Genomic DNA, 55,008 nt, shown 5'->3' on the forward strand with positions numbered 1-55,008 from the left:
TCATTGCGATTGCAGTACCCTATTCGCTGGGCGTCATCATCGCGGGGCTGGCCGGCATGCTGGCGGGGGCGCAGGTCGAATACTGGATGACCCGCCGGTCGGAGACGCGCACATGATCGACAAGACGACCCTTTGGATCGTGATCGTTGGTCTGGGGCTGGGCAGCTTCTTTCTGCGGTTCGTCTTTACCGGCCTCGTGGGGGACAGAGCGATGCCGGAATGGCTGCTGCGGCACCTGCGTTATACGGCGGTCGCCGTGCTGCCGGCGCTGGTGGCCCCGCAGGTGATCTGGCCAAATGCGACAGGAGGAGAGACCGACCCGGCCCGTCTGGCCGCCGCCGTGGTCACACTGGCCGTCGGAATCCTCAGCAAAAGCGTGATCGGCGCCATCCTGTCGGGGGCGGCGACGCTTTTTGGTTTGCTGTACCTGTTGGGCTGACCGCTACTGCGCGACGATCACGCCCGCTGCAAGCGCGTCGGTCACATTGCCATCGTCGTCTTCGTAATAGCGGGTGGTGGTCACGCCGGGACGCTTCGCGATCTGCTGCATGAGCTTTTCGGGATAAAAGGTCACGTCGATGTCCCCGAACCCCGGCACCTTGCGCAGCAGCGAGGTGGTGGCATTGGCGCAATAGGCCCCCGGCACCGCCCCGTTGGACTGCACCAGCCGCAACGCGGTTTCCGCCTGTTCGGGGGTAACGACCATTTCCTGGGTGACGACATGGAACGTCGACCGGGCATGCGCGGATTTGTAGGCCTGAAGCCAGCCCGGAGTCATGCCATAGATCACGTCGCCACGTTCCACGACACGCTCCTCGCGGAACGATCCCGCAGGATCAAAGATCACCTGTTGCGAACCATTCACCAAAAGCGCGGTATGCCCGCCCTTGCCGGTGCGGTTGTTGATCACGGTGATGACGCTGATCTTCTTGGGACCCGGCGCACGAAAAGCGGCGGCGGCGACCGCGTCAGGCGATGCGTCGGGGCTGGTATCGACGGCGCACCCGGCAAGCAGGGCAGCGACGACAAGGCCGGTCAACAGGCGTTTCACTGGCACTACTCCGATAGGGGATGCGATTGCCCGGCACCGCGCGGTGCCGGCAGCGGCGTCAGCGGATGAACATCGCCATCAGCACCAGCAGCACGAGGATCACGATCGACGTGCGGGTCACAAAGGACATGAAGGATGCAAAGGTCTTTTCCTGCACCGTGACGTCCATCTTGCCATGTTCATGTTCGGCCATCTGAAGGGTCCCTCATTTCGATGTTTGCGGCTGACTAACCTATTCGTTCCGCGCTGTCACGACCCGAAAGCGGCGGAAGGTCACGTTGTCGCGGGCTGTTGCCCCGCCTCTTTCTCAAGGTCCTGGACCAGCCGGAAACCGATCCGGTTGGGCGCCTCGCCCTTCACCGCCTTGGGCAGTGCGCGGAGGATCACGTTCAACTGGCTGACGTGCTGGATCTGCTGCATTCTGCCGCCCGCCGGATCGGCGCCGTAAAAGGTGATGATATCGGGGTCGAAGTACCCCATGCCGACGATCCGCAAAACCCCGGCATCGGCCCCGGTAAAACCCATGGCGACTTCGTGGTCGGCATCCAGCTGTTCTTCGAATTTCTTGAGGTAGAGCACGATCCGCTCGTACGCCCACTGGGCCGGGGATTTCTGGGCCACGGATTTGCCGCCAGCCGTACCCGGCACTTCCTCGTCCTGAGCCTGGAGGTTTTCGCGGTCGATCCGGACTTCGTAGCGCCGTGGCAGAACCTCGGCCTCGAAGGCTTCGGCTGCGGTCTTGATCTCGTTGTCCATGCTCACCCCTTGCTCTGATACACCCAGGCTCCGTCGTCCTGCCGCAGGCTGCGGCTGGCCCGGCCCGTCTGGTAAAGGTGGCTCAGATGGGCGACGGCTTCAACCAGGGCGAGGCCATATTCCCCTTCGCCGATCTTGCGCTTGAACAGGGGCGCAAAGCATTCCGAGGCTGATTTGGGCGTCTCGATGTAGGCTGTCAGCCGCCGCAGCGCGCCATGATGGTTCTCGATCAGCTGCGCCATCCGTTTGGGCAGCCCGGTGAAGGGCAGCTTGTGCCCGCCCAGCACCAGGTGATCGGGCCGTGCCAACGGGGCCAGCCGCTCGCAGGCCTCCAGCCATTCGCCGATGGGGTCGGCCATCGGTTCGGTCGCATAGACCCCGACATTGGGGCTGATCGACGGCAGGATCTGGTCGCCCGCGATCACAAGGTCGTCGTCCCGGCTCCAGAAGGTGGCATGTTCCGGCGCATGCCCGTTGCCGATATGCACGTCCCAGGTGCGCCCGCCCATGACGATGGTGTCGTCCTGCTTGATCCGCGTGTAGCCCAGCGGCATCGGATCGACCACATCGGCGAAGTTGAAGGGCCTGTCGGTGCTGCGTTTTTCCAGGATATCGCTATGCATACCGGATTGACGGTAAAAGCTGAGTGTCTCCGCCGGGGCGACCTCTTGCGCGTCCAGCGTCAGCATCCGCGCCGTCAGCCAGGCGGTGCGGGTTGTGACCAGTTCCGCCCCGTGTTCGGTCTGGAACCAGCCGGCGAGGCCCACATGGTCGGGATGGTGATGCGTGACAACGACGCGGCCAACCGGCTTGCCGCCCAATGGACCCGCCAGCACCTCGGCCCAGATCGCCTTGGATTTCTTCGACGAAAAGCCGGTGTCGATGATGGTCCAGCTGTCCCCTTCATCCAGCGCGTAGACATTGACGTGGTCGAGCTTCATCGGCAGCGGCAACCGCAGCCAAAGCACCCCCGGCGCGACCTCGATCGCCTCCGTTCCATCCGCCGTGGGCGGGGTTTCCCAAGGATAGCGAAGACCGGCAGGGGCAGTATCGGCCATCAGGCAACCAGGTCTTCGGCGGTGACCGCAAAGAGGTCGGCCTCGCCCGCCTGGGCGTGGGACAGCAGACCGGCGTATTCCGGCAACAGCCGCTGGATGTAGAACCGCGCAAGCCTTTCGCGCGGGCCACCCTTGTCGATCATCGCGGCCTTGAGGTGCAGATGCCCCCCCAGCACCCGCGCAAAGGCGCGCAGATAGGGGACCGCACCGGCGAAACGCGCCTGCATGTTGTCCTGCGCCACCAGCCAGTCGGTGGCCTCGCGCAGGCTTTCACAGGCCTGCCAGACCGCATCGGCCATATTGGGAAAGCTGTCGCGCGCCTGTTCGATGTCCGCTTCCATCTCGTCCAGCAGCGCCCCCGCCGCATCGCCGCCGTCCATCATCTTGCGGCCCACAAGGTCCATCGCCTGGATGCCGTTGGTGCCTTCGTAGATCGCGGTGACGCGCACGTCGCGGGCGAACTGCGCCGCGCCGGTTTCCTCGACAAACCCCATGCCGCCGTGAACCTGCACCCCGGTCTGGGCGACCTCGATGCCCACATCGGTGCCAAAGGCCTTGGCAATCGGGGTCAGCAACGCGGCCCGCGCCTTCCAGGCGGCATCGCCGGTGGCATTGCCCATGTCGATGGCATGTGCGCAGGACATGGCAATCGCCCGCGCGACATAGATGTCGGCCTTCATGGTTGCCAGCATCCGGCGGACGTCGGCGTGTTCGATGATCGTGCCCTTGCCGCCCTGCCTGCGTTCCTGCGCATAGGCCAGCGCGTGCTGGTAGGCGCCTTCCGCCGCGCCGACGCCCTGCCCGCCGACACCCAGACGCGCGTTGTTCATCATGGTGAACATCGCCGCCATGCCGCCCTGTTCCGGCCCGACCAGCCAGCCGGTGGCGCCGTCGTATTCCATCACCGCGGTGGGCGAACCGTGCAGCCCCAGCTTATGCTCCAGGCTCACGACCTTCAGGCCGTTCCGCTTGCCCGGATTGCCATCCGCGTCGGGCAGGAACTTCGGCACCAGGAACAGGCTGATCCCCTTGGTGCCCGCGGGCGCGCCCGGCAGCCGCGCCAGCACCAGGTGGCAGACGTTCTCTGCAAAGTCGTTGTCGCCCCAGGAGATGTAGATCTTCTGCCCGGAAATGGCATATGTCCCGTCGCCGTTTTCTTCCGCCTTGGTCGACAACGCCCCGACGTCCGACCCGGCCTGCGGTTCCGTCAGGTTCATCGTGCCGGTCCATTCGCCCGAGATGAGCTTGGGCAGATACAGCGCCTTGATCTCGTCCGACGCGTGATGCTCCAGCGCCTCGATCTGGCCCTGGCTCATCAGGGGGGCCAGCTGCAGCGACAGGCAGGCGCCACTCATCATTTCGTTCACGGCCGTGTTCAGCATCATCGGCAGCCCCATGCCACCGTGCTCCGGGTCGGCGGTGATCCCGATCCAGCCGCCCTCGGCAATGGCGCGGAATCCTTCGGCAAAGCCGGGCGAGGTGCGCACCACGCCGTTTTCCAGTCTGGCGGGGTGCAGGTCGCCGGGTCGCTGAAGCGGGGCCAGGACCTCATCACACATCCTGCCCGCTTCCGACAGGATCGCGCGGGTCACGTCCTCCGTCGCCTCGGCGAAACGGTCCGTGGCGCGCAACGCCTCCATGTCCAGGACCTGCTCGATCAGGAAGGCGTATTCGTCTGTGGCGGCTTGGTATGGCATGTCTCTCTCTCCCGATGGGGGCGGCAGTGGCTTGGCAACCCCGGACCCGCCCTGCTAAGGGCAGACCGATATACCCATAACATGAAGCGCCCACCTTCGCCCCGCAACCCGAAACGCAGCGTCATCGCCACCATGACAGAAGAGACGGAAATCCTGCATTTCGACCGCCCTGGCATCGACCGGGCGGCTGATCTGCTGTCCTCCGGCAGGCTGGTCGCCTTCCCGACCGAAACGGTTTACGGCCTCGGCGCGGATGCGCGCAACGGTCAAGCGGTCGCGGCGGTCTATGCGGCCAAGGGACGGCCCAGCTTCAACCCCCTCATCGCCCATCTGGCCGACCCGGCTCAGGCCCGCGACCATGTTGTGTGGTCCGACCAGGCCGAGGTTCTGGCCAGCGCCTTCTGGCCCGGCCCGCTCACGCTGGTCTTGCCCCTGCGCCCGGATCACGGGCTGTCCACACTGGTCACAGCCGGGCTGGACACGGTCGCGCTGCGGGTGCCCGCGCATCCCGCCGCCCGCGCGCTGCTGGAGGCCACCGGCGGCCCGGTGGCGGCGCCCTCGGCCAACCCGTCGGGACGGATCAGCCCGACCACCGCCGCGCATGTGCTGGCAGGGCTGTCGGGCCGCATCGCGGCGGTACTGGACGATGGCCCCTGCAGCGTCGGGCTGGAGAGCACCATCGTCGGGCTGGCAGGCCCCGCGCCCACCCTGCTGCGCGCGGGCGGGCTGCCGCAGGAGGCGCTTGAGGCGGCCCTGGACGCGCCACTGCAGTCGGTCAGCGGCGCGGATGTGGTGGCACCCGGACAGCTCGCTTCTCACTACGCCCCGCGCGCCCGCGTCCGGTTGAACGCGACAGAGGCGCGGGGCGACGAGGTCCTGCTGGGCTTTGCCGGGGTCGCGGGGACGCTGAACCTGTCAGCCTCGGGTGATCTGGTGGAAGCGGCAAGCCGTCTCTTCGACCACCTGCACCAGCTGGACGGGATGGCGCGCCCCATCGCCGTGGCGCCGGTGCCCGACCGGGGGCTGGGCCGCGCCATCAACGACCGCCTGCGCCGCGCCGCCGCCCCCCGCTGAGACGGAGACTGAGACTCAGGCCCGGCCCGCTGTTGCCGACAGCCCCAGCGGATCGACCCCGAGCGATTTCAGCGCGGCGGTCCATTTCTGTTCGTCCTCAAGGTCGAAAACCATTTCCGGCGTCGCCTCGCAGGTAAGCCAGCCGTTCTGCGCGATCTCGCCTTCCAGCTGGTCCGGTCCCCAGCCCGCATATCCCAGCATCAGCTGCGCCCGCTGCGGCCCCCTGCCCGCCGCGATGTCCTCAAGCACGTCCAGCGTCGCGGTCATCGCGAAATCATCGGCGATTGTCATGGTCTGCATGGCAGACCGGTACTCGGGCGAATGCAGAACAAAACCGCGCCCGGTTTCCACCGGCCCGCCGATGTGCACGCGCAACTCGTGCTGCGCCGGAGCTGTCGGCGTCTCGATCTGCTCCAGCACGTCGGACAGCACCACATCGACGGCAGGCTTGTTGACGATCAGCCCCATCGCACCCTTGTGGGAATGGTCGGCGATAAAGATCACCGCATGGGCGAACCGGGGATCGCCCATGGACGGCATCGCAACGAGAAGTTTTCCGGTCAGGTTCATGGGCAGGACACACTTTGGCCGGGGAGTATCACCCGCACGATGCCCAAGGCGCCGCCGCGTTTCAAGGGGGCGGCGGGCCGACAGCGGCAATTCGCGAAACATGGATGATGCAAATGTGACTTGGCAGCCGCCCCTGCATGGGCCATTGACAGGGCATGATCAGACACCTCGCATCCGCCCTGGCCCTCTGCCTGGCGACCGCCCTGCCCGGCCTTGCACAGGACGGCATCGGCACGCCCGTCACCGCTGAAATCCTGCCCGGCTGGGTCAAGCCCGACGGCACCCGCGTCGCGGCCATCCGCTTTGCCCTGGCGCCGGGATGGAAGACCTACTGGCGCGCGCCCGGCGACGCGGGCATCCCGCCGCATTTCGACTGGACCGGTTCGGACAACCTGCGCGGCGTGGGGATCACCTGGCCCGCCCCGCAGGTCTTCCGCGAGGGCGGCGTGCTGACGATCGGCTACAAGGACGAACTGGTGCTGCCCGTCACCCTCGCCCCGGGCGATGCGGGCCAGCCGATGCGGCTGGAGGGGACGCTCGACATCGGCGTGTGCAGCGACATCTGCGTGCCGCAACGACTGCAGGTCGCGGCACTGCTTGATCACGCGCAGCGCACGCCATCCCCCCCGATCGCCGCGGCACTGGCGGCGCGCGCCTTCTCCGGCGCCGAAGGCGGGGTCCGCTCGGCCACCTGTGCCTTGCGCCCGACTGCCGACGGGATGCAGATCGAAGCCAGGCTGGACATGCCGTCCACCGGCCGGAACGAACTGGTGGTGATCGAACCCGGCCAGCCCGGTGTCTGGGCAAGCGAGACCAACAGCAGCCGCAAGGGCCGCACACTGACCGCGACCGGGGACCTTGTGGCGAACGCGGGCGGCGCATTGGCGATTGACCGGTCGCGGATCACGATCACCGTGCTGGGCGACCGTCAGGCGGTGGAAATCCGCGGCTGCACCTCGGGTTAGGAAACCGGTCGCTGCCGCCTGACCGCGACCGCATAGGACAGCGCACCGATCACGTAGCCCGCGAGGGCGATCACGCCGGCGCCGATCAGAAACAGCATCAGCGCCCCCGCTGTCCCGGTCATGCCCGACGGCAAGAGCCATCCGGCCAGCGGATGCACATCCCCCCGCCAAACCGCCCAGCCCAGCGTCAGCGCCCCCCAGCACAGCATCAGCGCCCAGAGCGCGGCAAGCCCCAGCCGCAGGCTGCGCAGGGGCGCGCGCACCCCGCGCCGCATCGCCGCGACCTGCCGCGAAAGATCGTGCTGCGCCGCCACCAGCGCGGGCACGACCAGCAGAACCAGCACCATGCCGAAGCCCAGCCCATAGACCAGCGTGATGACCGTCGGCTTCAGGAACTGCGCCTGCTGGCTTTGTTCGTAAAGCAGCGGCGCCATGCCCAGCACCGTGGTCAAGGTGGTCAGCATCACCGGGCGCAGCCGGTCCGCCGCGCCGTCGATGATCGAAGGGATCAGGCCCCGTGTCTCGGCATATTCGTCGATGGTGGTCACAAGCACGATGGAATCGTTGATGATGATCCCGGTCATGCCCAACAGGCCGACCACCGTGAACATGCTCAGCGGCACGTCCCACAGCGCGTGGCCATAGATCGCGCCCACGAGACCGAAGGGGATGATCGCCATGACCACCATCGGTCGCGTCCAGCTGCCAAAGATCCAGGACAGGACCAGATAGATGCCCGTCAGCACCAGCAACAGCCCGGTCAGCGCATCGCTCAAGAAATCGCTTTCCTGCTCGCTCAGCCCCGACAGACGCCACTCGACCTGCCGTTCGGACGCGATGCGGGGCAGGATGTCGTCCTGCAAGGCCTGCTGGATCTCCGTCGCACGGGCGGCATCGTCTTCCGAGATGTCGCCCGTGACCGAAATCAGGCGGATGCCGTTTTCCCGCCGGACGGTGCTGAAACCCGTGCGCCGCTCGACGCTGACGATATCGGCCAGCGGCACGTACAGCCCCTCGGGCGTCCGCATCTGGAGGCGGTCCAGGAAATCCGCGGTCAGCTCGCCCTCGGGCAGTTCCACCCGGATCGTGGCCGACCTGGGGCCATCGGGATAGGTCGCCGCTTCGATCCCCGCCAGCCGGTTGCGCAACACCCGCCCCAGCGCGTCGATGGTGAAGCCCAGCGCCTGCCCCTGCGGTGTGAGGTCAAGGATCAGCTCTTCCTTGTCGTAGGCCAGATTGTCCTCGACCGCCGTCACCTCGGGGTAACTGCGCATCGCGGATTTCAGGTCTTCCGCCGCCGCCTTCAACGTCTCGGTGCCCGATCCGTAGAACTGCACGTCCAGGGCATCGCCCCCCGGCCCGGACCGCCAGCCGCGAAAGCTGACGGTTTCGGCCAGGGGATGGTTGACCACCCGGTCCTGCAGGTCGGCCACGAAGGCAAAGCTGGAATAGGGCCGAAGGTCGGCGTCGATCAGCTCGATGGAGATCCCGCCAAGCAGGTCCGCGTCCTTGTTGTCGGCCCCGGCCAACCCCCGGCCCGAGGTCCCGCCGATCTGCGCGATCACGTAATCCAGCGGGTTGGTCCCGTAGCGGTCCGCGTATTCCGCGCCCAGTTCCTCGGTCGCGCGCTGCATCTCGCGCATCATTTCGACGGTATCTTGGCGGGTCGCACCTTCGGCCATCGCGAAACTACCCGACACGCTGCCCTGCTCAGGCGAATTGAAGAAGCGCCACTGCACCGATCCGTTGATGAATAGCGTGATCTGCGAGGCGAGCACGACGACCACCCCCGCCAGCACCACGTAGCGCGCGGCGATCACCCCCGCCATCAGCGGGCGGAACAGCCGGTCGCGCATCCACTCGAATCCGCGATTCACCGCGCGACTGGGCAGATCGTACCAATGCCGCTTTGCCGCGGCGCGCATCGCGTGGGCCATGTGGTTGGGCAGGATCAGAAAGCACTCCACCAACGAGGCGGCCAGCACCGCGATCACGGTGAAGGGAATATCCTTGATCAGATCGCCGAACCGCCCGCCCACGATCACCAGCCCCCAGAAGGCGATGATGGTGGTCAGGGTCGCCGCGAACACCGGCATCGCCATGCGCCGCGCCGCGTTTTCGGCCGCCTGCAGGGCGCCATCCCCCGCCCGGTACCGCTGGTCGGCGTATTCCCCCACCACGATGGCGTCGTCCACCACGATCCCCAGCGTGATGATCAACCCGAAAAGCGAGATCATGTTGAAGGTCAGACCCGCCGCATACATCAGCGCGATGGCCGCGCCCATGGCCACCGGGATCCCCGCCGCCACCCAGAACGCGGTGCGCGCGTTCAGGAACAGAAACAGCAGCAGCACCACCAGCCCCAGCCCCATCAGCCCGTTGTCGATCAGCAGATCCAGCCGCCCGGTGATCGCCTCTGCACGGGTGCGGATCAGCTCTACCGTCACATCGGCGGGAAGGCTTGCCGCCAGTTCCGCCGCGACCTCCTCCACCGTGGACTGGATGCCGATGGCATCGCCCCCGTCCGACCGGTCCACCCTGACCGAAACGGCGGGATCGGCACCGACAAAGTAGGACTGCAATCGGTCCACGCCTTCGCTGCGGACGGTGGCCAGATCGCCGATGGTCAGCTTGGAGCCATCGGCGTTGGAGCGCAGGACGATCCGGGAAATCTCTGGCGCGCTGCGTTTGGCCGTGCCGGTGCGGACCCGTGCATTGGCCCCCGTGACATCCCCCGCCGGGTCGGCGTCGACCTCGGCCGCGATGGCGGCGGCAATATCGGCCATACCGATGTCAAAGGCGATCAGCTTGGCCGATGGCACCTCGACCAGCGTCTGCGGCGCCGCGATCCCCTGGATGCTCGTGCGGGTGACACCCCTGGCAAACAGGCGGGTCACGAATTCATCGGCGAAACGGCCCAGCTGCTCGGGCGCGACCGGTCCGGTCAGGACCACATCCGTCACCCGGTCCCGCCACGCCCCGCGCCGGACATTCGGCTCCTCCGCCTCTTCCGGCAGGGTGGTGATGGCATCCACCGCCGTCTGCACATCCGCCGCGGCGCGCGCCATGTCCCAGCCCGGCTCGAAATCCAGCGTGACGGTGGCCCGCCCCTCCCGCGAGGTGCTTTCCGAGCTTTCGACACCTTCCACCGCCAACAGAGCCGGTTCCAGCACCTGCACGATGGCCGCATCCACATCCTCGGCACCGGCGCCATCCCAAACGGTGGTCACGGAGACGTTGTCGACGATCACATCCGGAAAAAACTGCGCCCGCATATTCGGCGCGGCAGCCGCACCCGCGACCAGCAGAAGAACCAGCAGAAGGTTCGCCGCCGTGCGGTGCCGCACGAAGTAGGACAGGATGCCTCCGGCCCTGCCGGTGATCGCGCGGGCCACGGGTTAACCGCCCATCCGGCTTTCCAGCCGCTCTACCATCCCGGCGGGCACGCGCGGCTCGGACAGGCGGGCCAGCACCCGCTCCTTCGCCTCCTGCGGCATCGCGCTGCTGGCCTCGACAAAGGCGACCAGCCGCGCGCGCCGTTCCTCGGACAGCTCCAGCATGCCGGCGGTGTCCCCCGCCCCGGGCGCAGGCGCGGGCTGCGCCCTGTCTAGCGGCCTGACCGCGATACCGGCGCCCAGCAGGGGCGAGCGTTCGCGCACCACCTGCCGCCCCTGGATCGGGCCGCGCACCAGAACGTCGTCTCCCTGTCGGCGGAGCACGTCGACCGACACCTGCTCCAGCCGGTTGTCCGGCCCCAGGACCAGCAGGCTGTCGCCCGCATCCATCGCCGAGGCAGGCACGCGCACCACGTCCCGCACCACCGGTTCCTGCACCTGAACGGTGACGAAATCACCGGTCTTGAAACCGGCGGCATCCTCCAGCGCGGCAAAGATCAGGCGCCCTGTGGCCCCTTCTCCCGCAGCGGCGCTGGCCCGGCTGATGCGGCCCCGCGCCGTCAGATCCACCCCCGCCACATCCAGAGTGGCGGTGACATCGGCACGGATCAGATCGCCCTGCCCATCCAGCAGCCGCGCGTACTGGGCCGTGGACAACCGGAAGGACACCTCCAGATCATCGGGGTCGATCAGTTGCGCCAGCTGTTCGTTGGCCGAGACCAGCCTGCCCGCCACCACCGAGGTCGACGACAGGGTCCCGGAGAAAGGCGCCTCGATCGTGGTATCGGCCAACCGCCGCTCGGCTTCGGCCAGGGCGATCCGGGCACGCTGCAAGCCTGTGGCGGCCTGGTCCACCCGTGCCTCTGCCGTCGCGGCGGCCTGACGGGAAGAGATGACCGCCAGCCGCGCCGTCGATGCCGCCAGTTCGGCGGTTTCGGTCGCCGTGGCGGTACTGACGCCGCGCCGGTCAAGGTCCTGCTGACGCTCGAATGCCCTGTCGCGCAGGGCCGCCTGATCTTCGGCGGCGGCCAGCGAATCCCGCGCCAGCAGCAACGCCCGTTGCGCATCGCGCTGTTCCGCCTCGGCATCGGCGATATCGCTCTGCGCACGCTCGACCGCCGCGCGGGCGTCGGAAGGGTCCAGCCGGACCAGCGCCTGCCCGGCGTCGACCGCGCCGCCGTTCTCGAAATTCTCGGCCAGTTCCACGACCCGGCCCGCAACCGCCGTGCGCAGTTCAAGCAGGCGGCGGCTTTGCACCTCTCCGAATGTCTCGATCACGGGTGCGATGTCCGCCAGTTCGGGCACCAGGACGTTCACGGAAAACACCCGTTCGCGGGCGGGCGGTGCCTTGGTCTCGGACGCGAGACGCTCCTGCAGGGCGGTGCCCACCATGTAGACGGCAAAGACCAGCAGCCCCAGCGTTGCCGCCGCGAGGAACAGGCCGATCATACTTTGTCTGAGAAACCGCATGCAGGTCCGATCCGAAAACTGACTGGGACGTGTGGGACAATATCCCAGTTTCCAGCCCGAAAATACAACTCACAAGTCTGATACGCGGGTGCTGCGCGTTTCCGTCGCCAAGAGGCCGGGAAATTTCGGCGCCCCCTAATCGTTCTTTGAGAACAGGCCGCCCAGCGCGCGCTTGATGATGCCGCGCACCTTGGGGCGCCGCGCGGGGGAGAAGGGCAAGGGCCGGCAGACCTCCATGGCCGCGACGCCCACCCGCGCGGTCAGCGCCCCGTTGACCAGCCCCTCGCCAAAGCGGCGGCTGACCTTGGCCAGGATGGAGCCGCCCAGCACCGGCTCCAGCAGATCGTCGCCCACCGCCACGGCCCCCGTCGCCACCAGATGCGACAGCACCGCGCGGGTCAGCCGCCAGGACCCGAAAAAGCCCGAGCGCCCACCGTAGATTTCCGCGATCCGCCGGATCATCCGCAGGTTCGAGGTCAGCGCCGCCGCCACGTCGGCCAGCGCCAGAGGCACCAGCGCCGTGACCGTGGCGACCTGCCTTGCGGCGGCCTCCACCTCGCGGCTGGCGGCAAGGTCGAGCGGGTGCAGCAGCTCTGCCTCGGCCAGGGCCAGCAGGCCCGCCGCATCCAGCTGGTCGCCCCGCAGGTCCGACAGCCTGTCACGCCCCCAGCGGGTATCCTCGCGCCCCTTGTAGAGCGCCACCAGACGGTCCGTCACACCGCGGGCGGCGGCCAGGTCGTCCTGCGCCAGGGCCTCCGCCGCGCCGTGATGCAGCCCGTCGAGCCGCGCCAGACGGCTGAAAGCGGCCATTTCGCGCAGGCAAAGCAGACCCAGCACCAGCAGAAAGGCCGCCACCAGCACCATCATCGCCCACCCCACCAGCGGGTATTGCGCCATCAGCCCGGCGATGAAGCTCCAGGCGGCGATGGAAACGACCGCCCCCACCAGCGCCGTCGCCAGCCACCAGAACAGACCCACCAGCCGCGAAGGCCTGCGCGCGGCAAGCTGGGCCGCGATCTGCATGGCCTGCCCCTTGGGCGGGGGGTCCGACAGGTCGGGCACCGGCGGCGCCGCCGACACCTGCGGGCGCGGTGCCGCGTCCTCCTCAAGATCGAAAAGTACCGGACCTCTGGCCATCACGCCGCCTCCTGTCGCCAGTCATACCGGATGTCGGGCAGACCCTCGTCGTTTCGCGCCCCGTCTGTCCGCAGGGTTTCACTGAAACCGTGACGCAGATAGAACCGCTGCGCCCCGGTGTTGGCCTGAAAGGTCCAGAGCGTCAGACTGGGCGCCGCCGCCTGCGCCTGCCGCAGCAGGTCGCTGCCCACCCCCTGGCCCCGCGCGTGCCGCGCCACGTAAAGCGCATGCAGCTCGGCCTTGTTCCGCGCGGCAAAACCGATCACGTCCCGATCGTCTTCGGCCAGCGTCACCCACCCCAGTTCGATCAGGTCCCCGGCATGGGCCAGGTCCTGCGCGCGGCTGTGGATGCGCGGCATCCAGGGCGTGGTATCCACGAATTCCGACAGGATCATGCCCACCGCGCCCGCATCCATGGGCCGGGCCGGACGCAGCCGGGTCACAACCGGTCTCCGAGCAGGAATTCCGCCGCCCGGTCGAGCCGGATGTGCGGCGGGCCGTCGCCCGGCCGCAGCTCCAGCGGGGCGGGGGCGAACCGCATGATCTGGTAATCCTGGTCAAGCCAGCGGTCCGCCCCGCTGCGCGCCGGGGCCAGAAGATGGCCGGGGTCCGACGGCAGCTCGCCGGGGTAGAAGGCCGCCTGCTTGCCGGTCTCAAGCAATGTACCGCGCACCACGCCCAGTCCCTCGCCCTGGTGGGTCATCGTGTCCTCCGTCGTGGCGCGCAGCGATGCGATGGCCATGGCCGCCGTGCCCGCCCCGGCATATTGTGCCCGATCCCGCGCGTCGCGTGTCAGCGCCTCCATGATCGCGGTCAACCTGCCGTGCTGGCTGTGGTGCAGATGGTCCGCCTTGGTCGCGGCAAAGAGGATCTTTTCGACGCGTCGCCCCCCCAGCAGATTGCTCAGAAACCGGTTTCGGCCCGGTCGGAAGGCGCCCAGAGTCTCGGTCATGGCGCCGCGCAGGTCCTCCACCGCCTGCGGACCCTGGTGGATGGCCCCCAGCGCATCCACCAGCACGATCTGCCGGTCGATCCGCGCGAAATGATCGCGGAAAAAGGGCCGCACCACGCGGGATTTGTAAGCTTCGAACCGGCGGGCCATCTCGCGGTGCAGCGACCCGCGCGCCGACGCGCCTTCGGTCGGGATCGGCGCAAAGGTCAACGCGGGGCTGCCGGCAAGGTCCCCCGGCAACAGGAACCGCCCCGGCGTGCAGTCGGAAAAACCGGCGGCCCGCGCCTGTGTCAGATAATCGGAAAAGAGGCGCGCCAGCTCCTGCGCCAGCGGCTCGTCGTGGCTGGCCTGCGGGTCCACATCCCGCACCCGCGCCATGAAAGCCGCAGCCGCAGGTCGCGCCGCGATCCGCGCCAGCGTCTCGCGGGACCAGTCTTCGAAACTGCGCTCCATCAGGCCAAGGTCCAGCAGCCATTCGCCGGGGTAGTCCACGATGTCCAGATGCACGGTGCGCGGCCCCTGCAATCCGGCAAGCAACCCGTTGGGCCGCACCCTCAGCGACAGGCGCAGCTCGGAAATCGCGCGGGTGCTGTCGGGCCAATGGGGCGCGGGGCCGGTCAGCGCAAGAAGATGGTTCTCGTAGTCGAAACGCGGCACGGTATCGTCGGGCTGAGGCTGAAGAAAAGCGGCCTCTATCCGCCCCTCGCGCGCCGCGACAAGCCCCGGCATGCGACCCCGGTCAAGCAGGTTGGCCACCAGCGATGTGATGAACACGGTCTTGCCCGACCGCGCCAGTCCCGTCACGCCCAGGCGGATGACGGGTTCCATGAAGGTCTGCGACACCGTGTCCTGTACGTTTTCGACCTGCCGCCAGATGCCGTCCGCGATCCGCCCGATGACCAATGCCTTGCCCGTCCCTTCGTTTCTTGCGCTAACATAGGGTTACCACGCGGGGATTGCCAGATGCCCACCACCCGGCTAAAGCGCGGCCATGTCCCGATACGCCCTGAAAATCGAATACCACGGCGCGCCTTTCGTCGGCTGGCAGCGGCAGACAGACCTGGCCTCGGTTCAGGGCGCAATCGAAACGGCGCTGGCCCGGCTGGAACCGCGCGCGCACAACATCGTGGCGGCGGGGCGCACCGATGCCGGGGTGCATGCGCTGGCGCAGGTGGCGCATTGCGACATGGAAGCGGACTGGGACGCTTTCCGTCTGTCCGAGGCGCTGAACTATCATCTGAAGCCGCTGCCCGTCGCGATCACCGATTGCCGCGCGGTACCGCAGGATTTTCACGCCCGGTTCTCGGCGCGCGAACGGCGGTACCTGTTCCGCATCCTGTCCAGACGCGCCCCCGCGACCCACTGCGCCGGACTGGTCTGGCAGATCAAGCATGAACTGGACCTGGAGGCCATGCGGCAGGCGGCGGCGCTGCTGATCGGCAAGCATGACTTCACCACATTCCGCTCGACCGTGTGCCAGGCAGACAGCCCGGTCAAGACGTTGGACAGGCTGGACATTGCGCGCGTCGAGACGCCGGGCGGGCCGGAATATCATTTCGACGTGCGTGCGCGGTCGTTCCTGCACAACCAGGTGCGCAGCTTTGTCGGCTCGCTGGAGCGGGTGGGCACCGGGTCATGGTCGCCCGACGACATGCAGCGCGCGCTCGACGCCCGCGACCGCGCCGCCTGCGGCCCGGTCTGCCCGCCGCAGGGGCTCTACCTCGCGCATGTGGGCTATCCGGACGATCCCTTCGCCTGACGGTTCAGATCAGCCCGTTCCACGTCCCGTGGTGCCGACCCGGTTCATCCAGCCGTTCGAACCCGTGGTGGCCAAAGAAATCACGCTGCGCCTGTATCAGGTTCGCCGTGCCCCGCGCGCGCCGCATCGTGTCGTACCAGGCCAGCCCTGCGGAAAGGGCGGGCAGCGCCACACCCATCGACACGCCAGCCGCCACCACCCGGCGCAGCGCCGGGATCGCATCGGCGAGCCGCGCGCGCATCGTCGGCGCCAGGATGAGATGGTCCCGAGGCAACGCCGCCCGGAAAGCTGACGCAAAGTCATCCAGCAGGGCGGAACGGATGATGCAGCCCGCCCGCCAGATCTCGGAGATCCGCCCCATGTCGAGACCCCAGCCAAATTCCTCGGACGCGGCGTGCAGAATCCGGAACCCCTGCGCATGGGACAGGATGCGCCCCGCCAGCAGGGCCTGTTCAAGATCCGCGTCCGGCGGCATTTCTCCCCCGGCCGTCCCGGCGGGCAGCAATGACTCCGCCGCCGCGCGCATGTCCTTTTCCGACGACCAGCCCCGCGCGCCGACCGCCGCCTCGATGGTGCTGGCGGATTGCCCCATGCGCAGCGCCTCGATCAGGGTCCAGCGCCCGGTGCCCTTCTGCCCGGCCTGATCAAGGATCACGTCGACCATTGGCTGGCCGGTCGTTGCATCGCGAGAGGACAGCACCGTCGCGGATACATCCATCAGATAGGATTTCAGCGGCCCGTCCCGCCAGTTCTGGAAGACCGCGCCGATGGCCGGTGCTTCCTGCCCACCGCCATCGCGCATCAGGCCGTAAACCTCTGCGATCATTTGCATATCGGCGTATTCGATGCCGTTGTGAACGGTCTTGACGAAATGTCCCGCCCCGTCCGGTCCCAGGTGCGCGACGCAGGGCGCACCTTCGAACGTCGCCGCGATCGCTTCGAGCATCGGTTGCAGCTGCTGCCAGGAATGATCGGTGCCGCCCACCATCATCGAAGGGCCGTGCCGCGCGCCCTCTTCGCCGCCCGAGACCCCCATGCCGACGAAATGCAGCCCCTGCGCATCCAGCGCCTTGGCCCGGCGGCGGGTGTCGTGAAAATCGGCGTTGCCGCCGTCGATGATCGTGTCGCCGGGGTCGAGCAGCGGCGCGATCTGCGTGATCATCGCATCCATCGGCGCACCTGAGGGGATCATGAACAAGACCGACCGGGGCGTCGACAGCGCCGCGACGAAATCCGCCAGCGCCGCAACGCCGATCAGGCGGTCCGCCAATGGCCCCGCTTCGGTCAGAAAGGGGTCGATCCAGTCTGCTTCCCGGTTTGAAACCGCGACGGTGAATCCGTTTTCGGCCAGATTGAGCGCCAGCGCCGATCCCATTGTCCCCAGGCCAAACACACCTATATCTGCAGTAGCGGTCATGATCGCTCCCTCTTTCGCGTTGCTGCAAAGTGCGCTTTGGCCCCCCGCGACGCAAGTCCATAGGAATTAATTGATTTTTAACATGAAACAAGTTATCCACAGGCAGATACAAGGTGATGATATAAATAAGAAACTAACAGGCACAAACCGATGATGCATGCCTTTCGCCTCGCCTGGGCCGAGATGGTCCTTCCGATCCTGAAACGCCCCAAGCGGCTGCAGGTGGCTGCCCTGTGCTACCGTGACACGCCCGACGGCAAGCGCGTATTGCTGATCACCAGCCGCGATACAGGCCGCTGGATCGTGCCCAAAGGCTGGCCGATCAACGGGCTCGACGGCCCCGGTGCCGCGCTTCAGGAAGCCTGGGAAGAAGCCGGTGTGCGCGAAGCCGACATCGAAAGTGCCCCGGTGGGCATCTTCGATTACGCCAAGGGTCTGGGCGAGGGGCTGACCATGCCGGTCCAGGCACAGGTCTACCTGACCCGCGTCAAGGATCTGCGCGAGGACTATCCGGAGGCCGAGCAGCGCAAGCGCGCCTGGTTTTCCCCCCAAGAGGCGGCGGAGCTGGTGGATGAGCCCGATCTGCAGGCCATCCTGCGCGCGCTCTGACCTGGCCCTGCGTCTCCATCTGCTTGCACCTGCCGACCCGTTGTGAGACCTCGTGTGACCAACCGATATCTGACCGGGGACATTGAACGCGCATGAGCACCGGACCGCAAGGGAGTCAGTGGAAAACGCTGGACACCGATCTCGACCGTATTTCCCGTGTCGAACTGGCCACTGCCTATGTTTCCCGGCCGCTGGTCGCGACCGGCATCGCGCTGGCCTTCATCGCCGTCGCCGGGATCATGGCGGGCGTCTTCTTTGGCCAGACCTCGACCAGCTTCGTGGTGATCGCCGCCGCGGTGTTCGGGGCCTACATGGCGGTGAACATCGGTGCCAACGATGTCGCCAACAACATGGGGCCGGCAGTGGGCGCGAATGCGCTGACCATGGGCGGTGCCATCCTGATCGCGGCGCTTTGCGAAAGCGCGGGCGCGTTGCTGGCGGGGGGCGACGTTGTGTCCACCATTTCCAAGGGCATCATCGACCCCGCGTCGATCGCCGACACGCGCGTCTTCATCTGGGCGATGATGGCGGCGCTGATTTCTTCCGCGCTCTGGGTCAACCTGGCCACATGGGTCGGCGCGCCCGTGTCGACCACACATTCTGTCGTGGGCGGCGTCATGGGTGCGGGCATCGCGGCAGCGGGCCTGACGGCAGTAAACTGGCCGTCCATGGGCATGATCGCCGCCAGCTGGGTGATTTCGCCGGTGCTGGGCGGCGCCGTCGCCGCCGCCTTTCTGGCCTTCATCAAGGCGCGCATCCTCTACCAGGAGGACAAGATCGCCGCGTCACGCACCTGGGTGCCGGTGCTGGTGGGCATCATGGCCGGGGTATTCGCCAGCTATCTCGCGCTCAAGGGACTGAACAAGGTCGTCTCCATCGGCATGCCGGTCGCGCTGCTGATCGGTCTGGTCATCGGGATGCTGGTCTACGCAGTGTCCGCACCGCTGATCCGGCGCAAATCCGAAGGGATGGAGAACCGCAACAAGTCGGTCAAAGTGCTCTTTTCGCTGCCTCTCGTGTTTTCAGCCGCGCTCTTGAGCTTTGCGCACGGGGCCAATGACGTCGCCAACGCGGTGGGCCCCCTTGCCGCCATAGTCCACGCCAGCCAGTTCGGCGGGTTCGAGGCGCAGGTCAGCATCCCGCTCTGGGTCATGATCATCGGCGCCTTCGGCATTTCCTTTGGACTGTTCCTGTTCGGGCCCAAGCTGATCCGCATGGTCGGCAGCCAGATCACCAAGCTGAACCCGATGCGCGCCTACTGCGTGGCGCTGTCGGCGGCGATCACCGTCATCATCGCCTCGTGGCTCGGCCTGCCGGTCAGCTCTACCCATATCGCCGTCGGCGGTGTTTTCGGCGTCGGGTTCTACCGCGAATGGCATATGGAGCGGCGGTTGCGCAGGCCGGATGTGGCCGTGGGCACGGTCAAACGCATCGCGCCGGAGGAACGCCGCCGCCGCAAGCTGGTCCGCCGGTCGCATTTCATGACCATCATCGCCGCCTGGGTGATCACCGTCCCGGCGGCGGCCACGATTTCGGCGCTCGTGTTTCTGGTGCTGAACGCCGTCGTGAACTGACGCAGGGTCAGGCGCGGGCCAGTTCCGCGCGCAGGGCGGCGGCGGGCAGATTGGGCAAACCCTGTCCGGCCAGTTCCGCCGTTTCGATCAGGTCCTTCACCAGCCGGGCGATCGGGGTCCGGCGCCCCGCCTCTTCGCCCATGCGGATGACTTCGCCCTGAAGCGCGTCGATCTCGGTCGGGCGGCGTGCCATCAGGTCATAGGACATGGAGGTGCGTGCCTGTTCGTCGATGGTCAGCATCTGTGCCGCCACCCGCGTGAACAGGGGCGTCGGCAGCCGCAGGATCCAGGGCACCTTGCCGACCTCGACGGGACTGATGGACACCGGCCTGATCCCCCTGGCCCGCAGCACCGCCAGCGCCTCGGCCCATTGGTCAGCCATCAGCCGCCGCCAGCCGCGGTCTTGCAGCTGTGCCTTCAGCGGCAGGCCGCTGAGCGCGTTCAGCGCGTTGTTGAGGTTGATCAGAAATTTGCCCCATTGCACCGCTTCGATGTCGCGGCTTTCGGTCACGCGCAGATGGGGGGCGCCGATCACCGCGCCGAGGTCGCCCGGCCCCGCGCCGATGACGATGTCACCGCTGGTCGCGCGGTGATAGCCGCCCTGCCCCAGCGGCACCACGTTGAACGGCACCATGCCGCCGCGCAGGTCACGGCCCGGCAGCATGTCCCGCAGCAGCGCGGCATTGGTGACGCCGTTCTGCAGGCTGACAACCGGGCATTTGCCAGCGGCGTGACGGTCGATCAGCCGGGCGATCTGGGCGGTGGCGCCGGATTTGACCGTGACCAGGATCAGGTCGGCATCGGCAAGACAGGCAGGGTCTTCGGACAGGGTCAGCCGTTCGGCGCTGACCTTTTGCGCCATGCCGTCGAAGTCGGTCAGGGTCAGCCCGTGGGTATGGATCTCTGCCGCGACACGCGCGCGCAGCAGCAGCGTGACCTGCGCCCCCGCCGCCGCCTGCAGCCCCCCCACGAAACAGCCGATGGCACCCGCACCGGCTATCACGATATTGGGGTCTGCGCGCATTGCGGTCCTATCGGCCCAGACAGTGGCGCATGATCGCCTTCTGCGCGTGCAACCGGTTCTCCGCCTCGTCGAAGATGACGGAATGCGGGCCATCCATGACGGCGCTGGTCGCCTCGTCCTCACGGTGGGCGGGCAGGCAATGCATGAACAGCGCATCGTCCCTGGCCCGCGCCATCAGCGCCTCGTTCACCTGATAGCCGCGCAGCTGATTGTGCCGCCGTTCGCGGGCGGACTGCGGATCATGCATGCTGACCCAGGTGTCCGTGACGACAAGGTCCGCGCCTTCCACCGCCTTTTGCGGATCGCGCTCTACCGTATAGAGACCATCGAGCGCGGGCTCCGGGTCCAGCGGCGGCGGCCCGGTGAACACGAGGTCGAACTCGAACTGTTTCGCGGCGTGGGCGAAGCTGGCAAAGACGTTGTTGCCATCGCCCGACCAGACCACGCGCTTGCCCTTGATCGGGCCGTTGTGCTCTTCGAAGGTCATCACGTCAGCCATGATCTGGCAGGGATGGCTGCGGTTGGTCAGCCCGTTGATCACCGGAACGGTCGCGTATTCTGCCATGTCCAGCAGCGTCTGCTCCTCGAAGGTGCGGATCATGATCAGGTCCACGTAGCGCGACAGCACGCGGGCGGTATCCGCGATGGTCTCGCCATGGCCGAGCTGCATGTCGGCCCCCGACAGCACCATGGTCTGACCGCCCATCTGACGGACCCCCACGTCGAAGGACACGCGCGTCCGGGTGGAGGGTTTTTCGAAGATCAGCGCCACCATGTGATCCTTCAGCGGCTGTTCTTCGTCGGGCGCGCCTTTGGGGCGGCCGTTGCGGGCGGTCTTCATGTGGCGGGCGTTGTCGATGATCGTCCTCAGATCGGCGGAGGAGGTCGTGTTGATGTCCAGGAAATGGGTCATGGGTAAGCTCTTTGTTGTGGCAGCCGGGGGTTTTCCCCCCCGGACCCCCGGAGAGTATTCTTGGCATAAAGAAGATCAGGACGGCGCCAGGCTGCCTGCGGCTCGGTCGAGGCGAGAGACAGCTTCAGCGATTTCGTCGTCGGTGATGTTGAGCGGCGGCAGCAGGCGCACCACGTTGTCGGCGGCGGGCACGGTGATAACCTCGGCGGCGTAGCCTGCGGCGACCAGATCGGCGGGGGCCACCTTGCATTTCAGCCCCAGCATCAGGCCCGATCCACGCACGGAGTCCAGCACGTCGGGGTGGTTGGCGACCAGTCCTTCCAGCTTTTGGCGCAGCAGACCCGCCTTGCGGTTCACCTCCGCCAGAAAGTCCGGGTCCGCGACGATGTCCATCACCGCGCAGCCCACGGCACAGCCCAGCGGGTTGCCCCCGTAGGTGGATCCATGGGTGCCTGCCGTCATGCCGCTGGCGGCGTCTTCGGTCGCCAGTACAGCGCCAAGGGGGAAGCCCCCGCCGATGCCCTTGGCCACCATCATGATGTCCGGCGTCACCCCGGACCATTCATGGGCGAAGAGCTTGCCGGTGCGGCCCACGCCGCATTGCACCTCGTCCAGGATCATCAGGATGCCATGTTCGTCGCAGAGGTCGCGCAGCCCCTTGAGGCAGGCGTCGGGCAGCGGGCGGATGCCGCCCTCGCCCTGCACCGGTTCGACCAGCACCGCGCAGGTCCGTTCGGTGATCGCGGCACGCAGCGCGTCGTGGTCGCCGAACGCCAGGTGTACGAAACCGGGCAGGAGCGGGCCGAAGCCCTTGGTCATCTTCTCGGACCCGGCGGCGGCGATCCCGGCGGAGGACCGTCCGTGGAAGGAGCCGTCGAAGGTGATGATCTCAACCCGTTCGGGCTGACCCTTGTCATAAAAATTCTTGCGCGCCATCTTGACCGCCAGTTCGCAGCTTTCGGTCCCCGAGTTGGTGAAGAACACCGTATCGGCAAAGGTTGCATCCACCAGCTTGTCCGCCAGCGCCTGCTGCTGCGGGATCTGGTAGAGGTTGGAGGTATGCCACAGCGCCCCCGCCTGCGCGGTCAGCGCCTCGGTCAGCTGCGGGTGCGCATGGCCCAGCGCGTTCACGGCAATCCCCGCGCCGAGGTCCAGAAAACGTCGTCCGTCCGCCTCGATCAGCCAGGTGCCTTCGCCCTTCACAAAGCTGAGGGGCGCACGGTTGTAGGTCGGCAGGACAGAAGAGATCATCTGAAAGTTCCTATGATGGGGCCGCGAAAAGCCCAAATGGGCATGGGCGGCGTGCAGGGTCAAGAGATTTGGGCAGGCGCGATGCGCCGGGGATCAGACCTGCGGTCGGCAGGTCACGCTGGAGGCCGTTCAGCCGTGGCGTCGTCGGGACGGGGTGTGTCGCATCGTGATCATGTGGCAGTGTGTAAGCCGCAAATCGTCGTTTGCCCAGCCCGAAAATGGCGACTTGCCGCGGCACGTCGTTGCAGCCATATCAGGGGCATGTATCAGGCCAGGGCCCAGAACAACGCGCTTGCCGCAGGATTGATCGCGGTGGCCACAGCCTTCATCGCGGCAACCACGCTGATGGCCAAAGCCCTGGGCGGTGACAGCTTTGGCGCGGCCCTGCCCGCGCTTCAGATCAGTCATGGCCGTTTTCTCTTTGCCTTTGTCGTGTTCGGCGGCGCCACCCTGATCCTGCGCCCCGCACTGGAACGCCCCCACTGGGGCCTGCACATCGCCCGCACCGCCTGCGGCTGGGGCGGGATCACGCTGATGTTTGCCTCGGTCGCCTTCATCCCGCTGGCGGATGCCACGGCGATATCCTTTCTGAACCCGGTGTTCGCGATGATGCTGGCGATCCCGCTTCTGGGTGAAAAGGTCGGGCGCATCCGATGGTCCGCCGCGGCAATGGCGATGGCCGGTGCGGCAATCCTGCTGCGGCCCACGCCCGACAGTTTTCAGCCCGCCGCCCTGCTGGCCCTGGGGGCGGCGATGGTCATGGGAATGGAGCTGATTTTCATCAAGAAGCTGGCGCTGCGCGAGAACCCGTTTCAGATCCTGCTGGTCAACAATTTCATCGGCCTGTGCATCGCGACGCTCGCGGTGCTGCCGGTCTGGCAGCCGCCCACGGCGGCGCAATGGGCCGTGCTGGGGGGCATCGGCGGCTGCATGGCGCTGGCGCAAACCTGTTTCGTCAACGCCATGGCGCGGGCCGACGCCAGCTTTGTCGCGCCGTTCAGTTATGGTACGCTGATCTTTGCCGCCCTTTACGACATCATCTTCTTCGATGTGGTCCCGGATGCGATCACCCTGGCGGGGGCCGCCATCATCATTGCCGGGGCGGTTCTGCTGGCCCTGCGCGAGGCCCGGCTGAAGCCGTCGCCGCCCCGACCCACAACTGCCGTGTGACGCTTCCTCCCTTGCACCCGTCAGAGGAGTGATTAGAATAGGGGCCTGACTTTGACAAAGCGGCCACTGAAGAAGGGCCGCTTTTTAACTGGGGAAACCTGCCATGTCCTGGACCGACGAGCGTGTAGAGACGCTGAAAAAGATGTGGGGCGAAGGCCAGTCTGCCAGCCAGATCGCCAAGGAACTGGGCGGTGTGACCCGCAATGCCGTGATCGGCAAGGTGCACCGCCTCGGTTTGTCGAACCGTGCCACATCGGGTGCTACGGCCCCGGCTGCGGCCAAGCCCGAAGCCAAGCCAAAGCCCGAAGCGAAACCCAAGGCCGCGCCGAAGCCTGAAACGAAGCCCGAGATGAAGACAGAGGCGGCGGCCCCCGCGAAGCCGAACCTGCCCGCGCGCAAGCAGATCATCCCGGCAGGCCAGCCCCTGCCGCCGCAGCCGTCCGCGAACGAGATCAGCCCCGAGGCGCTGGCCAAGGTCAACGAGGTGGAAAAGAAGGCGAAGAAGCTAGGCCTGATGGACCTGACCGAACGCACCTGCAAGTGGCCTGTGGGCGACCCCGCGACCGAGGATTTCTGGTTCTGCGGCTTGCCCGTCAAGCAGGGCAAACCCTATTGCGAAGCGCATGTGGGCGTTGCGTTCCAGCCGATGTCGGCCCGCCGCGACCGGCGCCGCTGAGCGTCGGTTGCAGCACCGCGCTGCAACAAACCCAACGTGCAAGTGAATTGCGCCGGGCCGCGGGGCGTGGTTGATGATGGCACCACCTGCCGGAGAACCGCCGCCCATGCCCGATACGATCCGCGCCGCCGATGCCCTGGCCCGCCGTCTCTATGCGGCCGGGTGCCGCACCGCGTTCGGCATGCCGGGCGGCGAGGTGCTGACCCTGATCGACGCGCTTGAACAGGCCGGGATCCGGTTTGTTCTGGCCAAACACGAGAACGCCGCAGGTTTCATGGCCGAAGGTGTGCATCACCGCGACGGCGCCCCGGCGATCCTGGTCGGGACCATCGGACCGGGCGCGCTGAACGGTGTGAACACCGTTGCGAACGCGCTGCAGGACCAGGTGCCACTGATCGTGCTGTCCGGCTGCATGGACCCGGACGAAGCGCAAAGCTATACCCATCAGGTGCTTGACCAGGCCGCCGTTTTCAAGCCGATCACGAAGGCCCAGTTCACGCTGAACGCCGGTGCGGCGCATCTGATCGCGGACAAGGCGGTGGCCATCGCCACCGAGGGACGTCATGGACCCGTGCACATCGACGTGCCGATCTCGGTGGCCGAGGCGCAGGTCCCGTCGACGGCCCCTGCCCCCCGTGCACCGGCCTCTGCCCGCGCGCCCTATGGCGACGACCTTGCCACCGCGCGGGACTGGCTGGCGCAGTCCGCAAGGCCGGTGATGATTGTCGGCGTGGATGTGTTGAACCAGCGGGCCGAGGCGGCGGTGCGGACCTTTGCCGAGCAGTTCCAGGTCCCGGTCATATCCACCTACAAGGCCAAGGGCGTCCTGCCCGAGGATCACGCGCTGGCGCTGGGCGGGGCGGGGCTGTCGCCGCTGGCGGACCGGCACCTGCTGCCCTTTGTGCAGGCGGCGGACCTGATCCTTTGCGTCGGTTACGACCCGATCGAGATGCGGCCCGGATGGCGGCATGCCTGGGACCCCGCAGCGCAGCGCGTGATCGACATCACCGCCGCGCCGAACACCCATTACATGCATCAGGGGACGCTCAACTTCGTCACCGATTGCGCGCCGACGCTCAAGGCCCTGGCCGACGGCGTGGGCCCGCGCGACACCTGGGCGGAGGGTGAGATCTACAAGCTGAAGACCGCGCTCGCCGCGGCCTTCCCCCGGGACGAAGACTGGGGCCCCGCAGCCGTGATCGACTGTTGCCGCAGGGTTCTGCCGCCTGACACGATTGCCACCGCCGACAGCGGCGCGCACCGCATCCTGCTGAGCCAGATGTGGGAATGTCCCGCGCCGCGGTCGCTGCTGCAATCCTCGGCCTTCTGTACCATGGGCTGCGCGGTGCCCCTGGCCATCGGGGCCAAACTGGCCAGTCCCGACCGGCCGGTGGTGTCGTTCTCGGGCGATGCGGGGTTCCTGATGGTGGCGGGTGAACTGGCCACCGCCGCCGAGCTTGACCTGGCGCCGATCTTTGTCGTCTTTGTCGATGCCGCGCTCGCCCTGATCGAGAAGAAGCAGCGCGAACGCCAGCTGCGCAACACCGGTGTTGATTTCGCACAGCACAACTTCGCCGCGATGGGCGTGGCCTTTGGCGGCGTCGGGGTCACGGTGCGCCACCGCACCGCGCTGGAAGAGGCGCTGAAGGACGCGCTGACAGCCGACCGGTTCACCGTCATCGCCGCCGTGATCGACAAGGGGGCCTACGATGGCCGCATCTAGGGGCGCACTCGACGGGGTCTTCGTGCTGGACCTCACCCGCATCCTTGCAGGGCCGACCTGCACCCAGTTGCTGGGCGACCTCGGCGCCACGGTGATCAAGATCGAGAACCCCGGCACAGGCGGCGACGACACCCGGGGCTGGGGGCCGCACTATGCCACGGACCGCGACGGCAACCCCACCGACCTGTCGGCCTATTTCATGGCCGCCAACCGCAACAAACGATCCGTCGCCGTCGACATCGCCACGCCGCAAGGGCAGGCGTTGCTGGGCAGACTGGCCGCCCGTGCCGATGTGGTCGTGGAAAACTTCAAACCCGGCGGGCTGAAGAAATACGGGCTGGATCATGCCACCCTGCGCGCACGGCACCCCGGGCTGGTCTATTGCTCGATCTCCGGCTTCGGACAGGACGGGCCGAACAGCAGCCAGCCGGGCTATGACCTGATGGCACAGGGCTACGGCGGGATCATGTCGATCACGGGCGCGCCCGACGGGCCTCCGATGAAAGTGGGCGTGGGCATCGCCGACGTGATGTGCGGCATGTACGCGACCATCGGCATCCTGGCCGCGCTGCGCCACCGCGACGCCACCGGCGAGGGCCAGCATATCGACCTTGCGCTTGTCGACAGCGCGATGGCCTGGCTGGTCAACGAAGGCACCAATTTCCTGACCTCGGGGCAGCTGCCCGAGCGCCGCGGCAACGCGCATCCCAACATCGTTCCCTATGACGCCTTCGCCTGCGCCGACGGTCATATCCTGCTGGCCGTGGGCAACGATGCGCAGTTCGCCCGGTTTTGCGATGCGGTGGGCATCCCGCAGGAGCCGCGCTTTGCCACAAACCTCAAACGGATCGAGAACCGCGCGGCGCTGATGGCGGTGATCGCCCCGGTGCTGCGCCGCTACGCCAAGGCGGACCTGCTGACGCAGCTGCAGGCGGTGGGCGTGCCCTGCGGGCCGATCAACACCATCGCCGAGGCGCTGGCGTCGGACCAGGCGCAGGCGCGCGGTGCCGTCGTCAGCCTGCCGCGCGAGGATCTGGCCGAAGGGCTGGTGCGGCTCTTGGGCAATCCGCTCAAGATGTCGGCCACGCCCGTCCGTTACGACCGCGCCCCGCCGCGCTTCGGGCAGGACACCGATGAAATCCTTGCCCAACTTGGCGGCGATTCGTTGCAGAAATAGGCGCAATCCCCGGACGGGCCGACGTATTGCGCGGTAAATCGCTCAACCCAAGGTTCGTTTGGGCGGGTTTTGTCACATTGCCTCACGAAACCGATTATCACCTTCACGTTGACGTGTGACAGGGCCATCTGCGGTCTCGGGCGGCATATTCGACGGTATCGTGCAGGTACCCCGAACCGCACCAAGAGGCGACCTTGAATGAAACACGATATCTGCCATGCCCCCGTTGCGCTGACTGACGCGGCCGCGCTGAACAGCTGGAACGCGATGATCCGCGCGTTCCTCGCGCATAAACCCGCGACGCCGCAACACCTGGCCGACACGCTGGATGCCGCCCCGGACTTTGCCATGGGATATGCCGCACGCGGGCTGTTTGCGCTGATGCTGGGCCGGGCCGAGATGTGGCAGGTCGCCGAAGACGCCCGCACCGCGGCGCATCAGGCTGCGCGCAGCAGCCTGCCGTCGGCGCGCGAGCGCGGCTGGCTCGATGCGCTGGACCATTGGCTCGCCGACAGCCCCACCGGCGCCGTCGCGGCGCTGGAAACCGTGCTGGACCGCTGGCCGCAGGACACGCTGAGCGCCAAGGCCAGCCACGGCATCCGTTTTATCCTGGGGGACGCGCCGGGCATGCGCGCGTCGGTGGAGCGGGTCCTGCCCGCGCATGGCGCCGACCACCCGCTGCGCGGCTACCTGATGGGCTGTCACGCCTTCACCCTGGAAGAAACCGGCGACTATGGCGCGGCGGAACGCGCGGGCCGCGCCGGGCTGACGCTGGCGCCGGACGACGCCTGGGGCCTGCACGCGGTGGCCCATGTCCACGACATGCGCAACGAACCCGACGCCGGCATCGCCCTGATCGAGGGGTTCAGCAGCGCCTGGGAGGGCAGCAACAACTTTCGCTACCACGTCTGGTGGCACAAGGCGCTGCTGCATCTCGACCGGGGCGAGACCGACGTGGTGCTGGCGCTGTACGACCGCCAGATCCGCGCGGACCGGACCGACGACTACCGTGACATCGCCAATGCAACCTCGCTGCTGATGCGCCTGCATCTGGACGGCGTGGCGGTCGGCGACCGCTGGGACGAACTGGGCGCGCTGGCGCAGAACCGCATCGACGACGGCTGCCTGGTCTTTGCCGACCTGCACTACCAGCTTGCCCTGTCAGGCGCGGGAAAGACCGGCGCGGTGCGTGAAATGACCGCGCGCTTTGCCCGCGATGCGCGGAAATCCGGCGACATGGCCGACCGGGTCGCCGATCCGGGGCTCTCGGCGCTGGCCGGGCTGACCGCCTTTGCCGAAGGCCGCTATGCCACCGCATTCGAAAACCTGAGCGCCGCCCGGCCCAAAATGCAGAGCATCGGCGGAAGTCACGCGCAACGCGATGTATTCGAACGAATAACCATTGACGCGGGCTTGCGGGCGGGCCATTTCGACGCGACAGAGCAGATCATGCTGGACCGGCTGGCGCTGCGTGCAGGACACGCGGATCGCTTCGCCGAAAGCCGGTTCGAACAGCTTTCACGCCTGCGCCGTATCCCCGCACAATAGCATCGAGACCGCATTCAGAAATGACGATTGCCGACACCAGCCAAGTTCCTTCCCGCCCTGTCACCGCACTGGGCGCCACCTCACCTACGCGGGTCCGGGACCTGCGTCTCGATTTCTTCCGCGGCGTCGCGATGTTCATCATCCTGTTTGCCCATACCCCCGGCAACCTGGTGACACTCTGGATCCCCGCGCGCTGGGGGTTTTCCGACGCGACCGAAATCTTCGTGTTCTGCTCCGGCATGGCCTCGGCGATCGCATTTGGCGGCGCCTTTGCCCGCGTCGGCTGGGTGCTTGGGACGGCGCGGGTGCTGTTCCGGGTCTGGCAGGTCTACTGGGCGCATGTGGGGCTGTTCGTGGCGACGCTGGCCATGACGGTCTACCTGACCGACCTCGACATCACCGGCCAGAACTACTGGGGGCAGCTGAACCTCTGGCCGGTGTTCGTGGAAAGCGACAAGTGGGAAAACCCCAACATCCTGCTGTCGTTCATGACGCTGAGCTATATGCCGAACTACTTTGACATCCTGCCGATGTACATGATCGTGCTGCTGCTGATGCCGGTGATCATGGCCCTCGCCAAGGTCGATCTGCGGCTGGTCGCGGGCTTTGTTGTCGCGACCTGGCTTCTGTCGCAGGACGCCCTGCTGCAGACGCTGGGCCTGGGGGCATGGCACCTTGAGCTGCCCGCGGAACCCTGGACGGACCGCAACTGGTTCTTCAACCCCTTCGGCTGGCAGCTGATCTTTTTTACCGGCTTCGCCTTCATGGGGGGCTGGCTGCCGAAACCGCCCGTCAGCGCCGCGCTCTTTGCGCTGGCGGCTTTCCTTGTCCTCGCTAACATCCCGCTGTCGAACATCGGCGTCCGGGTGCTGAACCTTGACTGGGCCGCCGACTGGCGCGCGGCCAACGCGGCCCTGTTCGACAAATCCGACTTCGCGATTCTGCGGTATGTCCATTTCCTCAGCCTCGCCTACGTGTTCTGGGTCCTGGCAGGGGACCAGGGCAACAACCTGCTGGCACGCGGCACCGGCGGGCTGTCGCGGCTGTGGGAAGGGCTGGTGACGGTGATCCTCAAGGTCGGACAGCAAAGCCTCGCCGTCTTTGTCTTCAGCATGTTCCTGGCGCGCATTCTCGGCTTCGTCATGGACGTGATCGGGCGTGATGTCTTCACCACACTCGCCGTCAACCTCTTTGGCTGTGTGCTGCTGGTTGCCGTCGCCTATGGCGCGGGCTGGTTCAAATCGCAGCCCTGGCGCCAGAAAAGGAGCGCGTTATGATCCGCCGCGATGTTCTGAAAAGTCTCGCCGCTCTGGCCGCCCTCCCCGGCAGCGCCTGGGCAGAGGGAGAGCCGGGCCTGAGCCTGGGCGAGCACGCCGCGCCTTTCGGCCCGGATACCGTGACCAACCGCGCCCGCATTCTGGCCGGGAAACCCTATGCGCCCCGCCCGATGATCCCCGAAGCCTGGCGCAACATCAGCTACGATCAGTACCGCCAGATCTGGTTCGACGGGCGCAATGCCCTCTGGGAGGGCTCCGACGCGCCGCAGCGGGTGGATGTGTTTCCGCCGGGTCTCTACTTTCCACAGGCCGTCGCGATGCATGTGGTCGAGGACGGGATGGCGCGACCGGTCGCCTTCGACATGGCGGTCTTTGACACCACGGACCAGTTCCCCGATCTGCCGGTTGACGACACCCTGGGTTATTCCGGCCTGCGTCTGCGCTCAGAGCTGGAGAAACAGGGCATTTTCCAGGAATACGCGGTGTTTCAGGGGGCCAGCTATTTCCGGGGCATCGGCACGGGCGAAACCTACGGCCTGTCGGCGCGGGGCCTCGCGCTCAAGACCGGCGACCCCGAGGGCGAGGAGTTTCCCGATTTCACGGCCTTCTGGCTGGAACGCCCGGCGGCGGACAGCACCAACATCGTCCTGCACGCGCTGCTCGACAGCCCGTCCTGCACGGGGGCCTACCGGTTCGACATCACGCATGGGCCGGTCCTTCAGATGAAGGTCCGCGCGACGCTCTTTGCCCGCAAGGAGCTGACCCATCTGGGCATCGCGCCGCTGACCTCCATGTTCCTGTTCGACGACACCATGCGCCAGCGGTTTTCCGACTTCCGACCGGCGGTCCACGACAGCGACGGTCTGCTGATGCACAACGGCGGCGGCGAGGTCATCTGGCGGCCCCTGTCCAACCCGCTGTCGTTGCAGATCAGCAGCTTTGTCGACAACAACCCGCGCGGTTTCGGGCTGCTTCAGCGCAAGCGGGAGTTCTCGGATTTCAACGACCTTGAGGCGCTGTACCACAACCGCCCCGCCGTCTGGATCACACCGGGCGAAGACTGGGGCCCCGGGGCGGTCACACTGGTCGAAATCCCCGCCGACCTTGAGATCTATGACAACATCGTCAGCTTCTGGCGACCGGCGACGCCGCTGCCCGCGGGGGCCGAACACCGGATGAGCTATACCATGCACTGGGGGGCCGACCCGGTCGCCGTGACCGCCGATGTGCCGGTCAAGGTGCTGAACACCGCCATCGGAGGCCGGATGGAGGGCGGGCTGGTCGTCGTCATCGACTTTGCCGACGGTCCCGACGTGCCCGAAGATCTGTCTGAAATCGAAATCGTGCTGCGCGGCGGCGAAGTTCCGCTGACACCCGGCACCCTGCAACGAAACCCCGAAACCAATGGGCCCCGGCTGGCGTTCACGTTTCAACCTCAGGATGTGAACATTGCCGAGTGCCGTGTCCAGCTGCGTCTTGGGGATGAACCTTTGAGTGAAGTCTGGCTGTACCGATGGACCGCATCATGACACCTGAAACACTGCCCCCGGCCGCCATGCCCGCGCGCGCGCCGCTGTCCATGCAGACGCAGGATTTAGCCTCCGCACCCGCGCGGCGGACGGTGGCCACGCAATCGCATCCCTTCTTGTGGCGTCTGGGCGTCTTCGGCCCCGCCCTGATCGGGACCGGGCTGCTGGTCTATCTGCTCTATGGCTGGTTCGCGGCAGCCGGTATGACCTGGCTGGAGTGGGCGCTGCTTGGCATGATCGGCGCGACGTTCGTGTGGGTCACTCTGTCGGTCAGCACCGTCGGCGTGGCCATCGCGGGTCTGCTGGCGCGGCAACGGGCCGATGAACGCGCGCCCGGTGACGTCGCACCGCTGGACATCGCCCTGTTGGTGCCGATCTACAACGAGGTGCCCTGGGACGTGTTCGGCAATGCCACCGCCATGCTGGCGGACCTGCACCGCCGCAAAGGCGCACACCGCTATTCCCTCTTCATCCTGTCCGACACCCGCGACGAGGTCATCGCCGCCAAGGAACGGCTGGCTTTTGAACGGTTGCGCGCCGAAGCGCCCGACGGCATGGCCGTCCATTACCGCCGCCGCGCCGCCAACACGGACAAGAAGGTCGGCAACCTGATGGATTGGATCACCGGCTGGGGCGCAGCCTATGAGGGCATGATCGTCCTCGACGCCGACAGCCTGATGACCGGCAGGGCCATCGACCGACTGGCAAGCGAGCTGTCCGCCGATCCCGACGCGGGGCTGATCCAGACCTTCCCGATGCTGATCGGCGCGGAAACGCTGTTCGCCCGCGTGCAGCAGTTCTCCAACATTGCCTACGGCTGGCTGCTGGCCGAGGGGCTCGCGCTCTGGGCCCGGAACGAGGGCAATTACTGGGGCCACAACGCGATCATCCGCACCCGCGCCTTCGCGGAAAGCGCGGGCCTGCCGCATCTGACATCCGGCGGACGCGACGACCTGATCCTGAGCCACGATTTCGTCGAGGCGGGCCTGCTGCGACGCGCGGGCTGGAGGGTGCGCTTCCTGCCCCGTGTCACCGGCAGTTTCGAGGAAACCCCCGGCACGCTGATCGACTATGTGGTGCGCGACCGGCGCTGGTGCCGCGGGAACTTGCAGCACCTGCGTCTGCTCGGCACCGCCGGCCTGCACCCCGTTTCGCGGTTCCACCTCTTTCACGGTGCGGTGGCCTATCTGCTGTCCCCCGCGTGGTTCGTCCTGTTGGTGTTCTGGTCGCTGCTGGGCAAGGATGCCGACACCAACGTGGTGCGCTATTTCAATCAGGCCAATCCGTATTTCCCGGACTGGCCCCCGGCAATGAGCCATATCGACAGCGCGGTTTTCCTGGTCATCATGTACGCCATGCTGCTGACCCCCAAGCTGGCCGGCGCCGGGATCATCGCCTTTTCCCCCAAGGCCGTCACGGTCTACGGCGGAAAGCGGGCCTTTTTCACGTCGTTTCTCGTCGAGGTCGCGCTTTCGGTGGCCTATGCCCCGATCCTGATGATCCAGCAGACCAAGGCGGTGCTGAATGCCGTTCTGACCCGGACCGAAGCCTGGGCACCGCAGGCGCGCGGGGGCACCGGCTATCCGCTGCGCATGCTGATCAGCTTCCACTGGCTCGAAACCCTGCTGGGCCTTCTGCTGCTGTCGGGGCTTGCCGCTGGGCTTGTGTCGCTCTGGCTGGTGCCCATCGTCTTCAGCCTGGTGATGGCCGTGCCGCTCTCGGCCCTGTCGAGCGTGAACCTGGCGAACCGCGCCAGCCACGGATTGCGGATGGAAAGCCCCAACACCCTGCGCGAACCCGCAATCGTTGGCCGGGCGCGCCAGGCCCGCATGCGGATCAGATCGCAGCTGCTTGGGTCCGAAGGGATCGCGGCGGAATAAGCCCGCGCGGTTTACGGAAGTTCGACAGGCAACCCCCGGTTCAGCCAGCCCGGCCCCGCCCCCGACCCCAGCAGGCCTTCGGGCACGTCGAGAACCGTGGTGAACCCCGCTTTGCCCATCCTGTCCGCCATCCGGGATGATCGCACCCCCCGGGCGCAGATCAACGCGACCGGGCGCGTTCTGTCGCCCCCGAGTGCCGCGCTCAGCGTCGCGCTGAAATCCGCGCGCCGCATGTCCAGCGGCACCGCGCCGCGCGGCACGCCTGTCGCGGCCCATTCGTCCGGCCTGCGAATGTCCACAAGCAGGATCTCCCCCGCCTCTGCCCGCCGAAATGCCTCTGGCGCGGTCAATGCACCGTCGCCCGGCGCAGACCCGATATTGTACCAGCGCGCGGCAAAGACGCCGCCCCCCAGCACCGCCGCCCCGCCAAGCACGAGCCCGCCAAACACAAGAACCCGCCGCGTGACGTGCGGCGGGTCCTTTCGCGGCGCGTTGCCTGTGGGTCCGGGATACCGCGTCATTTCACCGGGGCGGAAGAGGTGAATTTCGGGATCGGGCTGGTGGAGCGGTCTTCCGGCTCGATCGAGACCCAGTTGTTCTGCGCCAGATCAATATTGCCCGGAATGTCTTCCTCCCAGAAGCTCACCACATTTTCGGTTATGTTGAGATACAACTTGCCGTCCACAATACGCCACAGGTTCGGATTGCCCGGCACCTTGCCCCCCTTGGCCACGCCATAAGCGCAATGGCCGTCGTACTGCGGCACGTATTTCGCCGGATCGGCGAGAAAAGTGTCGCGGTTCTGCTCCGTGGCAAAGGCAAAGGTGGCGCCGTTGTAGTCCGCCGTGATCTCCGCCCTGCCCGGCACCGCGGCAGGCTGATCCGCCCCCACGGCATTCTGCGGCAGATCGAAATAGGCAACCACATCGTAGCCCGAGACGGCAAAGCCGGTCCCGTCCACATATTGCTCACCGGCGAACCCCTGGCCGGCAAAGCTCAGCGCGGTGGCGGCCGCGGCGAGGGTCAGCGCAAATCTGGTCATGATGGTCTTCCTTCCAAGTGTTGCTGTAAAGAAAGCCTATGCAGCGCCGCCCAACCTGGCATCCCACAACCCCGTGACCTCGCGGCGGTGTGACTCCGCCCCACCGATCCCGTGATCATGCCCGCCGATTATTTCAAGATGGGCGGCTTTGCCGGGTCCGACCCCGGCGGCATACGTGGCGTTTGTTGCAAAGCCTCCCCCTGCGGCAGGTCGAACCGCAACCCCACCTTTGCCAGTTTCGCCACCACCGGGTCGGAGGGGGCGAAGAAACCCACGTCCATCGCCCCTGCCTCGATCCCCGAGAATGTCAGCGCCTCTGACGCGGCGCGCACCAGCGCATCCTGCGCACGCGGGATCGCCCCGACAAAGCCCAGCATGTGCCCACGCCCGCCCCCGGCGTATTCCACCCCCACTAGAAAAGCCCCTGCCGCCATGGCCGTGGCAGTGGCCAGCTTGGCGTCGATGGCCGCGATCAAGGTCTCGGGCAGCCCCTTGGGCGGCATTATACGCTCAATGCGGGCCTCGACCTCGCCCGGCGCATGGCTCAGCGTCTCGCGCAGCCAGGCAACGGCATCGGCGGGCAGCAGGATCTCGGAGGGCGCAACCCCGAGGTTGACCGCCATGCCCAGCGGCTGGTCCGCCAGCATCCCCGCGATGGCCCGCCCCGACAGCGCCACGTAGGGCGCAGGCGCGCCCACATAGCTCCCCAGCCGCGCGGGACGGTCAAAGACCAGCACATAGGCGTCGTCCAGCAACACCGGGTTGACCTGATCCCCCTCCGGCTCCGCTTCCAGAAGCAGGTACAACTCCACATCCGCGATCCGCTCGTAAAAGCGCAGCCGGGCGGCGTCGTCATCCTCCGCCGCCATCATGGCGGCATGGGCAGTATCCAGCGGGGTCGTATCAGTCATTCAGCACCTCTGCGACGGCGGCCCGCAGCCGGGGCAACACCTCGACCTCGAACCACGGGTTTTTCTTCAGCCACCCGGTATTGCGCCAGGACGGATGAGGCAAGGCAAACAGACCCGGCGGATGGTCCCGCCAGCCCGCCACGGCCTGCGTCACGGTCTTGAACTGCGGCAGGTGATACCGCATGGCATGTCCGCCGATCAACACCGTCAGACGGATGTCCGGCACCACCTCCAGCGCCCGTTCCCGCCAGGTCCGCGCGCAGACCGGAGGCGGCGGCAAATCGCTGCCCTTGGCATCATAGCCCGGAAAACAAAAGGCCATCGGGATGATCGCCACCTTGCTGCGGTCATAGAACCGCGCCTCCTCCAGTCCCAGCCAGTCGCGCAGGCGCCTGCCGGAGGCATCCCAGAACGGCGTATTGGCTTCGTGCACCCGCAGCCCCGGCGCCTGGCTGGCAATCAGGATACGCGCACCCGGCGCGAACCACACCACCGGGTTGGGTGCATGGCCCGTCGCGGTCGCCGCAAAGCGTTCCGCGCAGATGCGGCAGGCCCTCAGATCATCGCGCATGTCCGCCATGCCCTTCAGATACACCGCCTGCCCGCCCTGCCAACCCCCGGTTTCATTGTTCTTCAAATACACAAAAGACCGGCTTTCCACATTTCGATAAAGTTAGAAATAAAGGTTGCACCCCGAAATGATTTCTATATTTCTAGAAATATGAAAACCGATTCCCGCAGCACCCCGCCCCTGACGCTGGCCGCCGCCAGCTTTGCCGCTCTCGGCTCCGAACAGCGCCTGTCGGTGCTGCGCACCCTGGTGCGCGCGGGCCCCGACGGGCTGAGCATCGGGGCACTGGGGGAACGCACCGGGGTCACGGGCTCCACCCTGACCCACCACCTCAAACTGCTCGCCGCCGCCAACCTGGTCAAGCAGACGCGGGCGGGGCGTTCCACCATCTGCGCCGCCGTGGCCTATGACGACGTCCAGGCGCTGGCGCATTTCCTGCTGACCGAATGCTGCGCCGATGCCGCAGCCCCCTGCGAGGACCACGATCATGGCTGAAACAACGCAATCTCCCCGCGGCCTGACGGCGAACCTGGCACGCTGGCGCCCCGGTGCCTGGGCCGTTACCGCCGCGATCCTCGTCGGGGTCGGCCTCTTCGACCTGCCCCAGTTCGGCCCGACGGTGATCTTCGCGGGCACGGCGCTGATCCACACCGCGCCCTTTATCGCCTTTGCCGTGCTGGCGGTGGCCTATCTCAAGGCCAGCGGCGCGGAAAACCTGCTTGCCCGCGCGTTCGAGGGCAACCCGGCGCGGATGATCGTCATGGCGGCGCTGCTGGGCGGCCTGTCGCCTTTCTGCTCCTGCGAGGTCATCCCCTTCATCGCCGCCCTGCTGGCAGTCGGCGCGCCGCTGGGTGCGGTCATGGCCTTCTGGCTCGCCTCGCCTCTTATGGACCCGGCGATGTTCGCCATCACATCGGGCACGCTGGGCTGGGACTTCGCCCTTGCCAAGACACTGGCCGCCATCGGCATCGGCATGTTCGGCGGCTTCGGCGTCATGCTGGCGGCCAACACGCCGCTCTTTGCCGACCCGCTGCGCGAACGCCCCGCCGTGGGCGGCTGTTGCGGGGTCAAGAAACCCTTCTCCGGCCAACCGGCCTGGCGCTTCTGGCACGACAGCGACCGCAACGAGGTCTTCAGGGAGACCGCGATCGACAATGCATTGTTCCTGACCAAATGGCTGAGCCTGGCCTATGTGGTCGAAGCCCTGATGCTGACCTATGTCCCCGCCGATTGGATCGCCGGGGTGCTGGGCGGCACGGGCCTGATGCCGATCCTGCTGGGCGCGCTGGTGGGGGCCCCGGCCTACCTGAACGGGTATGCCGCCGTGCCGCTGGTGGACGCGCTGCTGGCGCAGGGCATGACGCAGGGTGCCGCGATGTCCTTTGTCATCGCGGGCGGGGTCAGCTGCATCCCGGCGGCCATCGCGGTCTGGGCGCTGGTCAAGCCGCGGGTCTTTGCCGCCTACATCGGCTTTGCCCTGATCGGTGCGATCATCGCGGGGCTGACCTGGCAAGCCGTGGCCTGACGCCGACATCGCATCCCAAGCGGGGTTGCAGGCACTGCAGTCCCTCCCGATACGGACAAAAGACCATGCCGCACGACCATCATCACCACATCGACCCCGAAGCGGGCGACGCCAAGGTCGCCTTTGCCATCGCGCTGAACATGGCGCTGACCCTGGCGCAGATCGTCGGCGGCGTCATCGCGGGCAGCCTGTCACTGATCGCCGATGCGCTGCACAATTTCTCGGACGCCATCGCGCTGATCATCGCCTTCGGCGCGCGCAAGATCGCCCGCCGCCCGGCGGATGCACAGATGACCTTCGGCTATGGCCGGATCGAAGCCATCGCCGCGCTGGTCAACTACACCACCCTGATCGTGATCGGGCTGTACCTTGTCTTTGAGGCGATAATGCGGTTCTTCGACCCCGCCCCGGTGGCAGGCTGGATCATCGTCGTCGTGGCCGGGATCGCCCTGGTGATCGACCTGGCGACAGCCGCGCTGACCTACGCCATGTCGAAGAGCAGCGTGAACATCCGCGCGGCCTTTCTGCATAACGTGGCCGATGCGCTGGGGTCCGTCGCGGTGATCGCAGCGGGAACGCTGGTGATCCTCTTCGGCTGGACATGGGTCGATCCGGCGGCAACCCTGTTGATCGCGGGCTACATCCTCTGGCAATCGGCACGCGAGATGCCAGCCGTGATGCGTATCCTGATGCTGGCCAGCCCGCCCGGCCTTGAAACCGCCACTGTGATCGAGACCGTCAGGGCGACCCCCGGCGTGGCCAGCACGCACCATGTCCACCTGTGGATGATGGGCGAGCATGAAACCGCGCTCGACGCCCACCTTGTGCTGGAACCCGGCGCCCCCGCAGAGGCCACCCGCGATGCGGTCAAGGTTCGGCTGGCGGAAATCCACCATCTCCATCACACGACGCTCGAACTGGAAAGCATCGACCGGGCCTGCGCGGCCCCCTGCCTGATCGGTCACTGACCGTTCCCCAAACGCCAGCGCGACGTTGTACATTTGTTTCCCAATGAGACATAATGTGGACAAAGTTGGGCAGTAGACCTGCCGCCAAGCCACGGATAACGGGCACCCCGACCGGAACAAGTCACCGCGAGCGACACAGGCATGCTTGAATTCGAGAACGTATCCAAGTCCTTCTGGACCGGATCCCAGCACAAGGTCATCCTCGACCGGGTGTCCTTCAAGGTGGATCTGGGGCGGTCGCTGGGCATTCTGGCGCCCAATGGCACCGGCAAGACAACCCTGATCAACATGATGGCAGGCCTGGAAAAGCCCGACGAGGGCGAGATCAGGCGCGGCTGCAACATCTCGTTCCCGCTGGGTTTCATGGGCGGTGTCGTGACCAAGGTTTCGGCCATGGAAAACGCCCGCTACATCGCGCGGCTTTACGGGCTCGACCCCGACTACGTGGAAAGCTTCTGCCGCTGGCTGTGCGGTCTGGGCGAGTATTTCGACCAACCGCTGGGCACCTATTCCGCGGGCATGCGGTCGCGGTTTTCCTTTGCGCTGATGCTGGCGCTCGATTTCGACATGTATCTGATCGACGAGGGCATGCCTGCCACAACGGATGTTGAGTTCAACCGCAAGGCGGGTGATATCCTGCAGGAACGCCTGCGCACCACCACGATCATCATCGTCTCGCACCAGGCGCAGACGCTTGAGAAGTTCGCCCGTTCGGCCGCCGTCCTTCTGAATGGCCAGTTGTACATGTTTGATACCTTGGAAGAAGCGAAACAGCTCTATGACTACGAAACCCAAGGCTCGTAAATTCCGCATCAAGCGGAGCCCCCCGCCCGCGCCCCAGTCCCTGGCCGCCGCCGCCCGGAACAGCGCCGAGCGGGAGGCTGAACCGGTTCCGCTGCGTCAGCCCGACGCGCGGCCCCGCGACACCACGCCCGAGCGTCCGGGCGGGCCGCGCCCCGTGCCGGATGCCGATCCGGCGCCCCAGCGCCCCGCCAGTGCCGGGACAGCCGAACCCGCGACCGCCGAGACGGCGCGCAGCGGAGAGGTGTCTTCGGCCAGCGAAGTCGCGGGCGAACAGGACATGGATGCCATCCGGCGCGAGGGGCTGACAGGTCGTCAGCTGCGCATGGCGCGGCGGGTGGCACAGAAGCACGGGCTCGCCCCGACGTCGGATTTCGATGCGGTGCGCCTGCTGCGGGCGCGCGGGATCGACCCCTTTCAGCGGTCCAACATGCTGGAACTCGTCGTGCCGCAGGCAGGCGGTGAACATCGCGACGGCGCGCCAGGCGACATGATGGCACAACTGCCCGCGCAACAGGGCGGTGCCGGACACGGCAGGGTGCAACTGCCTCAGACCGTGCCGGCGGGCGGCGGGATCAACCTGCCCTCGACCGAACTCAGCCCCGCTGAACGCCGCCAGCGCGAAATCGGCGACATTCAGCGCGACATTTCGCGCCGCCGCCGCCGCAAGCTGGGGCTGCTCATCGTGCGGCTGGCGTTCTTCGTCATGCTGCCCGCCTTTGCCGCAGGCTATTATTTCTACAAGGTCGCGACCCCGATGTACGCGACCAACAGCCAGTTCATGCTGATCCAGTCCGAAGGCACCAGCACCAGTCCGTTTGGCGGGCTGCTGCCCACGCAATTCGCAAACTCGCAGGACAGCATCGCAACCCAGGCCTACCTGCAGTCCAAGGATGCCATGCTGCGCCTGGACCAGGACGTCGGCTTCAAGGCCCACTTCTCGGACGAGGATATTGATCCGATCCAGCGTCTGACCGAAGACGCCACGAACGAGGAAGCCTACAAGATCTACAAGAAGAACGTGAAGATCGGCTATGACCCGACCGAAGGCGTGATCCGCATGGAAGTTGTGGCCGCCGATCCGGAGGTTTCGACCGACTTTTCGCGCCACCTGCTGGAATATGCCGAGGAACGCGTGAACAACCTGTCCAAGAAAAAGCGCGAGGACGGGATGGCAGACGCGGTCGAAGGGCTGGACCTGGCGCAACAGAATCGCCGCGAGGTGCAGCAGCGGTTGATCGAGCTGCAGGTGCAGAACGGCGTCGACCCCGAGGCCGAGATCGTCGCGATCCGCAGCCAGATCACCACCTACGAGGGGCTGCTGATCGAAAAGGAACTGGAACTGGCCGCGCTGCTGGACAACGTCCGGCCCAACAGGGCCAAGGTGGACGGCGCGCAGGGGGACGTGCGGCGCATCAAGGACCAGCTGGACAAGCTGAACGACAGGCTGAACTCTGCCACCCAGGGCGAAAATTCACTGGCGAAGAAAGCGGTCGAACTGCAACTGGCCCAGGCCGACCTCGTCGCGGCGGACGCCAACCTGCAACTGGCGCAGACCGGGCTGGAGGCGGCGCGCTCCGAGGCCAATCGCCAGGTGCGCTACCTGACGGTCGCGGTCGAACCCGTTGCCCCGCAGGAACCCACCTATCCGCGCAAATTCGAGAACACGATCTTGGCATTCCTGATCTTTGCAGGCATCTACCTCATGCTGTCCCTGACAGCAGCGATCCTCAGAGAACAGGTAACTTCATGACCCACGTCCAGATCGGCGACCTTCTAATCGGCAATGACCGGCCCCTTACGGTCATTGCGGGCCCCTGCCAGCTGGAATCCGAGGATCACGCCCAGATGATCGCGGGCAAAATGAAAGACGCCTGCGCCGCGGCCGGTGCGCAATACGTGTTCAAGGCCAGCTACGACAAGGCGAACCGCACATCGCTTTCGGGCAAACGGGGGCTGGGCATCGACCGGGGGCTGAAGGTACTGGAATCGGTCGCGCGCGCCAACAAAGTTCCGGTGCTGACCGACGTTCACTCCGAAGACCAATGCGAAGTCGCGGGGTCGGTCGTGGACATCCTGCAGATCCCAGCCTTTCTCTGCCGCCAGACCGACATGCTGCTGGCCGCCGGAAAGACCGGCAAGGCGGTGAACGTCAAAAAGGGCCAGTGGCTCGCCCCGTGGGAGATGGGCAATATCGTCGACAAGATCAGATCGACCGGAAACGAGAAGATCCTGCTGACCGAACGCGGGACCTCCTTTGGCTACAACACGCTTGTTACCGACATGCGCGGCCTGCCCCAGATGGCGCAGACGGGCTATCCGGTGGTGATGGATGCAACCCATGCCGTGGCCTCTCCGGGCGGCAAGGGCACGTCATCGGGCGGGCAGCGCGAATTCGCGCCGGTACTGGCGCGGGCGGCGGTGGCCATCGGTGTGGCGGCGGTGTTCCTGGAAACCCACGAAGACCCCGACAACGCCCCCAGCGATGGGCCGAACATGGTCTACCTCGACCAGATGCCGGCGCTGATCCAGACGCTGATGCGGTTCGACGCGCTGGCCAAAGACAATCCGGTGGCGATCTGAACCATGTCTCGCCCTGCCCCCACAGTCACACCCAACACCTGGGAATTCCTGCGCGACGCGATGATCGCGCCCACCGGTTTTCGCGAATACGACGCGCGCTGGAAATACCCTGACGACATCAACCTGCCGGGCGTCACGGCCCTTGGCCTTGGTCTCGGGACCCAGATGCACCGCCGCGGGATCGAACCGGTGATCGCGGTCGGCAACGACTATCGGGACTATTCCCTGTCGATCAAGAACGCGCTGATGCTGGGCCTGATGCAGGCGGGCATCCAGGTGCGCGACATCGGCCCGGCGCTGTCGCCCATGGCCTATTTCGCCCAGTTCCACCTGAACGCCCCTGCCGTGGCCATGATCACGGCCAGCCACAACCCCAACGGCTGGACCGGGGTCAAGATGGGCTTTGAACGGCCACTGACCCACGGCCCGGACGAGATGAGCGAGCTGCGCGACATCGTGCTGAACGGCGAAGGCCAACCGCGCGACGGCGGCGGTTACGAATTCGTCCACGGCGTGCGCGAGGCCTATCTCGACGACCTTGTGGGCGACTTCAAGATGACCCGACCGCTCAAGGTGGTCTGCGCCACCGGCAACGGCACCGCCTCGGCCTTTGCGCCCGAACTCTTCCGCCGCATGGGCGTGGAGGTCGTAGAAAGCCACAACCGGCTCGATTATACGTTTCCGCATTACAATCCGAACCCCGAAGCGATGGAAATGCTGCATGACATGGCCGCATCGGTCAAAGCCTCGGGTGCGGACCTGGCGCTGGGGTTCGACGGCGACGGCGACCGCTGCGGCGTGGTCGACGACGAAGGCGAAGAGATCTTTGCCGACAAGGTCGGGGTGATCCTGGCCCGCGACCTGGCCAGCCTGCATCCCGGCGCGACCTTTGTGGCGGATGTGAAATCCACCGGCCTGTTCGCCTCGGACCCCGAATTGCTGAAACACGGGATCAAGGCGGACTACTGGAAGACCGGCCACAGCCACATGAAACGCCGGGTCAAGGAGCTTGGCGCGCTGGCCGGTTTCGAAAAATCGGGGCATTACTTTCTGGCCGAACCGATCGGGCGCGGCTACGACTGCGGCATGCGGGTGGCGGTGGAAATCTGCAAGCTGATGGACCGCAACCCCGAAAAGTCCATGTCGGACCTGCGCCGCGCCCTGCCCCGGACCTGGGCCACGCCAACCATGTCACCCTTTGCCCCGGACACAGAGAAATACGAAATTCTCGACCGGATCGTGCAGAAACTGACGACCCTGGACGTGCTGGCGGGCCGCAAGGTGGATCAGGTGGTCACGGTGAACGGCGCACGGGTGATCCTGGACAACGGCGCCTGGGGACTGGTGCGGGCATCGTCGAACACGCCGAACCTGGTCGTGGTCTGCGAAAGCCCCGACTCCGAAGACGAATTGCGCCGCATTTTTGCCGAGCTGGACGACGTGATCCGCACCGAACCCGGCGTGGGTGACTACGACCAGACCTTCTGACCCTGTCGCGGAAATTCTTTCAAAAGAATTTCACCGGAGTTTTGCAAAACTCCGCCGCGCCGCGTCACTTCCGGCGCTGGTGCTCGTCCAGCCTTGGCATGATCTCGACGAAATTGCAGGGGCGGTGGCGGTAGTCCAGCTGCCGGACCAGTATCTCGTCCCAGGCGTCCTTGCAGGCCCCGGGAGAGCCGGGCAGCGCAAACAGGTAAGTGCCGTTCGCCACCCCTGCGGTGGCACGGCTCTGCACGGCGGAGGTGCCGATCTTGTTCATCGACACGATGGTAAAGACCGTGCCGAAGGCGTCGATCTCCTTTTCATAGACGTCGCGGTGCGCCTCCACCGTCACGTCGCGACCGGTCAGCCCCGTGCCCCCGGTGCTGATCACGACATCCACCTTTTCGTCCGCGCACCAGGCGCGCAGCTGGTCCGCGATCTCGGCCCGCTCGTCGCGGATGATCCGGCGGTCCGCCACCAGATGCCCCGCGGCCTCGATCCGGCCAACCAGCACGTCACCCGACCGGTCTTCGGCCAGCGTCCGCGTATCCGATACCGTCATCACCGCGATGCGTACCGGGATGAATGCCTTGCTGTCGTCGATCCGGCTCATACCCGCTCCATTATTGCCAGCCGCGCCGCCAGCGCGACAAAGATGCCCGCGCTGAGATAGCCCAGCGCCCGCCCCCCGCGTGCCAGCCTGCGGCCCAGCGTGCCCGCGAAAACGCCAACGCCCGCGTTGATCACAAACCCGCCCAGTCCCAGCACCGCACCGAAGACAAGGAATTGCCCCAGCACGGGTCCCGCATCGGGGCGCACGAACTGCGGCACGAAAGCCAGCACAAAGAGGATCACCTTGGGATTGCTCAGGTTCACGTAGAACCCGGTGCGGAACGCCTGCCAGACGCCAAAGGCGCGCGCATTGTCCCGTGCCGTCTGGCTGTGCCGCAGGGTCTGCACAGCCAGCCACAACAAATAGGCGACGCCGATCCAGCGGATCACCTCAAGCGCCCAGGGCAAGGCGGCCATAACCGCCCCCAGCCCCAGCCCCGCCAGCATCACATGCACCATGCAGGCTGCGGAAATGCCCGCGCTCGCCGCCCCGGCAGCTCTGGGTCCGGACCGCAGCCCCTGGCCAAGGCAGAACATCATGTCCGCCCCCGGCGTCAGGTTCAGCGCCAGCGCGGCGGGCACAAACGCCAGCAGGGTCAAGGGATCAACCATCCGCCAGCTTCGCCTTCAGCGACAGCAGGTCAGCCCAGGCCTCGCGTTTGAACTCGGGCGAGCGCAGCAGGTAGGCGGGATGGAAAATCGGCAGCGCAGGCAACCCGGCGGCCTCTGTCCATGCGCCGCGCAACCGGGTGATGCCACGTTTGCCCAGCAGCGCCTGGCAGGACCAGTTGCCGACGATCACCAGCACCTGCGGCTGTGCCAGTGCGATGTGGCGCAGCAGAAAGGGTTTCATCATCGCAATCTCGACCGGCTTGGGGTCGCGATTCTGCGGCGGCCGCCAGGGCAGGACATTGGTGATGTAGACCGGCGCATCCGCCCGGTCGCGGCCCATGTCGATGGCCGCCAGCATCCGGTCCAGCAGCTGTCCCGCCTTGCCGACAAAGGGCTTGCCCGCCCGGTCCTCGTCCCGGCCCGGCGCCTCGCCCACCAGCATGACCCGCGCACCCGGTATCCCGTCGCTGAAGACAAGATTGCGCGCGCCCTTCTTCAGCTCGCAATGCTCGAACGCCGCCATCGCCGCGCGCAGGTCCTCCAGCGTCGCGGCCCCGGCGGCGGCCTGTTCCGCCACCGCCACGGGATCGACCTTCGCCGCCGGAGCGGCAGTAGCACCCGCCACCGGGGGCGCCGGCTGAGCCGCCTTCGGCTTCTCCATCGTCGCGGGCACCTCGTAGCGGTTGACCGGCCCGTCGCCGATGGCCTCGGCGGCGCCAAGTTCGATCTGCCACTCCAGCAGCGCGAGGTCGTGATGATACCCGGATGATTCCATGCCCGTATCCTACGCCCTGCCCGGGCCAAGCTAAATCCCCACCTTGCCGCCCGCCCCCCCGCGCCCCTATAAGGACCCGACACCGACGAGAGGCGCCGCCATGTCCTTCCCCCACCGCCACCTGCTCGGGATCGAGCATCTGTCGCAGGCCGACATCACCACCCTTCTCGACCTCGCCGATACCTACGCGGAGCGGAACCGCCAGCCCGACAAACACGCCGATGCCTTGTCGGGGCTGACGCAGGTCAACATGTTCTTCGAAAACTCCACGCGCACCCAGGCAAGCTTTGAAATCGCGGGCAAACGGCTGGGCGCGGATGTGATGAACATGGCGATGCAGGCGTCGTCCATCAAAAAGGGCGAAACCCTGATCGACACCGCCATGACCCTCAACGCCATGCACCCCGACCTGCTGGTGGTCCGCCACCCGCAGTCGGGCGCTGTGGACCTGCTGGCGCAGAAGGTGAACTGCGCGGTCCTGAACGCGGGCGACGGACGCCATGAACACCCCACACAGGCGCTGCTGGACGCGCTGACGATCCGCCGCGCCAAGGGACGGTTGCATCGTCTGTCCATCGCCATCTGCGGCGACATCGCGCATTCCCGCGTCGCGCGGTCGAACATCCTGCTGCTGGGCAAGATGGAGAACCGGATCCGGCTGATCGGCCCCCCGACCCTCATGCCCGCGGGCGTGGCCGACTTCGGGGTCGAGGTCTTCGACGACATGGCGCAGGGCCTGCACGACGTGGACGTGGTGATGATGCTGCGGCTCCAGAAAGAGCGGATGGACGGCGGCTTCATCCCCTCCGAGCGGGAGTATTATCACCGGTACGGCCTCGACGCCGAAAAGCTCGCGCACGCCGCCCCGGACGCCATCGTCATGCACCCGGGTCCGATGAACCGCGGGGTGGAAATCGATGGCACGCTCGCGGACGATATCAACCGCAGCGTGATCCAGGATCAGGTGGAAATGGGCGTCGCGGTCCGCATGGCGGCAATGGACCTGCTGGCGCGAAACCGGCGAAAGTCGCCGATCCGGCAGGTTTCGTAGCAGGTGCGCGAACCATTCCCCGGCGGGCAGCGTTTGTCAGTATGGAACGCAGCACACATACCCCCGATGCCACGACGGATACCGACGAGATGACAACCATCACCGTTCCCGCGCATGAAAACGGCGTGGTGCGGGTCTTCAGCCTGTCGATGTCGTCGGATCAGGCGCAGTCGCTGCGCAACAGCCGCAAGGGCCAGCGCGATGCCCTGGGTCTGGAGAAACTGGACCCCCGCGGCATCGAAGTGCTCCGGATAGACGACCTCGCCGATATCGGCCTGTACGGCTACCTCCGCGACGGCGTCGATGTCGAGGAAGCGGAGCTGTCCCGCGACCGGGCAAGGCTCAAGGCGCTCGATGGCTGGGTCCTGTTGATCTACTCCAGCGGCTTCGAAGGGCAGAAGGTCGAATTCATGCCGACGCCCGAACTGACGCTGATCGGCACCTACCACCAGACGCGGCCCGAGGCCGCCCGGGCGGATCTGGACGCGGCATCGGCGCAACCCTACTCCGGCACCCCGACCATCGAGCCGCCTCAGCCCGTGCGGGGCAGACCCGGCGGCGCGATGGTCGTCCTGGGGCTGGTCGTGCTGGTCGCGCTGACCGCCTGGTGGGTCCTGACCTGACAGGAACGCGCCCTCGGGCCGGAGCACCATCCTGCGTTTCATTGTTCCCAAAATACACATCGACACCGGCCACCCGCGCGGGCCCTTCCCGGCGGGGACCGCGCCGCTTTCCTCCGCCGCGATCCGGTGTTAGGGAAAATCATGCAAGAACCCGAACCAGATCCCAAGATGTCAGGCCGCGTCGCGATGGTGGCGTTGCTGGTGGCGTTCGGCGTGGTCGCCCTGATGGTCTGGATCGCGGGATGACGCCAAGGCTCAGCTGGGCGCCGCAGCGCGCCGTCTTCATCCGCCGCGCGGCGATCAATGCGGGCGTCACCTTCGTCATCCTGCTGGCCCTGGGCATTGCGCTGTCCCTCTTCGTCGATCTGCCGGCGCTCTGGCTTCCTCCCACTGCGCTCCTGCTCACCGCCGGGTTCCTCTTCGACGACGCGCTGCGCTGGCGGGCGTCGAAATACGACCGCTGGCATCTCGACGAAGGCCACCTGATCCACGAAGGTGCCGAAGGCAGCGCGCAGATCCCTCTGGCCGAAATCGACCGCGTCTTCACCCGCATGGGCGGCCACGTGGTGTTGGAACTGACCTCGGGTCAGCGCATTGCAATCGGAAACCTGCCGTTCCCGCGCAAGACCGCAGAGGCAATCGACGCCGCACGCCGGGGCGGGACCTCTGGCTGAGGACATCCGTCAAAGTTGCCCCTTGGTTCAGACCGGGATTTAAGGCAAGACACGCCCGACCCAACTGCCGAAAGACCGCCATGACGTTGCACTTCATCAATGCGCAGCTCGTCGACCCCGAAGCGGGCAAAGTGACCCGCGGTTCGCTGATCGTCCGCAACGGCGTGATCGACAGCCTGTCTGCCGATTCCATACCCGCACAGGACGCCAGGGTCGTCGACTGCGGGGGTCGGTTCCTCGCGCCGGGCATCGTCGATCTCGGCGTGAAGGTCTGCGAACCGGGCGAACGGCACAAGGAAAGCTACCGCTCCGCCGGCCTCGCGGCGGCGGCGGGCGGCGTCACCACGATGCTCACCCGTCCCGATACCACCCCGGCCATCGACAGCCCCGAGGTGCTGGAATTCGTCACCCGCCGCGCAAACGAAGCAGCGCCGGTCAACGTGATCCCCATGGCCGCCCTGACCAAGGGGCGCGCGGGCCAGGAAATGACCGAGATCGGGTTTCTGATGGACGCGGGCGCCGCCGCGTTCACCGATTGCGATCATGTGATCACGAACACCAAGGTGTTTTCCCGCGCGCTGAGCTATGCTGCCAGCCTCGGCGCGCTGGTGATCGCCCACCCGCAGGAACCGGTGCTCAGCGCGGGCGCCGCCGCCACTTCGGGCAAGTTCGCCTCGCTGCGCGGTTTGCCCGCTGTGTCACCGATGGCCGAACGCATGGGTCTGGACCGCGACATCGCCCTGATCGAGATGACCGGCGCAAGGTATCACGCAGACCAGATCACCACCGCCCGCGCCCTGCCCGCACTGGAACGGGCCAAGCGCAACGGGCTCGACATCACCGCGGGCGTCGGCATCCACCACCTGACCCTGAACGCCCTCGACGTGGCGGACTACCGCACCTTCTTCAAGCTCAAGCCGCCGCTCAGGGACGAGGACGACCGGCTGGCCGTGGCCGAGGCCGTCGCATCAGGGCTGATCGACATCATCTGTTCGATGCACACCCCGCAGGACGAGGAATCAAAGCGCCTGCCGTTCGAAGAGGCGGCCTCCGGTGCCGTGGGGCTGGAAACACTGCTGCCCGCCGCCCTGCGGCTGGTCCACGCCGGGACGATGGACCTGCCGACGCTCTGGCGTGCCCTGTCGCTGAACCCGGCGAAACGGCTGAACCTGCCCGGCGGACGCCTGCAGGCGGGTGCGCCCGCCGACCTCGTGTTGTTCGACGCCGATGCGCCCTTTGTACTGGACCGCGCGACGTTGCGGTCAAAATCGCGCAACACCCCGTTTGACGGGGCGCGGATGCAAGGTAAGGTCCTGCAAACCTACGTTGCAGGCAATTGCGTATTCGAGGCCCCCTGATGCCAGTCATAGAAAGCTCCGCCGCCCTCCTGATCCTCTGGGGCGTGATCGGCTACCTGCTGGGGTCCATCCCCTTTGGCATGGTGCTGGCCCGCGCGATGGGACTGGGCAATCTGCGCAAGATCGGGTCCGGCAACATCGGCGCGACCAACGTGCTGCGCACCGGCAACAAGACCGCCGCCGCGCTGACCCTGCTGCTCGACGGGGCCAAGGGCGCGGTCGCGGTCCTGCTGGCACGCGCCATGGCGGCCGAGGACGCGGCCCAGGTCGCGGGGCTGATGGCGATGCTGGGCCATTGCTACCCCGTCTGGCTGCGGTTCAACGGGGGCAAGGGCGTCGCGACCTTCCTCGGCATCGTGCTGGCGCTGGTCTGGCCCGTGGGACTGGGCTGCTGCGTGGCCTGGCTGATCGGGGCGCTGACCAGCCGCATCTCTTCTGTCGGGGCATTGGCTGCCGGCTCCGTCTCGACCTTCCTGATGGTGCTGTTCGGCGCCGGAAACGCGCTGCTGCTGGGGGCGGTTCTGACCCTGCTGATCTTCTGGCGGCACCGCGGCAACATCAAGCGCATCAAGGCCGGCACCGAACCGAGGATCGGCAGGGCCGCGTGACCCCTCCCCCCGACGTCGCGGGTCTGCTGCGGGCACTGCCCGAAGGCACCCTGCGCGGCCGCGCCCGGGGGCGCGCCTATATCGCCAGCAAGACCACCTTCAACGGCGGCCGGTCGATCAAGCTGGTGGCCGAAGAACTGGGCGGCAGCGATTACATCAGCATGAACCTTTATGACCTCGGCACAGGCCCGCGCCTGTTTCCCTGCGAGATGCCCGCCGACAAGGTCATCGCATTCCTGCGCGATTTCGCCCCGGACCGGCCCTGATACCCTCTGCCCCCGGGAGCGGTTCTGCACCAGCGCGGCGGCCCCGGCCCGTTTTTTCGCGCGGACTTTGACGCAGAAAGGTCAGGCCGGATCGCGCCCCTCCGGCCCGGCACTGTCAGTAGCTGAAGTCCGCGTAGATCCGGCTCAGGTCCTTGTCCCAGGGGCCGTGATAGGCATCCAGCAGTTCATCGGCGGGGGTCTTGCCGCTTTCCACGCTGTCCTTCAACGCGTTCAGAAAGTGGGTCTCGTCCGGCACCAGACCACCGGCACCGGCCCGGGCACGGGCCTTCAGCCCGGCCTCGGACAGCGCCAGCGCCTCCCGGGCGATGTCGTGCAGACGAATGCCCTGCACCTCCGCCTGCAGCCCCTCGATGCTGGCGGCAACCCGCAGCCCGTCGCGCTGTGCCGCCGTCCAGCTCTTGACCAGATCCCATGCCCCGTCCAGCGCCGTCTGATCGTACATCAGCCCCACCCAGAACGCAGGCAGCGCGCAAAGCCGCCGCCACGGGCCGCCATCCGCACCGCGCATCTCGATGAACTTCTTCATCCGCGCCTCGGGAAAGGCGGTGGTCAGATGATCCGCCCAATCGCTCAGGGTCGGGGTCTCGCCCGGCAGAGCGGGCAGCCTGCCGGCCAGGAAATCGCGGAACGACATCCCCAGGGCATCAATGTACTGCCCGTCGCGATAGACAAAATACATCGGCACATCCAGCGCATACTCCGCCCAGGCCTCAAAGCCGAAACCCTCCTCGAAGACAAACGGCAGCATGCCGGTGCGCGAGGCATCAAGATCGCGCCAGACCCGGCTGCGCAGGGATTTGTAGCCGTTCACCCGGCCCTCAAAGAAAGGAGAATTGGCAAACAGCGCCGTCGCCACCGGTTGCAACGCCAGCGCCACACGCATCTTCTGCACCAGGTCGGCCTCGGACCCGAAGTCCAGGTTCACCTGCACGGTGCAGGTGCGCCGCATCATGATGCGCCCCATGGTGCCGACCCGGCCCATGTAGTCATTCATCAGCTTGTAACGCCCCTTGGGCATCAGGTCCATCTGGTCGTGGGTCCACTCCGGCGCGGCCCCCAGCCCGATGAAACCGACACCGATCTCATCGGCCACGTCCTTGACCTCGCGCAGGTGGTTGTTCACCTCGTCGCAGGTCTCGTGAATGGTCTCCACCGGCGCGCCGGACAGCTCCAGCTGGCCCCCCGGCTCCAGCGACACATTGGCGCCGTCCTTCTCCAGGCCGATCAGCTTGCCGCCCTCTTCCACCGGGGCCCAGCCGTGGCGGTCGCGCAGCCCCTCCAGCATCACCCGAATCGACCGGTCGCCCTCGTAGGGCAGCGGCTTGTGGGTGTCCTTGCAGTAGCCGAATTTCTCATGCTCGGTGCCGATCCGCCACTGGTCCTTGGGCTTGCAGCCCGCCGCGAGGTATTCGGCCAGTTGCTCGTGGCGCTCGATGGGGCCGCCGCCGGACTGTGGAATAGACATTGGTGAAGGCTCCGCAACAAGGTATTTGAAAGGTCAGGGATGGGCGATCAGGCAAGGCGTGTCAATGCAGCACCCGCACCTGCGGCGTCGCCGGAGTGCGGTGCCAGATCACCACGGACTCGACCCCGCCAGCCCGCAACTCGCTCAGCATCCGCTCCGTGCGGATGCCGGGCAGCGTGGCGAAAGCATCGAACAAGGCCCCCGACCCCGCCGCGTTGACCGGGATCAGCAGCGGCGCCTGCCCCGACTGGTCAAGCCGCCAGTGCGCCGGATACATGTTGCGCTCCAGCCGCAGGCTGACCAGCTCGCGCAGCGCCACCGTGCCACCGGTAAGCGGGCCGAAATAAGTCACCTCACCCTCGTCCACCTGCACCGCCCCCGGCCCGTCACGCCCCATGCGGAACCGCAGCCGCTGCACGCCGATCCAGGACAGCGCCGCCCCCCCCGCGATCAGCGGGTATCCCACAATGGCCAGCAGAAACCCCGGCCCCGCCACAAGCCACAGCCCGGTCAGCCCCAGCGCCGCCCCTGCGATCACCTCGCGCCAGCGCCACAGCGCCTCCGTCGCCTCCGGGCGCAGAAATCTCATGACGCGGACCCTTCTGTTTCATTGTTCCAAAAATACACCAGACCGCCCTCAGTCCCAGTCGCCCAACGCCTGCTGCCAGAGCGTGAGGGCCGCCACCGCCGCCGTATCCGCCCGCAGGATGCGCGGGCCCAGACGCACCGCAACCGCCGCTTCCAGCCGGGCCAGCCGTGCGCGTTCCTTCTCGGAAAAGCCGCCCTCGGGCCCGATCAGAATGGCCCAGGGCCCCCGCGCCTTCAGCGCGGCCCCGCCGCCCTGAACCGCCAGCGCCTCGTCGCAGAACATCAGATGCCGGGCATCGTCCCAGCCATCCAGCAACCGGTCCAGGCGTACCGGCTCCGCCACGTCGGGCACAAAGGTGCCGCCGCATTGCTCCGCCGCCTCCACCGCATGCGCCTGAAGCCGGTCGGTCTGGACCCGCCCCGCATTGGTGAATTCCGTCATCACCGGCACGATGCGCGCGGCCCCCATCTCGGCGGCTTTTTCCACGATGAAATCGGTGCGCGCCTTCTTGATCGGCGCGAAACACAGCCAAAGGTCCGGAGGCATCTGCAGCGGACGGCTCTGTTCCAGACAGGTCAGCTCCCCGTCGCGTTTTCCCGCCCGCGCCACCTCGGCCAGCCATTCACCGTCGCGCCCGTTGAACAGCGCCACCCGGCCGCCCACGGCCTGACGCATGACACCAAAGAGATAATGCGCCTGCCCCCGGTCCAAAGGAACCGTTTGCCCCGCCCCCAAGGGGTGATCTACATACAGCCTGATCTTCGCACTCATGAGGTCCATATATGCAAGACCAGCCCGCCGCGCCAGATGCCCCGGACGCACAGTCGCCCGACACCGGGACCGTCGCCGACGCGCCGCCCGACAATTGGGTGGACCGCTACGCCCCCGCGGGCCTGCGCCCCTACCTGCGCCTGTCGCGCGCCGACCGGCCCATCGGCACCTGGCTGTTGCTGCTGCCCTGCTGGTGGGGATTGGCGCTGGCGATCCTGCACGACCAGTCGCCCCGGTGGGAGGACCTGTGGATCTTCGCCGGCTGCGGCATCGGCGCCTTCCTGATGCGGGGCGCGGGCTGCACCTGGAACGACATCACCGACCGCGACATCGACGACAAGGTGGCGCGCACCCGGTCCCGGCCGATCCCGTCGGGGCAGGTCTCGGTCCGGCAGGCCCTGGCCTGGATGGTGCTTCAGGCGCTGCTGGCCGCCTGTATCCTCTTTACCTTCAACTGGGCCGCCATCGGGCTGGGGCTTCTGGCGCTGCTGCCGGTCACGGTCTACCCCTTCGCCAAGCGATTCACCTGGTGGCCGCAGATCTTCCTCGGGCTCGCCTTCAACTGGGGGGCGCTGCTGGTCTGGACCGCCCACACCGGGCGACTGGAATCGCCCGCCCTGCTGCTCTACGTCGCGGGGATGGCCTGGACGCTGTTCTACGACACGATATATGCCCACCAGGACGCCGAGGACGACGCCCTGATCGGCGTCAAATCCACCGCCCGGCTTTTCGGCGACCAGAGCCCCCAGTGGCTGCGCCGGTTTCTCGCGGCGACCGTCGGGCTGATGGGCCTCGCCGTGATTTTCGCAGCACTTCCGAACGCCTCCGTATTGGCGCTGGTTCTGGCCTTGGCCGGTCCCTGGGCGATGGGCTGGCACATGGCCTGGCAGCTGCGGGGGCTGGATCTGAACAACTCCCCGAAGATGCTGCAATTGTTTCGCGCCAACCGCGACACTGGCATGATCCCGCTGCTGTTCTTCGGCGTGGCGCTGCTCGCATGATTGCACCCCCCGCCCCCGGCGCGTATCAAGACGGCAGCGTTCACGATCACGAAGAAGAACCATGCGCCTGTCTGCCGTCCTGATCATCACAATGACCTTCGTCGCCGCCGCCGTGGTCGCCCTCGTGGCCGCGAATTTCTCGGTCAAGCTGATCGAGGAAACGTCGGAAATCGGAGTTCGGGACGCGCTGGACGACCAGGGCATGACATGGGCGGAGGTGCAGGCGAACGGGCTTCAGGTCACACTGTCCGGCATGGCACCGACCGAGGCGGTCCGCTTTCGCGCCCTGAGCGCGGCAGGCTCCGTCGTCGACGCCGCCCGCGTGATCGACGACATGAAGGTCGAGGCCCAGGCCGCCATGGCCCCGCCGCGCTTCTCTGCCGAGGTACTGCGCAACGACAGCGGCATCTCCATCATCGGTCTGATCCCGACCTCCACCGACCGCGAAGCGGCGATCGCCCGGTTCACGAAACTGTCCGGCGGCAGCGAGGTCGCCGACCTGCTGGAGCAGGCCGACTATCCCGCCCCGCCCGGCTGGGAAGACGCCCTGAGCTTTGCGATCAACGCCATTGCGGAACTGCCCCGCGCGAAAGCGTCGATCGAGGCGGGGCGCGTCTACATCACCGCCATGGCCGACAGCCCGGAAGCCAAGGCCGAGATGGAAACCAGGCTCAAGCGCGCCGCGCCGCCCGCGTTGAAACTGACGCTCGACATTTCGGCCCCCCGCCCGGTCATCACCCCCTTCACGATGCGCTTCGAAGTCGACGCCGACGGCGCCCGCTTCGACGCCTGTGCCGCCGATACCGACGCCGCGCGGGCCCGTATCCTGGCCGCGGGCGAACGCGCGGGCGCTCCGGCGAACAGCCGCTGCACCGTGGGCCTTGGCGTGCCCAGTCCGAACTGGTCCGAAGCGGTGCTGCAAGGCATCGACGCCGTCCGCCGGCTGGAGGGCGGATCGGTCACGCTGGCCGATGCGGACATGACGCTGATCGCACAACCCGGAATCGACCAGGACCTGTTCGACACCGTGGTCGGCGAACTGGAGAC

General features: G+C 66.8%; 55 protein-coding genes (2 of these 55 running past the window's edge). 30 read left to right on the plus strand and 25 right to left on the minus strand.

Translation table 11 applies throughout. The features are described from left to right. Together FIU94_RS01695 and FIU94_RS01700 are read left to right on the plus strand one after the other, a co-directional pair. Positions 1-116: the final stretch of an AzlC family ABC transporter permease gene (locus FIU94_RS01695; RefSeq protein WP_152464137.1), read on the plus strand. The gene continues 604 nt to the left of window position 1, outside the view; the window shows 116 of its 720 coding nt (coding positions 605-720); its start codon lies off the left edge, out of view; the stop codon is at positions 114-116. Further along, positions 113-439 carry an AzlD domain-containing protein gene (locus FIU94_RS01700; protein ID WP_152464138.1) on the plus strand — a complete coding sequence of 109 codons (327 nt, stop codon included), beginning with the start codon at positions 113-115 and terminating at the stop codon, positions 437-439. Before FIU94_RS01695 ends, FIU94_RS01700 begins: the two co-directional genes overlap by 4 nt. Before the next feature lie 3 nt (positions 440-442). Here the strand turns inward: FIU94_RS01700 and FIU94_RS01705 are convergent, their stop codons facing one another. From FIU94_RS01705 to FIU94_RS01725, 5 genes are all read right to left on the minus strand, one after another. Next, positions 443-1,042, minus strand: a complete 600-nt coding sequence (locus FIU94_RS01705; protein WP_152466912.1) for a hypothetical protein — start codon at positions 1,040-1,042, stop codon at positions 443-445. A 67-nt stretch (positions 1,043-1,109) separates the two neighbouring features. Next, complete coding sequence (locus FIU94_RS01710; protein WP_152464139.1) at positions 1,110-1,244, minus strand: aa3-type cytochrome c oxidase subunit IV; 135 nt, start codon at positions 1,242-1,244, stop codon at positions 1,110-1,112. Between the two features lie 80 nt (positions 1,245-1,324). After that, positions 1,325-1,807, minus strand: coding sequence for a DUF6173 family protein (locus tag FIU94_RS01715; RefSeq protein ID WP_152464140.1), 483 nt, complete (start codon positions 1,805-1,807; stop codon positions 1,325-1,327). Between the two features lie 2 nt (positions 1,808-1,809). Further along, positions 1,810-2,865, minus strand: coding sequence for an MBL fold metallo-hydrolase (locus tag FIU94_RS01720; RefSeq protein WP_152464141.1), 1,056 nt, complete (start codon positions 2,863-2,865; stop codon positions 1,810-1,812). Then, positions 2,865-4,562 (minus strand): acyl-CoA dehydrogenase, encoded by a 1,698-nt coding sequence (locus FIU94_RS01725; RefSeq protein ID WP_152464142.1) that lies wholly within the window; start codon positions 4,560-4,562, stop codon positions 2,865-2,867. The genes FIU94_RS01720 and FIU94_RS01725 overlap by 1 nt, the downstream gene beginning before the upstream one ends. A 132-nt stretch (positions 4,563-4,694) precedes the next feature. On the opposite strand from FIU94_RS01725, the gene FIU94_RS01730 reads away from it, so the two are divergent. After that, positions 4,695-5,636: an L-threonylcarbamoyladenylate synthase gene (locus FIU94_RS01730; RefSeq protein WP_152466913.1), complete on the plus strand. Its 942-nt coding sequence runs from the start codon at positions 4,695-4,697 to the stop codon at positions 5,634-5,636. Positions 5,637-5,651: 15 nt separating this feature from the next. Here FIU94_RS01730 and FIU94_RS01735 read toward each other — a convergent pair whose 3' ends face one another. Further along, positions 5,652-6,206, minus strand: coding sequence for a YqgE/AlgH family protein (locus FIU94_RS01735; RefSeq protein ID WP_152464143.1), 555 nt, complete (start codon positions 6,204-6,206; stop codon positions 5,652-5,654). Between the two features lie 155 nt (positions 6,207-6,361). Here FIU94_RS01735 and FIU94_RS01740 point away from each other — a divergent pair, with 155 nt between their 5' ends. Continuing rightward, the gene (locus tag FIU94_RS01740) at positions 6,362-7,171 is read left to right on the plus strand and encodes a protein-disulfide reductase DsbD domain-containing protein (protein WP_152464144.1); all 810 of its coding nucleotides are present in this window, start codon (positions 6,362-6,364) and stop codon (positions 7,169-7,171) included. Here FIU94_RS01740 and FIU94_RS01745 read toward each other — a convergent pair. The 5 genes from FIU94_RS01745 to FIU94_RS01765 form a co-directional block, all read right to left on the minus strand. Then, positions 7,168-10,566 (minus strand): efflux RND transporter permease subunit, encoded by a 3,399-nt coding sequence (locus tag FIU94_RS01745; RefSeq protein ID WP_152464145.1) that lies wholly within the window; start codon positions 10,564-10,566, stop codon positions 7,168-7,170. The genes FIU94_RS01740 and FIU94_RS01745 overlap by 4 nt on opposite strands. 3 nt (positions 10,567-10,569) lie before the next feature. Beyond that, entirely contained in the window at positions 10,570-12,036 is a 1,467-nt protein-coding gene (locus FIU94_RS01750; RefSeq protein ID WP_152464146.1) for an efflux RND transporter periplasmic adaptor subunit, read from the minus strand. Positions 12,037-12,171: 135 nt separating this feature from the next. After that, positions 12,172-13,173 (minus strand): YcjF family protein, encoded by a 1,002-nt coding sequence (locus tag FIU94_RS01755; protein WP_152464147.1) that lies wholly within the window; start codon positions 13,171-13,173, stop codon positions 12,172-12,174. Beyond that, positions 13,173-13,616, minus strand: coding sequence for an N-acetyltransferase family protein (locus FIU94_RS01760; RefSeq protein ID WP_368407140.1), 444 nt, complete (start codon positions 13,614-13,616; stop codon positions 13,173-13,175). The genes FIU94_RS01755 and FIU94_RS01760 overlap by 1 nt, the downstream gene beginning before the upstream one ends. After that, positions 13,613-15,028, minus strand: coding sequence for a YcjX family protein (locus tag FIU94_RS01765; RefSeq protein ID WP_152464148.1), 1,416 nt, complete (start codon positions 15,026-15,028; stop codon positions 13,613-13,615). The genes FIU94_RS01760 and FIU94_RS01765 overlap by 4 nt, the downstream gene beginning before the upstream one ends. An 88-nt stretch (positions 15,029-15,116) precedes the next feature. On the opposite strand from FIU94_RS01765, the gene truA reads away from it, so the two are divergent. Beyond that, positions 15,117-15,884 (plus strand): tRNA pseudouridine(38-40) synthase TruA, encoded by a 768-nt coding sequence (truA, locus tag FIU94_RS01770; protein WP_152464149.1) that lies wholly within the window; start codon positions 15,117-15,119, stop codon positions 15,882-15,884. A 4-nt stretch (positions 15,885-15,888) separates the two neighbouring features. Here the strand turns inward: truA and gndA are convergent, their stop codons facing one another. After that, a complete protein-coding gene (gndA, locus tag FIU94_RS01775) occupies positions 15,889-17,301 on the minus strand; it encodes an NADP-dependent phosphogluconate dehydrogenase (RefSeq protein ID WP_152464150.1) in 1,413 nt (470 codons plus the stop codon). A 150-nt stretch (positions 17,302-17,451) separates the two neighbouring features. On the opposite strand from gndA, the gene FIU94_RS01780 reads away from it, so the two are divergent. Together FIU94_RS01780 and FIU94_RS01785 are read left to right on the plus strand one after the other, a co-directional pair. Next, entirely contained in the window at positions 17,452-17,910 is a 459-nt protein-coding gene (locus FIU94_RS01780; RefSeq protein WP_152464151.1) for an NUDIX hydrolase, read from the plus strand. 92 nt (positions 17,911-18,002) lie between these two features. Continuing rightward, the gene (locus tag FIU94_RS01785) at positions 18,003-19,484 is read left to right on the plus strand and encodes an inorganic phosphate transporter (RefSeq protein WP_152464152.1); all 1,482 of its coding nucleotides are present in this window, start codon (positions 18,003-18,005) and stop codon (positions 19,482-19,484) included. 7 nt (positions 19,485-19,491) lie between these two features. Here the strand turns inward: FIU94_RS01785 and FIU94_RS01790 are convergent, their stop codons facing one another. From FIU94_RS01790 to FIU94_RS01800, 3 genes are all read right to left on the minus strand, one after another. Continuing rightward, positions 19,492-20,508 (minus strand): 2-dehydropantoate 2-reductase, encoded by a 1,017-nt coding sequence (locus FIU94_RS01790; protein WP_152464153.1) that lies wholly within the window; start codon positions 20,506-20,508, stop codon positions 19,492-19,494. A gap of 7 nt (positions 20,509-20,515) precedes the next feature. Continuing rightward, on the minus strand, positions 20,516-21,421 hold the full coding sequence (gene argF / locus FIU94_RS01795) for an ornithine carbamoyltransferase (protein ID WP_152464154.1): 906 nt from the start codon (positions 21,419-21,421) through the stop codon (positions 20,516-20,518). A 75-nt stretch (positions 21,422-21,496) separates the two neighbouring features. Beyond that, positions 21,497-22,672: an aspartate aminotransferase family protein gene (locus tag FIU94_RS01800; RefSeq protein ID WP_152464155.1), complete on the minus strand. Its 1,176-nt coding sequence runs from the start codon at positions 22,670-22,672 to the stop codon at positions 21,497-21,499. A gap of 261 nt (positions 22,673-22,933) precedes the next feature. On the opposite strand from FIU94_RS01800, the gene FIU94_RS01805 reads away from it, so the two are divergent. The 8 genes from FIU94_RS01805 to mdoH all read left to right on the plus strand — a co-directional run bounded on the left by FIU94_RS01805 (position 22,934) and on the right by mdoH (position 33,652). Continuing rightward, positions 22,934-23,842, plus strand: a complete 909-nt coding sequence (locus FIU94_RS01805) for a DMT family transporter (RefSeq protein ID WP_152464156.1) — start codon at positions 22,934-22,936, stop codon at positions 23,840-23,842. A 103-nt stretch (positions 23,843-23,945) separates the two neighbouring features. Next, a complete protein-coding gene (locus FIU94_RS01810) occupies positions 23,946-24,518 on the plus strand; it encodes a GcrA family cell cycle regulator (protein WP_152464157.1) in 573 nt (190 codons plus the stop codon). Between the two features lie 106 nt (positions 24,519-24,624). Then, a complete protein-coding gene (locus FIU94_RS01815) occupies positions 24,625-26,241 on the plus strand; it encodes a thiamine pyrophosphate-binding protein (RefSeq protein ID WP_152466915.1) in 1,617 nt (538 codons plus the stop codon). Next, complete coding sequence (locus FIU94_RS01820; RefSeq protein WP_152464158.1) at positions 26,228-27,418, plus strand: CaiB/BaiF CoA-transferase family protein; 1,191 nt, start codon at positions 26,228-26,230, stop codon at positions 27,416-27,418. Before FIU94_RS01815 ends, FIU94_RS01820 begins: the two co-directional genes overlap by 14 nt. Before the next feature lie 198 nt (positions 27,419-27,616). After that, positions 27,617-28,966 (plus strand): tetratricopeptide repeat protein, encoded by a 1,350-nt coding sequence (locus tag FIU94_RS01825; RefSeq protein WP_152464159.1) that lies wholly within the window; start codon positions 27,617-27,619, stop codon positions 28,964-28,966. A 20-nt stretch (positions 28,967-28,986) separates the two neighbouring features. Then, positions 28,987-30,243, plus strand: coding sequence for an OpgC family protein (locus tag FIU94_RS01830; protein WP_152464160.1), 1,257 nt, complete (start codon positions 28,987-28,989; stop codon positions 30,241-30,243). Continuing rightward, positions 30,240-31,772: a glucan biosynthesis protein gene (locus tag FIU94_RS01835; protein ID WP_152464161.1), complete on the plus strand. Its 1,533-nt coding sequence runs from the start codon at positions 30,240-30,242 to the stop codon at positions 31,770-31,772. The genes FIU94_RS01830 and FIU94_RS01835 overlap by 4 nt, the downstream gene beginning before the upstream one ends. Continuing rightward, positions 31,769-33,652 (plus strand): glucans biosynthesis glucosyltransferase MdoH, encoded by a 1,884-nt coding sequence (mdoH, locus tag FIU94_RS01840; RefSeq protein ID WP_254702590.1) that lies wholly within the window; start codon positions 31,769-31,771, stop codon positions 33,650-33,652. Before FIU94_RS01835 ends, mdoH begins: the two co-directional genes overlap by 4 nt. An 11-nt stretch (positions 33,653-33,663) precedes the next feature. Here the strand turns inward: mdoH and FIU94_RS01845 are convergent, their stop codons facing one another. The 4 genes from FIU94_RS01845 to FIU94_RS01860 all read right to left on the minus strand — a co-directional run bounded on the left by FIU94_RS01845 (position 33,664) and on the right by FIU94_RS01860 (position 36,185). Beyond that, positions 33,664-34,173, minus strand: coding sequence for a rhodanese-like domain-containing protein (locus FIU94_RS01845; RefSeq protein WP_152464163.1), 510 nt, complete (start codon positions 34,171-34,173; stop codon positions 33,664-33,666). After that, entirely contained in the window at positions 34,170-34,694 is a 525-nt protein-coding gene (locus tag FIU94_RS01850; protein ID WP_152464164.1) for a YHS domain-containing (seleno)protein, read from the minus strand. Before FIU94_RS01850 ends, FIU94_RS01845 begins: the two co-directional genes overlap by 4 nt. 128 nt (positions 34,695-34,822) lie before the next feature. Further along, positions 34,823-35,605, minus strand: a complete 783-nt coding sequence (locus FIU94_RS01855; protein ID WP_152464165.1) for an SseB family protein — start codon at positions 35,603-35,605, stop codon at positions 34,823-34,825. After that, positions 35,598-36,185: a uracil-DNA glycosylase family protein gene (locus FIU94_RS01860; protein ID WP_152466916.1), complete on the minus strand. Its 588-nt coding sequence runs from the start codon at positions 36,183-36,185 to the stop codon at positions 35,598-35,600. Before FIU94_RS01860 ends, FIU94_RS01855 begins: the two co-directional genes overlap by 8 nt. Positions 36,186-36,326: 141 nt before the next feature. Between FIU94_RS01860 and FIU94_RS01865 the strand changes: the two genes are divergently transcribed. The 7 genes from FIU94_RS01865 (at position 36,327) to FIU94_RS01895 (ending at position 43,541) form a co-directional block, all read left to right on the plus strand. Continuing rightward, positions 36,327-36,671: a helix-turn-helix transcriptional regulator gene (locus FIU94_RS01865; protein ID WP_152464166.1), complete on the plus strand. Its 345-nt coding sequence runs from the start codon at positions 36,327-36,329 to the stop codon at positions 36,669-36,671. Then, entirely contained in the window at positions 36,664-37,701 is a 1,038-nt protein-coding gene (locus tag FIU94_RS01870) for a permease (protein WP_152464167.1), read from the plus strand. The genes FIU94_RS01865 and FIU94_RS01870 overlap by 8 nt, the downstream gene beginning before the upstream one ends. Positions 37,702-37,766: 65 nt before the next feature. Beyond that, positions 37,767-38,669 carry a cation diffusion facilitator family transporter gene (locus FIU94_RS01875; RefSeq protein WP_152464168.1) on the plus strand — a complete coding sequence of 301 codons (903 nt, stop codon included), beginning with the start codon at positions 37,767-37,769 and terminating at the stop codon, positions 38,667-38,669. 141 nt (positions 38,670-38,810) lie between these two features. Next, a complete protein-coding gene (locus tag FIU94_RS01880) occupies positions 38,811-39,473 on the plus strand; it encodes an ABC transporter ATP-binding protein (protein ID WP_152464169.1) in 663 nt (220 codons plus the stop codon). Continuing rightward, a complete protein-coding gene (locus FIU94_RS01885) occupies positions 39,448-41,223 on the plus strand; it encodes a capsule biosynthesis protein (protein ID WP_152464170.1) in 1,776 nt (591 codons plus the stop codon). Before FIU94_RS01880 ends, FIU94_RS01885 begins: the two co-directional genes overlap by 26 nt. Continuing rightward, entirely contained in the window at positions 41,220-42,053 is an 834-nt protein-coding gene (gene kdsA, locus FIU94_RS01890; RefSeq protein WP_152464171.1) for a 3-deoxy-8-phosphooctulonate synthase, read from the plus strand. The genes FIU94_RS01885 and kdsA overlap by 4 nt, the downstream gene beginning before the upstream one ends. Positions 42,054-42,056: 3 nt before the next feature. Continuing rightward, positions 42,057-43,541: a phosphomannomutase/phosphoglucomutase gene (locus FIU94_RS01895; protein WP_152464172.1), complete on the plus strand. Its 1,485-nt coding sequence runs from the start codon at positions 42,057-42,059 to the stop codon at positions 43,539-43,541. Between the two features lie 64 nt (positions 43,542-43,605). Here FIU94_RS01895 and moaB read toward each other — a convergent pair whose 3' ends face one another. From moaB to FIU94_RS01910, 3 genes are read right to left on the minus strand one after another with little or no spacing between them, the layout of a single operon-like run. Then, a complete protein-coding gene (gene moaB / locus FIU94_RS01900; protein ID WP_152464173.1) occupies positions 43,606-44,148 on the minus strand; it encodes a molybdenum cofactor biosynthesis protein B in 543 nt (180 codons plus the stop codon). Next, positions 44,145-44,759, minus strand: a complete 615-nt coding sequence (locus FIU94_RS01905) for a LysE family translocator (RefSeq protein WP_152464174.1) — start codon at positions 44,757-44,759, stop codon at positions 44,145-44,147. Before FIU94_RS01905 ends, moaB begins: the two co-directional genes overlap by 4 nt. After that, the gene (locus FIU94_RS01910; RefSeq protein ID WP_152464175.1) at positions 44,752-45,534 is read right to left on the minus strand and encodes a uracil-DNA glycosylase family protein; all 783 of its coding nucleotides are present in this window, start codon (positions 45,532-45,534) and stop codon (positions 44,752-44,754) included. The genes FIU94_RS01905 and FIU94_RS01910 overlap by 8 nt, the downstream gene beginning before the upstream one ends. Before the next feature lie 100 nt (positions 45,535-45,634). Here FIU94_RS01910 and FIU94_RS01915 point away from each other — a divergent pair, with 100 nt between their 5' ends. The 6 genes from FIU94_RS01915 to FIU94_RS01940 all read left to right on the plus strand — a co-directional run bounded on the left by FIU94_RS01915 (position 45,635) and on the right by FIU94_RS01940 (position 50,114). After that, positions 45,635-46,585: an aspartate carbamoyltransferase catalytic subunit gene (locus FIU94_RS01915; protein WP_152464176.1), complete on the plus strand. Its 951-nt coding sequence runs from the start codon at positions 45,635-45,637 to the stop codon at positions 46,583-46,585. A 41-nt stretch (positions 46,586-46,626) separates the two neighbouring features. Then, complete coding sequence (locus FIU94_RS01920; RefSeq protein WP_152464177.1) at positions 46,627-47,208, plus strand: hypothetical protein; 582 nt, start codon at positions 46,627-46,629, stop codon at positions 47,206-47,208. 242 nt (positions 47,209-47,450) lie between these two features. Beyond that, positions 47,451-47,882: a hypothetical protein gene (locus tag FIU94_RS01925; protein WP_152464178.1), complete on the plus strand. Its 432-nt coding sequence runs from the start codon at positions 47,451-47,453 to the stop codon at positions 47,880-47,882. 80 nt (positions 47,883-47,962) lie between these two features. Then, positions 47,963-49,240 carry a dihydroorotase gene (gene pyrC / locus FIU94_RS01930; RefSeq protein ID WP_152464179.1) on the plus strand — a complete coding sequence of 426 codons (1,278 nt, stop codon included), beginning with the start codon at positions 47,963-47,965 and terminating at the stop codon, positions 49,238-49,240. Next, positions 49,240-49,848, plus strand: coding sequence for a glycerol-3-phosphate 1-O-acyltransferase PlsY (gene plsY, locus FIU94_RS01935; RefSeq protein WP_152464180.1), 609 nt, complete (start codon positions 49,240-49,242; stop codon positions 49,846-49,848). Before pyrC ends, plsY begins: the two co-directional genes overlap by 1 nt. Then, the gene (locus FIU94_RS01940) at positions 49,845-50,114 is read left to right on the plus strand and encodes a hypothetical protein (RefSeq protein ID WP_254702591.1); all 270 of its coding nucleotides are present in this window, start codon (positions 49,845-49,847) and stop codon (positions 50,112-50,114) included. The genes plsY and FIU94_RS01940 overlap by 4 nt, the downstream gene beginning before the upstream one ends. Positions 50,115-50,229: 115 nt before the next feature. Here FIU94_RS01940 and FIU94_RS01945 read toward each other — a convergent pair whose 3' ends face one another. The 3 genes from FIU94_RS01945 to FIU94_RS01955 all read right to left on the minus strand — a co-directional run bounded on the left by FIU94_RS01945 (position 50,230) and on the right by FIU94_RS01955 (position 52,960). Then, a complete protein-coding gene (locus tag FIU94_RS01945) occupies positions 50,230-51,600 on the minus strand; it encodes a glutamate--cysteine ligase (protein WP_152464181.1) in 1,371 nt (456 codons plus the stop codon). Positions 51,601-51,661: 61 nt separating this feature from the next. Beyond that, on the minus strand, positions 51,662-52,189 hold the full coding sequence (locus tag FIU94_RS01950) for a hypothetical protein (RefSeq protein ID WP_152464182.1): 528 nt from the start codon (positions 52,187-52,189) through the stop codon (positions 51,662-51,664). A 48-nt stretch (positions 52,190-52,237) separates the two neighbouring features. Continuing rightward, on the minus strand, positions 52,238-52,960 hold the full coding sequence (locus FIU94_RS01955) for a 16S rRNA (uracil(1498)-N(3))-methyltransferase (protein WP_152464183.1): 723 nt from the start codon (positions 52,958-52,960) through the stop codon (positions 52,238-52,240). An 11-nt stretch (positions 52,961-52,971) separates the two neighbouring features. On the opposite strand from FIU94_RS01955, the gene ubiA reads away from it, so the two are divergent. Together ubiA and FIU94_RS01965 are read left to right on the plus strand one after the other, a co-directional pair. Next, a complete protein-coding gene (gene ubiA, locus FIU94_RS01960; protein WP_152464184.1) occupies positions 52,972-53,961 on the plus strand; it encodes a 4-hydroxybenzoate octaprenyltransferase in 990 nt (329 codons plus the stop codon). Between the two features lie 61 nt (positions 53,962-54,022). After that, positions 54,023-55,008, plus strand: partial view of an OmpA family protein gene (locus FIU94_RS01965; protein ID WP_152464185.1) — the 5' portion only. The gene runs 922 nt beyond the window's last position; only the first 986 of its 1,908 coding nucleotides appear in the window; it begins with the start codon at positions 54,023-54,025; the stop codon falls past the right edge of the window.

The sequence above is a fragment of the Sulfitobacter sp. THAF37 genome (assembly GCF_009363555.1).
Taxonomy (GTDB): domain Bacteria; phylum Pseudomonadota; class Alphaproteobacteria; order Rhodobacterales; family Rhodobacteraceae; genus Sulfitobacter.

What these genes read in the sequence shown, in the direction of transcription:
- FIU94_RS01700 (WP_152464138.1), top strand. Translation starts at nt 113, where the DNA reads ATGATCGACAAGACGACCCTTTGGATCGTGATCGTTGGTCTGGGGCTG.
- FIU94_RS01710 (WP_152464139.1), bottom strand. Translation starts at nt 1,244, where the DNA reads ATGGCCGAACATGAACATGGCAAGATGGACGTCACGGTGCAGGAAAAG.
- FIU94_RS01715 (WP_152464140.1), bottom strand. Translation starts at nt 1,807, where the DNA reads ATGGACAACGAGATCAAGACCGCAGCCGAAGCCTTCGAGGCCGAGGTT.
- FIU94_RS01720 (WP_152464141.1), bottom strand. Translation starts at nt 2,865, where the DNA reads ATGGCCGATACTGCCCCTGCCGGTCTTCGCTATCCTTGGGAAACCCCG.
- FIU94_RS01725 (WP_152464142.1), bottom strand. Translation starts at nt 4,562, where the DNA reads ATGCCATACCAAGCCGCCACAGACGAATACGCCTTCCTGATCGAGCAG.
- FIU94_RS01730 (WP_152466913.1), top strand. Translation starts at nt 4,695, where the DNA reads ATGACAGAAGAGACGGAAATCCTGCATTTCGACCGCCCTGGCATCGAC.
- FIU94_RS01735 (WP_152464143.1), bottom strand. Translation starts at nt 6,206, where the DNA reads ATGAACCTGACCGGAAAACTTCTCGTTGCGATGCCGTCCATGGGCGAT.
- FIU94_RS01740 (WP_152464144.1), top strand. Translation starts at nt 6,362, where the DNA reads ATGATCAGACACCTCGCATCCGCCCTGGCCCTCTGCCTGGCGACCGCC.
- FIU94_RS01750 (WP_152464146.1), bottom strand. Translation starts at nt 12,036, where the DNA reads ATGCGGTTTCTCAGACAAAGTATGATCGGCCTGTTCCTCGCGGCGGCA.
- FIU94_RS01755 (WP_152464147.1), bottom strand. Translation starts at nt 13,173, where the DNA reads ATGGCCAGAGGTCCGGTACTTTTCGATCTTGAGGAGGACGCGGCACCG.
- truA (WP_152464149.1), top strand. Translation starts at nt 15,117, where the DNA reads ATGTCCCGATACGCCCTGAAAATCGAATACCACGGCGCGCCTTTCGTC.
- gndA (WP_152464150.1), bottom strand. Translation starts at nt 17,301, where the DNA reads ATGACCGCTACTGCAGATATAGGTGTGTTTGGCCTGGGGACAATGGGA.
- FIU94_RS01780 (WP_152464151.1), top strand. Translation starts at nt 17,452, where the DNA reads ATGATGCATGCCTTTCGCCTCGCCTGGGCCGAGATGGTCCTTCCGATC.
- FIU94_RS01785 (WP_152464152.1), top strand. Translation starts at nt 18,003, where the DNA reads ATGAGCACCGGACCGCAAGGGAGTCAGTGGAAAACGCTGGACACCGAT.
- FIU94_RS01790 (WP_152464153.1), bottom strand. Translation starts at nt 20,508, where the DNA reads ATGCGCGCAGACCCCAATATCGTGATAGCCGGTGCGGGTGCCATCGGC.
- argF (WP_152464154.1), bottom strand. Translation starts at nt 21,421, where the DNA reads ATGACCCATTTCCTGGACATCAACACGACCTCCTCCGCCGATCTGAGG.
- FIU94_RS01800 (WP_152464155.1), bottom strand. Translation starts at nt 22,672, where the DNA reads ATGATCTCTTCTGTCCTGCCGACCTACAACCGTGCGCCCCTCAGCTTT.
- FIU94_RS01805 (WP_152464156.1), top strand. Translation starts at nt 22,934, where the DNA reads ATGTATCAGGCCAGGGCCCAGAACAACGCGCTTGCCGCAGGATTGATC.
- FIU94_RS01810 (WP_152464157.1), top strand. Translation starts at nt 23,946, where the DNA reads ATGTCCTGGACCGACGAGCGTGTAGAGACGCTGAAAAAGATGTGGGGC.
- FIU94_RS01815 (WP_152466915.1), top strand. Translation starts at nt 24,625, where the DNA reads ATGCCCGATACGATCCGCGCCGCCGATGCCCTGGCCCGCCGTCTCTAT.
- FIU94_RS01820 (WP_152464158.1), top strand. Translation starts at nt 26,228, where the DNA reads ATGGCCGCATCTAGGGGCGCACTCGACGGGGTCTTCGTGCTGGACCTC.
- FIU94_RS01825 (WP_152464159.1), top strand. Translation starts at nt 27,617, where the DNA reads ATGAAACACGATATCTGCCATGCCCCCGTTGCGCTGACTGACGCGGCC.
- FIU94_RS01830 (WP_152464160.1), top strand. Translation starts at nt 28,987, where the DNA reads ATGACGATTGCCGACACCAGCCAAGTTCCTTCCCGCCCTGTCACCGCA.
- FIU94_RS01835 (WP_152464161.1), top strand. Translation starts at nt 30,240, where the DNA reads ATGATCCGCCGCGATGTTCTGAAAAGTCTCGCCGCTCTGGCCGCCCTC.
- mdoH (WP_254702590.1), top strand. Translation starts at nt 31,769, where the DNA reads ATGACACCTGAAACACTGCCCCCGGCCGCCATGCCCGCGCGCGCGCCG.
- FIU94_RS01845 (WP_152464163.1), bottom strand. Translation starts at nt 34,173, where the DNA reads ATGACGCGGTATCCCGGACCCACAGGCAACGCGCCGCGAAAGGACCCG.
- FIU94_RS01850 (WP_152464164.1), bottom strand. Translation starts at nt 34,694, where the DNA reads ATGACCAGATTTGCGCTGACCCTCGCCGCGGCCGCCACCGCGCTGAGC.
- FIU94_RS01855 (WP_152464165.1), bottom strand. Translation starts at nt 35,605, where the DNA reads ATGACTGATACGACCCCGCTGGATACTGCCCATGCCGCCATGATGGCG.
- FIU94_RS01860 (WP_152466916.1), bottom strand. Translation starts at nt 36,185, where the DNA reads ATGGCGGACATGCGCGATGATCTGAGGGCCTGCCGCATCTGCGCGGAA.
- FIU94_RS01865 (WP_152464166.1), top strand. Translation starts at nt 36,327, where the DNA reads ATGAAAACCGATTCCCGCAGCACCCCGCCCCTGACGCTGGCCGCCGCC.
- FIU94_RS01870 (WP_152464167.1), top strand. Translation starts at nt 36,664, where the DNA reads ATGGCTGAAACAACGCAATCTCCCCGCGGCCTGACGGCGAACCTGGCA.
- FIU94_RS01875 (WP_152464168.1), top strand. Translation starts at nt 37,767, where the DNA reads ATGCCGCACGACCATCATCACCACATCGACCCCGAAGCGGGCGACGCC.
- FIU94_RS01880 (WP_152464169.1), top strand. Translation starts at nt 38,811, where the DNA reads ATGCTTGAATTCGAGAACGTATCCAAGTCCTTCTGGACCGGATCCCAG.
- FIU94_RS01885 (WP_152464170.1), top strand. Translation starts at nt 39,448, where the DNA reads ATGACTACGAAACCCAAGGCTCGTAAATTCCGCATCAAGCGGAGCCCC.
- kdsA (WP_152464171.1), top strand. Translation starts at nt 41,220, where the DNA reads ATGACCCACGTCCAGATCGGCGACCTTCTAATCGGCAATGACCGGCCC.
- FIU94_RS01895 (WP_152464172.1), top strand. Translation starts at nt 42,057, where the DNA reads ATGTCTCGCCCTGCCCCCACAGTCACACCCAACACCTGGGAATTCCTG.
- moaB (WP_152464173.1), bottom strand. Translation starts at nt 44,148, where the DNA reads ATGAGCCGGATCGACGACAGCAAGGCATTCATCCCGGTACGCATCGCG.
- FIU94_RS01905 (WP_152464174.1), bottom strand. Translation starts at nt 44,759, where the DNA reads ATGGTTGATCCCTTGACCCTGCTGGCGTTTGTGCCCGCCGCGCTGGCG.
- FIU94_RS01910 (WP_152464175.1), bottom strand. Translation starts at nt 45,534, where the DNA reads ATGGAATCATCCGGGTATCATCACGACCTCGCGCTGCTGGAGTGGCAG.
- FIU94_RS01915 (WP_152464176.1), top strand. Translation starts at nt 45,635, where the DNA reads ATGTCCTTCCCCCACCGCCACCTGCTCGGGATCGAGCATCTGTCGCAG.
- FIU94_RS01920 (WP_152464177.1), top strand. Translation starts at nt 46,627, where the DNA reads ATGGAACGCAGCACACATACCCCCGATGCCACGACGGATACCGACGAG.
- FIU94_RS01925 (WP_152464178.1), top strand. Translation starts at nt 47,451, where the DNA reads ATGACGCCAAGGCTCAGCTGGGCGCCGCAGCGCGCCGTCTTCATCCGC.
- pyrC (WP_152464179.1), top strand. Translation starts at nt 47,963, where the DNA reads ATGACGTTGCACTTCATCAATGCGCAGCTCGTCGACCCCGAAGCGGGC.
- plsY (WP_152464180.1), top strand. Translation starts at nt 49,240, where the DNA reads ATGCCAGTCATAGAAAGCTCCGCCGCCCTCCTGATCCTCTGGGGCGTG.
- FIU94_RS01945 (WP_152464181.1), bottom strand. Translation starts at nt 51,600, where the DNA reads ATGTCTATTCCACAGTCCGGCGGCGGCCCCATCGAGCGCCACGAGCAA.
- FIU94_RS01950 (WP_152464182.1), bottom strand. Translation starts at nt 52,189, where the DNA reads ATGAGATTTCTGCGCCCGGAGGCGACGGAGGCGCTGTGGCGCTGGCGC.
- FIU94_RS01955 (WP_152464183.1), bottom strand. Translation starts at nt 52,960, where the DNA reads ATGAGTGCGAAGATCAGGCTGTATGTAGATCACCCCTTGGGGGCGGGG.
- ubiA (WP_152464184.1), top strand. Translation starts at nt 52,972, where the DNA reads ATGCAAGACCAGCCCGCCGCGCCAGATGCCCCGGACGCACAGTCGCCC.